Source organism: Mucilaginibacter terrae (genome assembly GCF_042679325.1).
GTDB classification, from domain to species: Bacteria; Bacteroidota; Bacteroidia; order Sphingobacteriales; family Sphingobacteriaceae; genus Mucilaginibacter; species Mucilaginibacter terrae.
This window is the reverse complement of the sequence record NZ_JBHTMJ010000010.1, coordinates 57,672-115,342: the sequence shown is the minus strand read 5'-3', so window position 1 is coordinate 115,342 and position 57,671 is coordinate 57,672. Positions and strand designations below refer to the sequence as shown.

Sequence of the window (57,671 nt, the reverse complement as noted above, 5' to 3'; positions counted from 1 at the left end):
AGAATGTAGGGATCGACCAAAAGAACGAGGCTTTGAAATACTTGATCCACCTGGTAGGTGATGCGCATCAGCCGATGCATATCAGCCGCAAAGAAGATAAGGGCGGCAATACGATCCAGCTCAGATTTGAGGACAAAGGAACGAACCTGCATAGCCTGTGGGATAGCAAGATGATCGATCACGAAGGATTGAGCGAAGCGCAGATCGCTAAGCAATATGATACGGCAACGCCGGTGGAAATCAAGAAATGGCAGGCGGACAGCCCAATGGAATGGATTTGGGAAAGTTACCAGATCAGCAGCCGGCTGTATGGAGAATTGAAACCGGGGCAAACTATCGACGAGGTATATTATCAGAAAAACATCGGCGTTATCCACCAGCGGGTCGACCAGGCCGGCATCCGCCTGGCAGGTGAGCTGAACAGGATCTTAAAAGATCAAAAAGTAAAGGTAACACAGGTGATACTGACACCTCCGGCTCCTCAGGTACAGCAAATCAAAGCGGCTGAAATTGCATTAGCCGATGTTAAGAACGCCGTAGGAAAGGAAGTTACGGTAACCGGTAAGGTTTTCGGTTCGAGGGATATTGGCAGCATGGTATTGGTTAACCTGGGTGCTGCTTATCCCAACCAGCAGCTGACCGTAGCCTTAAAAGGGTCAGCAAAAATAGCCGGAGCAGGTTTGGAAGAAAAGACGATTACCGTAACCGGTAAGGTGATTGATTATAAAGGCAAACCTGAAATCATCATCACAGATGTCGCCCAGATTGTAATTAAATAAGGAATCAAATAAAAGTCCCCGTGCACTTGCTGCCGGGGACTTTTAACCTAAACCTTATCACGATTAGCAGCAGATCGCTGCGAAATCAGGCAAATATAATAATTAATTTCAATAAAACCGACGTCCTTTAGAGCGGGTGTACTCGCGAAACAACTGCTGCTCGAAAAGCTTACGATGCGCTTCCCGTTTTAGCCGGACCTGGTACCGCCAAAAGAACAAAAGCCAGACAGCCACCACTACGCCATAGCATGGCCATGGATTTCCCTTACCCAAGGTACCCCAAAGGGCGAGTGTGGAAACAAAAAATGTAGCGATGAGGTGCAGGAATGTTTTCATAACGTTTTATTACTTAAATATACTAAATTTCTTAGCTTTCATCAAGACTTTTAACAAATTTTTCCAGGATCTAAATGTGGCACTTACAGGTCAGTTTATACTGCACCTCTAAAATTTCAAGTAGCTCATCCGTATCTTAACTGGTCTAAAAAAGTTCCAACAGCATTCGGTTTCCGGGTCCTGATACCAGTGCGGAGACCGGCAGCCTTTTCAAAAGCATATAAGCTGATCTGCTGCACCGGGAGGAGACAGGAATGCGCTTTCATTTGAATTCGCACCTGATCGTCAAGCAGCATGATCCTAGTCCCATGCCCCTTCAAACCAGCAGCGACCTTGATATCGGTCAGCGTACCCAGCAAACCGCTTCCAAAAACCAGCGTAAACTTTCGCTTTTTGAACTGATGCCTGATCCAAAGTAACTGTCCCATAGATGGCAGGTTACCGGTGGCAATAAACGATAAGGCATCCGGCCTGGGGTAATGGTCAGCGTGCAAGGTCAGAAAGGCGATGGCTTCCATGGCAGAATAGGTGATCACCACTTCCGATGCTGAACGGTTACCGGCCAGCCAGAGATTTGATGTAGTGGGCACTTTGTGCAGTTCCTCTGTAAATAACTCCTTTGCACCGCCATAATCAAACTCGGCTTTTTCCCGGCAATAAAACCAGGCTTGCAATGCTTCAGGCACGCCAAGCCTGGTGAGCTGGTCATTCATTAACGGGACATGGTCTTACCGGGAAGTGTATCACGGGAAAGAGGCAAATTACGCGCTTCCATATCCCCCAGGGCGTTGTGATAACCCGCACTTAATTTCTCCGCTGTGTCATCATGCTTCTGGTTAAACAGCGCGTTCAGGCCCTTATAGAGTACATAACTCAAGCCACCATCAATTAAAATGGAAGCCACCAATGCCAGCTTATTAGCCCGGATACCCTGCGGATCAATCGCGCTATAGTCAAACGTCGTATGGTCTGCCAGCTGCACTTCCTTGCCTTTACGGAAGGCCTCCTTTTGCGCAGGGGTCAGGAATTCCCCATTGACCATATCAGGGGCCAAGATCTTTTCCGTATCAGAAATGATATACTCCCGGGTGTCCGAATCATATTCGACCAGCAGTTCCTTTTGACGTCCAATTCCGTCGGGCACTTTAATTAGCACATTAGCAACCTCTTTCTGTTGCAGCTGCCTCGCCTCGTTCATACTTAAAAATTCGGGGGCAACCGCTTTGCGGTATACCGGGTGGATCAAAAGGTTGACCTTTCCTTTGGCATCGGGCTGCAGGGATAATTTTGCATCCAGCGATTTGATCCTGATATTTTCTGCTTCCAGGTTACTGAGCTGTAATAGGCTGGTGCGCCCACCTGAGAGCAGTGCTTTCAGGTCATCGACATTCAACAGGAGCTGGCCGCCTGCGGCCAGTCCTATCGTTTCCAGGTCCTCCATCGGAAGATCCCGTTCCTTAAAATTCATGAAATTCATCGTTTATCTTCCTCTTGAATAAGTTTGTTCCTGTACTTGTTCCGGCTCCTGCTCTTCTGCCCGTTGTAATGCTACCGGGTTGTTCTTCGCCTCCACCAGTTTGCCAAAGAGCGCATCGGTTGGCTTAAGCTTGAATTTCTCGCCGGTATCGGCTTTTTCCATATCCAGCGTTTTGCCTTTTTTATTTAAGACGGTGTAGGTCGTATTATTGTGGACAATGGCATCCCCTTTGGAAAGGGTGGTGTTCACCCCTACATCTTTGCCTACTGCCGCCTCCCGTTTTTGGCCGACGCCTAATACAGCATTGGCGATACGCTGGGCATCTTTAGCCACCCGGGCGATCTCGTACGGGTCTTCCTTAAGCATCCTGACCCAGTTGCTGGTATAAGCTTTATGCGGGCCGAAATCATGGCCGAGTTTCAGTTCGCCGCCAATGAGCATCGCTGCTGTCGCGGCCCGGAACTCTTCTTTGGCATATTCGGCTGACCCGAACTTTCCTTCCATGGGGCGATTCTGACGACTTTCATGGCCTGTCCAATGCGCCAGTTGGTGAATAGCGACCTGGTAATAGGCCGTCTCGCTGGGGAACTGGTCTTTCTCCGGCATAAAGATGACGTCCCTTTTATGATCGTAATAAGCTTCCTGTCCGCCATCAATGATCACTGCGCCGGATTCCCGGATCAGTTGGCCTGCTTTCTCGATCGGTGACAGGGTTTGACCTTCGTTTTGTTTCTCGAGGAACTCGACCAGGGGCGGAATTTTATCGATCTGCGTGCCGTTGAACAAAAAGGCGACGCCTTTCTCCGGCTTTTCAAATTCCACCCGTTTAGTTTGGGTCACCCCGGCCTCATCGGTGATTTTCGAGCCGTCCGGCTTGCGGATGGCCTGAATATCGCTGGTCTTGGGGAAGGTAATCATCGTCCCCTTGGAATCTTTTTTGACCAGGTAACCGGCAAAGCGTGCCGCTTCTGCCGTCAGCCAGCGCGGGTCTTCATGGCCTTTCATGGCCAGGGCCAGGGCATTGAGTGCGCTGTAACCTTTGCCGGTGGTAGGATTTATGGGTTTTACAAATGCAGGCTGGCCGTTTTCCTTGACCGGCTGTTGAAACAGGGAGGTCCCGGCACTCAGGGACGAGATGAGTTTGTCTGCCACCTGGGCATAGAACGGTTTAAAATTTCTGTTTTTTTCCATGATGAATCAGGGTTTGATAAAAGAATTGAATGGGGTCGATGTAACGGCCCCGGTAAAAGATGGATAGATGAAGGTGCTCGCCGGTCACTCGGCCGGTCGCCCCGGTTATACCGATTGGCTCCCCGGCCCGAACCGAATCCCCGGGCATGACCAGGGGGCGGCTAAGGTGTCCATACCCGGACAAAACCGCACCATGCTGCAAGCTGATATGGATGCCCAGCGCGGAATCATAACCGGTGTAAGAAACCAAACCGTCCATGATGGCATAGACCGTATCACTTCGGGCGTGCAGGTCAATGCCGTCGTGCATCCGGCGTATGCCGCTCAGCGGGTGGGTACGATACCCGAATGCCGAATTTAACCGGAGGTGTTTCAAGGGAAGGCAGACCAGGCAAAGACTGATCAGCAGCTTCATCGGGTAAAGGCCTTGTTGAGATCGACGCTCCGGTTTTGTTTCGGAGCTTCTAAGGCACGCTCCCAGATCCCCGGATTGTCGCGTGCAATTTCGAGGGCATCCCAATTGGCTTTGGGCGTCCCGCGATCCTGGAGCAACATGATCTTGTAGAGCGCGCCAAAGTCTTTCGGGGCCATACTGGTACCGTTTGCCATCAGGTCGTTAAACACTTCCTGTTTGTCTTTAAGGCGGAGCAGTTCAGCGGGATGATAAACGGCATTTTGCCCGTTTTCAAAGGCCACGTAGACCTCATGGTTATAATCGCGGTCATAATTAACCACAGCGATCTTTCCCTGGTTTTGCAGAGGATCGTTCTTCAGGTCCGGGTGCACCATGACCAGGGTGGCCTGCAGGTTGTCATTGTTCATGAATGTTAAATTGAATTAATTTAGAAAGCCGGTGCAGACAAGCACCGGCCGGTATTTATCGCCCGATCTTCGGGCCGGTATTCAATTGAAGTCTGGCTTCAATACTGAGCAATACCGCATCGGTTAGAGACGGTTGTTGCAGAACGATGTGAAAAGCTTCTTTTTGATATTCCGAATTTTCCGCATACATTTCCAGCAAACCGATGCTGATCAGCGCATTTTGCTCGTATTCCGTGAGGTGATCCTTGTAAACGTCCATATACCGGAAGATCGAGTCGGCATCTTTCAGGATGAGCAGGGCAGCGGCATCGTAGATACCTACTTCTTCGTTCTCAAACCCGACATAGAATTCGTCACGGTTGATCAGGGCATAAGTCAGCAGGCCGATGCTGCCCTGTTTGCCCATGGGGTCCTCCGCAAGATTAGGGTGGACAAGTACGTAATCGGGCAGGTGAAATAACTCTTTTTGATTATGCATTATTTGTTCATGATGGCTTTAGGGGGTGTAATCGGTACAGGAGGCGTAAAGGCGAGTACCATTTCCTGTACCTGCCGGGTGATGCGGTCGTAATTTTGCCGCAGTTTTTCGTCGGCCTTCCCGCCGAAATCATAATAAGTAGGCAGGGGTTTGTAATTCTTTTCCTCCTCCCCGATGGCTTTCATATCGAGGTTAATGCGGCAATTCACGGCGGACGTTTCAAATTGCCCGGTATACACTTCCTGTGCATCCGCGGCGATTACGCCGACCATTTCCCCGGCGTTGAGTGAAGCGATCTTGCCGGCCGGGATCAGGGCTTCCAGTTTTTCGTTGAGCGAGGTCGAGGTCTTATTCCGGTCAATGGACAGCCCCTCCCCTAACTGCTTGGATTTGCCGAACAACCGCTCCAGCCATTCGAGCGTCTCCTTGTTCCGGACGGAACCGGAAAGGACGTTACCGATCACTGCCGTAATGGTGGCAGCAGTGTCCTTGCCGTACTGCTGGTTGAACTGCGGCAATTCCTGCAAGCCCATCAGCACGGCCACTTTGTTACTCCGGGCGGTCGCTATCAGGTTCTCCACCTTATGCACGAACAGTGTCGGCACTTCATCCACGATCAAAGCAGACGGCAGGTTACCCTTGGTATTGATGAGCTTGGTGAGGCGGTTAATGATGATGGAGTAGCAGGCGGAATTGATGTTCTGCGTGTTCGGATCATTGGCCAGTACGAGGATGCCCGGGTTTTCCCTGGCTGAAATCTTCAAGTCGAAATCATCGCCGGAAAACACCCAGTAAGTCTCCTTCGTGGCTAAACGGCTGATGAAGATCTTCAGCGTACCGATCTGGCCTTCGAGCTGATCAAATGCCTTGGCGTTGAAAGCCGTCATAAAGGGAGAAAGCAGGGCCCGAAGTTCCTGCTCCGAAGTCAGCGTATTGAAGATCTCCTCATAAGAACGGTTCAACAGGGAAAGCACATGCGGGAGGCTCGAATATTTCCCATCCTGGTACTTGCTCATAAAGTAGATACAGGAGGCCAGGAAGTTAATAGCCGACTGGGTAAAGAACTGGTCGCTGCCGCCTGACTTATCCCCTTTCTTGAGTGCCTCCACCAAAGCCTCGGCCGTTTCCGAAGCATCGGCCAGCGAGCGGATATAATCCGCCCGCCAGGGGTTGATGCGCCGGCTTTTCTCTACCTCGTTCAGGTTCAGCACATGGAAGGTGTACCCTTTCATTTTCCCCTGACCACGGGCCAGTAAGTAATGGTAATACGCGATCTGTCCGAGGTCCGGAAATTTAAAGTCATACAGGCAAACCGCAAACTCCTTGGCAATTAATTGCCGGATGAAAGGGTTGACAACGGAAAAGCTTTTTCCTGACCCGGGTGTACCAATAACCATGGTACCGCGAAAGACATTACAGATATTGATCCAGCCATGCCGTACCTTTTTGTCGAAGTAGAACAGCATGGGAATATTGACCGAATAAGGTGTTTCCTTCTTTTGGAGCGGCTGCATAAAGCTTTCCGCCTCGCTGTTCCATTTGTCCTTTCCCAGGCCGGATTGGATGATCTTGGAAATATTGTCCATGGCCACGCTGCACAGCAGCGCACCTAAAAAAGAGCAGATGAGGTAAAGCAGATCATATCCTGTAGTAAAAGGCAGTACCAACGGCGAATCCCTCCCCCGGTATACCAGGCTACCGAAAAACAAAAGCATACCGATCCCTAAAGGATAGGCAATATGTTTTTTAGGGTCGAGGTCGGTTTTCTTTTTTGCCAGTGTCCCTATGCTGACGAGACAGATCAGCAAAAAAGTCGATAGCTTACTATAAATAACCTGGTGATAAACCTGCAGACGGGCGATCTTGACCAGGGCGACATGAAAAATGCCCCAGAAAGGGGCATCACGGTAAATAAAAACCGCGGCTTCTAAAAGAATGCTGATATAAATACCGCATTGCAGGAAGCCGTGGAGTTTCTGTTGTTCTCGGGTTTCTTCCATAAAAAAGGATTAAATAAAAAGCCGCCTGAATCATGGCGGCGACTAAAAGCCGAGGCTCTGCGCTAACGCGAGATCCGCGCAGCTTGCTTCGGCACATCCAGGCTACCGGTATAATGAAAGGTATGGTGATCTGACAGCAATTGCGCCAGCTCCCGCCCATTGGGCACGGCTGCAAAAATGATATGAGCGGGCATCACCTCGGGCGGGTCGAAGGGGTCATAAATATGCGGAAAAGGAACCTGCATGACCCGCTCATCCAGAAAAACCCCGGTCTGCCCATTTTCCATTATCACATCGCTGAAAGGAATCGTCTTCCACGGATTTTGCGGGTCGCGGAATTCCTTACGCTTCGCATCCGCCAGAAAGTCCTGCCCGGCAATCTGCACGACCGGTAGGTCAACAGGAAAGTCGTCCTCCCATCCCGGAACAACCCGGTCCAGGCGGGCTTTGGTGGCATCAGGATCTACGGCGTCCAAAGGATAAAGCCAATAAAGCTTCACCTGTTCAGGCAGATTGTGATGATTCCCCTCAAAACATTTTTAGTATGGGGGTCATACCATACTTCCACATGCTCTTCGAGGTAAAGCATATCCCGGTACCAGTCCATCCGGTTCTGCTCATTGTCCACCTGGATCAGTTCGTGTAAAAAAGCATTGATATAAAATTGCGTACCCTCCAGTTCCAATACCGGGAAAGGGCCGTAATATTCACTACCTATATCCATTATCAATTTAAATTATCGTTTCAATTGGGGCTGCACCTCCTGGATTTCCGCTTCTTCCTCCCCGGTAAACAAAACCTCGCCTTCCGCCTGCTTTTCGCGCTCCCTGATATTCCGGTTTATTTCCTCTTCCAGTTTACCGAGTTCTGCTTTTAAGGCATCGAGTTCAAACTCTTTGGTGAAAGATTTATGGGTAAGTTCCCGGACCTGTGGGATCTGCGTGGAAATAGCAGCCAGTTCTTTTTCGTATTTGGCGGCCATCCCGACCACACGATCTATGGCATTCAGGAAGTACCTTGCAGCCAGTTTAGGGTTATCGATATTCGGCGCACCGGAATTCTGCATGTATTTGATCCGCGTGCCGGGGCTTTCCGCATATAAATGCGTCGCCATGGACGCCTTTCCATCTTCAAAAATGGAAAACTGCTTTCTTACATAAAGATCAAACCCATAAAGTTCACCAATCAGGCGATCAGGGTATTCATAACTCTCCGGTTCATAGTGCTTGTACAGGTCTATCAGGTGACGGCCGACGGCTTCCGCATCAGCACCAGGCAGGTCATGTAAGCGAATGGGATTAAGCTTGGTTCCATCCGGCGCAAAAGCCAGCACTTCCTGATAACGGGCAGTATCCGATTTGACCATTTGTAGGGTTGACACCGTACTTTTCTCCCGCTTTTCCAGATCTTCTAACAAATACCTGCTCCGGGCTACCTCCTTGTAATGGGCTGACCGGTCACTTTCCAGCACCGCGATCTTCTTTTCCACGCGGGTCTTTTCCAATAGTGAGGTATCACCCGACAGGATAGCAATGTATTCGGAGAAGTTCATACCGCTCTGTTCATCCATGGCACCTTCGTCCAGGGTTCGCAACGTCAGTTCATTACTTTTCATCATTGGGGTCCCGCTTATCTTGATAGGTGCCGTGAACAGCTATATGAGGATCAAAAATATGTTTAAGCGTGAGCCACAGATTATCCTGAATATCGACGGCATGCGTACGGCAAATACGCCTTTTTACAAATGGAATGATATTGTTAATGAAAGAACGATTAGGGAAGGGGCTGGTAAATATGCGATGTACTATCTCTGTTATAATCATCCAAATGGCAGCGCCAAATTTCACTTGAATGATCTGGAGGTGAGCTTTATGCAATTACAAAAATTATTACGGGTGTATCGCGGACGGAATTCGGTGTTTAAATTAGATACTAAATGATAATGCAGAAAAGAACAGTAAATATTTGCCTGGCTATTTCGCTGCTAATTTTATTTTAAAGCTGCAATCGGCAAAAGGAAATGGTTGTGGAGCCGATAAGTAAAGAATTCAATGATGAATATCTTACCGGTAAAGGTTTAGATACAAATTTTTTTAATCCTACTGATGTAATGCAATACTATCAGGTATCCAATTATGGTGGTTTGACCGCTGATCAGATCTTTGCCAGGTTGCATGATTTCTCGATTGCGAGCTACCCACCACGAAAGCTAACTCATATTCAACAATTAACAATATTATTCTATAAACAGAAGCTTTTTGTTGACTACCGCGATCATTTGTATGAGTCGGCGAGAGATAACGACACCAGGCGTTTATCCGATTATCATGATGACTTATTAGCGAGTATCAGCTTTGAACGCCTAAAAGATGATCCCCGGAAAATGTCGTTACAAAAGATTCTTTACAATAAAGGTAAATTTCAGAAAGAGATGAATGATACTATTTCAGCACCATAGCCGCCAGACACATAAATAATTATAGGTTAAGCCGAATGCTTTGCTTCACCTTTTCCAGGATCTCTTGTTTTTCAACTTGTTTTAATACGCCTAAAGCCGTTAATGGCTGTACACCTGAATCCAGGGTTAGATAAAGCTGCCAGCCTGCCCAAAACGTTTTTTTGAGGGTAATATCGCGAATGGTTTTATATGCCGCAAAAGTAAGCGGACCGGCATCCATTGCCAATTTACTTGCGCCACTGCCTTTAGGTATCTCCCGGTAATAAAGCCCTTCATCATCCAGTCTGGCGCGTTCCACACCATCTGCATATTTAATAAAGAAATAGCCTCCTAACAAAAAGCCTAATTTAAAGGCAAGCATTAATAGCGAGGTCAGAAATTCTACTATACCTTGAAAACTGACCAGGACCCATTGAAGATTATCCCAAAATGAATCTTTAATATCAACACCCATAAAGGTAAAAGCAAGTCCAACAATTATCAAAATGATACCAATTGTTATGGAGCGCCAGGGCGATAAATAATAGCTCTTTGATGTTTCCCCGTTTTTCATCTGAACAGGAATCGAGTTAAGGTTTATTTTTGTAAAACAACAGAACAAGCACCCGGCCCTTTTCCCGGTAACTTGCGCGGATGGTATTAGGCGCTTCCGTTTCTTCGTTAATACCGGTTAGTATAATCTCCCGCTTGTCTGCACCTGAACTTAACCTAAATACAAAGTTGCCATTAGCTTCAGGGGTACCGCTCTGCGGGGTAAATAGCTGTGTTTTTTGCCGGCTGCTGACCAACCTGATCTTGCTGGCACCGATATAACCATCCGCGTAATCTAAATGAAATACCCGATTTTTGATTCTTGCGGTATATTTAACGGTTTCATACGCTTTGGCCTGCTGAGCCATTGCCGCGCTTGTAGAATAACAAAGGCTGCCAAAAAGGATAATTTGAAATAAGATAAGTTTCATTATATATTAATATGGAATCAATCACTCTTGGTGTTTTTGTACCAATCCAGACCGGAGAAGGTCATCCAGTCTTTACCGGACGGACCGGCCTTTTTGAGCACCGTTAGCGTCGCCCCAAAACTTTTACCGTTTTCCTTTTGTGAATAGAGATAACTGATACCGTTAGGCTGATTATCCCAAATCTGAACAATTTGCTTTTCGTCCGGCTTGGGGGGGACAGCATTGCCGTTCTCGTCAATAGTCAGTGATCCGTCCGGCCATTTTTTTTTAAAGCTTGGCTTTCCCAGGCTATTAAGTTCTTGATGAAGCGCATTCACCTGATCCCGGGTATACAATATCACCTCAAAAAAAGCCAGTTTATTCGTTTTTTCATCGTAGTGGAGTAATACATAATTTTTGTTATTTCCATCAGCTCCAGATAATAGGGCGCTCCCGTATTTCAGCGCTTTTGCATCATAACTTTTTACACGCTCATATCCCATCAACGTTTTGTCGGTGTCTGTAACCGCTTCCAGCTTTATTTGCTGTTCCTTTACGACAGCCGGAATGTTTTCTTTAAATTCCAGTTTAGCGAGGTCAAATGGCCCGGTATAAGAGAGCGGTGCATCCTTAATCTTTGACGAATCGACATCAGCCTGGGATTTAGGTTTGGCATTACAGGATAACAACAGCGGTATCAAGAAGAGAACTGGTACTATATATTTCATATCCTAATTTCGATTTGATTTGTAAATTGATCTATCAACTTTCGGCATCGCATTTTGTTTGGTTTGACATATTGAGGTTCAGTTACCCGACATGCTTTTTGTATAACCTGTTTGTGTTGGCGGCTTTAACATTTTAATAATTTCCGCATTTGTAGGTTCCTGATTACGCAGCATGCCCAGGTCGTGCCAGGTCAGTGTTATACTAGATGACGTCTCGCGATTTTTGCCTGTTTCTAAATAGCTTTCGCGCCACTTCACCGCAGCACGTTCATTATGGTCGTAAAGTATGGACCTGTCGGTAGTCTGCCTGCTCTCGATATCCAGAAACGTATTAATCCGGACTGACCCACCTTTTTGGTAACGGACTTTTTTAGTGAAACGGATCTCCTCAGCCGATCTGGCAACGACCCGATCAAGCCTTTGCGATCTGTTGTAAAAGTAATGGCAGGTCCAGGTGTCGCTCATATCCGCCTGGCTGCGCTGTGTTTTAATAATGGCTTGATTGATCTGCTTCGTTACAACCGGTCTATAGTTGACCAATGGTAAAGTTGCTAAGATCGGGTAGTCTCCCAAACCGTCTGATAGCAAATTTAATAAAGCCATGATCGAATGTTTTCTGGTTGTTTCTTCTTTGAAACGAGCGTAAGAATCGGGAAAAAGCTGATAGCGATCCGACTCATTGATGATGACAGTAGATGTTTCGTCCTGAAGATCTATACGGGTACTGTCTGTAATCAGCCCATCGGACAATATGGGGCGGCTGTACAACCATAAGCTGCTGCCGGCTGCACCCAGCCGGTAAGCGGTCCCCTCCGAAACCACGCCGCCAGCTATGGTGTACACCGTAAGGCGATCGTCACCCTTATTCCTGACATATAGATACCGGCTGGTATCACGGTCTGTGGACCCCTGTTGAATTTTGGTTATGACCACTCCGTAGGAACTGTCATGCGTTTGGCAAAAGCTAGTGGAGGCGAAACAAACAAAGCAGATTAGGCAGCAGAATTTTATCAGCATATGCTATTACAACTTTATAAGCAAATTATAGTTTGATTTAGCACTAAGGTCGCTCTAACTGAAGATCAGCGCCAAGATAAATATCTGCTGGACGGCTGACGACCATTGTAAGGCGGCCATTGACCATGATGATCTTTCCGGAAGCTGTGAGGCTGGTGTCCAAAGGAGAAGCGACCTGCCGATTGATCTCTCTACGCGCCTGTATTTCAGTCAGTATCCTTTTCCTGGCTCTACCAGTTAAGCTGATGACTAACGATTTCGCCGGGTGCTTGGAATCCAACTTGAATGTTATTGTCCGGCTATTGTCTATAGTATGAAAGCGCGGGCAGTTCACCTTAATGATCTTACCTACATATTTTGAGGCTTCCTCCAAAGGACTGTTGTTTGTATTAGCCCTGGGATTAATACATAAAGCAGAAAGATTATTTTTGTCATGCAATGCGGTTTATTTTGATGCTATCAGGATTTATGAATAACAATTTATTCATAAATATTTTCAGTTATTCTCGTCGCCAATTTTCAACAGGAAATCACAACTTTCCAGCAAACGACCTAAATTAACCGCCATTGCGTTTTCTTTGCCACCGTTCTCCACCCATTGTCCATTGAAATTGGTAATCACAATAGTTTGGCTGTTAAGTAAACAAGTGTAATATACCTGGCTATCTGTTTTATCGACATTGCCCCGAATTTTCAGGCTACGAGGTTCTTCGGTAATAAAATCTGCCCAGCTAATCGAATATAAAGGTTCCTCATCCATAAGATTAGTTTTTCAACCGACATAAATCATCGATCATCCTTTTGATGGATTGATCGGTATAACCATACAAACCCTCGCCGATCCTTTTTAGTTCAGGCGGTGGAAGCACCAGTTGCCCATCTTCTTCAATCCTTACGCCATCCTGAAAATCCACGTGATGAGAGGAGAAAGAAAGTATGTATTTGTGGCTTCTTCTGTCAAGTTCGATTCTGAACAGTGTGGGTGATCCTGCTTGTTCAGGCAGTAGTTCAAAAGAGAATCCATGCTTGTGAAGCGTTTCACCACCTACGCGGTTAAATGCATCCCAATAGTCGCGGTGTACTTCGTTCATCAAACAAACAACATAAATCGCTTTCTATTGTTTAACAGATAGATGATACACACTTCCGAACAAGTACTTGAAGCCGCCCGGGAAATCCTTGAACGGTATCAGATCAAGCATATGGACATCGGGACACCCAAACCGATGTCGGACTACCAAAATCAAACCGGTGCTCCCGAAATTGATGTGTGGGTGGTTAATTATACCTATATGGTTTTTCAGGAAGAAGATGCTTTTATTTATTTGAACGACCAGGACGAACTTAAATTAATTTATATCATGAATGGCCATGGATATTTAACTGCTAATGATCTGCTATCATCAAAGAAAGGTAAGACCCACATCAGGCGATAAACTCAACCTTACGGTGGATAACATTTTGTAATCCGGGGTGCTTGAGGTGTAACAACCCAATTAAAGACACGTAATAGCAACTTAATGACCAAAGTTATAAAATCGCAGTTTCATGATATTATGCTGGAATTAATCGGGTGGGATGAGCCGAATAACGGACGACTGTTGCGTATATGTAATCTTTTGATTAACGGAAAACTCGAAAACGCTAAATATTTTGAAAACTGGAATCGGCTTGATCAGCGATTGGATAAGCTCAGCTTTGACTCTCCTGACAAAAAATACGTTTACATTCCTGCCGAGTCAGGTGGTTTTTTAATAGATACAAACACACTCAACAAAATTCAGCTGCCTTATAAACGCTTGTCGACCTTAACACTCCTAGCGAATTATCTCGATAATGACATGTTGGTGCTGGTATATAGTGATGAGATCATCAAATTCAATATGTCCAACTATATAACCGATCAGTTTTATCAGCCGCTAATTCGGTGTTTCGGATCTACGTTCTTCGCTGCCGCTACGGCCTCTTCAATGGCTTCAAAACAGCGCATCTTTTCATTTTCAGATAGCAGCAAAATGATCTTATGTGTTTCCGAACCCGTCCTTATGTTGATCACCCGGTTCACCAGAAATTGTTGCTCAGTGTCCATATCGGTGACGTCACTGTAACTGATATTGCCGTAATTTTCGGAAAAAAGAACCCCGCCGCGTACGCCGCCACGCAGATAACGCAGGCCTGAGCGGTTAATTTCTAACTGTACTTTTTTATAAAGGTCCTTTAGCATCCAATAGGCGAAGAGCGGAAGAGCAAGCGCCCCAATTGACGCGCCCAGTATGAATTTCGCCGTTTGACTCCAATGGTGCCAGAAGTCTGGAGGCCGCTCATGGTATAAATTAACGATCGTCGATATGAGTGCGTAAAACGCTCCGGCGAACAAAAGCCCAAAAAAGCAATAGCGCCAAAAAGCGATGTAAACTACGGTCGTACCGTCAGGCCTTTTTTCGATTAAATCATACATCATTGAATGCAAAGCTTATCATTACTTATTAAACTGTATACCCAAATCTGATAAAATATAGGGAGTCATAAATCCCGCAACAAAACCACCGATAATGCAAAACCCACAAAGGATGAATAGCGGTATAGCCCCAATCATGTAATATATTGGACGGCTTTCTCGCACTTGTATAAAATACTGGCTGTAGTCTACCGGTGTATCGGGGAATAATTTCAAGAACAGTCGTTCAAAAAAAGATACACCCGATCCCTCCACAATTTGAATTCTGTACTTTCCGGGTTCAGCATAGAACCGGTTGGTTTCCACCCGTGCGGTATCCAGACTGTTAAGATAAGGGTGGAAAATAGATGGTCCCATGGAAACCATCTCGCCGGATGGTTCGTGAAAAAGCTTTAAAATGAATTTATCTATTGCAGTACGTTGAAATAACCGGCCTCTGTGCCAAACAGCATAGACGCCCGCATTTTTAATTTCGAAATGGATTTCTTTATCGGTAAATGGCTTTTCTGCGATCACCTCTCCGTTAAATACATTCTTCAGCATACGAATGGTTTTGACAAGTAAAAATACGCCTACCGGTACTAAACAAAAGAAAAGTATTCTGAAGATAGTTAAGCTCATAAGGTGTTCTCTGATAGAAACCGTATTCAATGTCCAAAGTTTCATTTACCGGCAACAATAAGTGATTACACCAAACTCTTTTAATAAATCATTTTTCAGGTCTGCTGTGCCTATTATGATAAAAGATTTGTTAATGCCTGCCCCGTTCTTTTTAAAATCCGAAGCATAATTACTTACCGGCTTACTTTGTGTGCCTTGTCCGTACACCACCCAATCTTTTGTGCCTGCGGTACTCAGATCGAGCCAACTGCAATTGAATACTGATGCTCGTTCAATTTGAGCAGATGTTGTGTAGTAAGCAATTAACAGCAAATATGTAAAGAGTTTTTTTCTCATGTCCAGGTCTTAATCAGGATTTAATCATGCGGATCATTTCAAGGCCGGCATGTAAAAACGCCCCCGATGCATATTCATTGGAGTCTTCGGGAAGTACTACTGTTGGTTCGTGACCAACTTTTTGCACTGAGCCAAGCTTTCCATCAGCGTTTACCTTCGAAACCAACCTGCTCCAAGCTTTTATAACCGCCGGCTTAAACTCTTTTTCGGACAAGATACCATTATTAATACCCCAGGCCATAGCGTAACAATAAAGGCTGCTTCCACTGGTTTCCGGATCGGGATAGGTTTCCTGATCATATAAACTGCTTCTCCATAAGCCATCGTCGCCCTGCAAATGTTTAAGCTTTTTAGCCATGCTAACAAATTGATTAACGAACTTATTTCGATTGCTGTAATTTTTAGGCATATTTTCTAAAACTCTTGCCAACCCCGCCAGTACCCATCCGTTTCCCCGGCCCCAAAAAATCTTTTTCCCGTTTTTTTCTGTTTTCTGTAGTCCGTTAAGTTTCGGCTTGTAGGCGCTGTCCCTATAGAATAAGCAATCATGGTCATCATATAAATAAACAGAAGTTTCCCACCACATTTTATCCATCGCTTTAACGTAAGAGTCGTTGCCGGTTACTTTGCTGAGCATAGCATAAGCAGGCGGCGCCATGAACAATGCATCGCACCAGGACCAGTTGACATTTTTTGACCATCCAAACTTTTCACCGGGCATAGGATCCTTCACAATAGCATCAAATGTTGATTTAGCATGGGCAATCATTTTTTCATCGCGCCTTATAGCATATAGCTGGATATATACTTGCGACACTACCTGATCATCCGCATTCCTCGCCTTTTTACCTAATTCCCAATTATTGCTCTCTCCCCAGGCTATGGCTTTCGAAAGGTATTTGGAGTCCCCGGTAGCTTCGTAAGTAGCTACAACACCGGTAAAAAATACGCCCCGTATCCAGCCGTTATTAAAAATCTGTTCCGGTTTCCCGTTAGACATAACGGTGGTATTGGTGAAGTTATTAAGCTGATAATCACAAACCTTTTTCATGATTTGCCGGATGTCTTTTTTATTTAGTTGGGGTACAGGCCGGTGGGTAGCCAACGAAACAGCAGATACACGGAAGCCACATAGCATAACAAGTACAGTCAGCAATTTCAGGCGCTGAAAGGCGGGTGTTTCAAATAAGACCATAAAAATAAATACAGGGATATTGTCCTGGCGACTGTTGCCAATACCATTGTTAGCTTTTGTTATCATTATGGTAAATGTTTTATTATGTAGAGGGTAGCACAGCGTCCCGTACACGGTTTATATCAAATGGGCATAGCCGGATTATGGAATAAGATTAGCTTAGATTTTGAGGTTTATGGTTTCTTTTTGGGACCTTTCATTATTGCGAGCGGAGCAAAGCAACCGGCCATACCTTGATCTCCAACCCCTGATCGCCTGACTGCTCAAAGGGGCCCGGATAAGGATTTGCAGGATCGCGTTTGTGACCAAAATAATCGTAATTAATGATTAATGGAGAACCATCTGGCTTGGTAAAACCTTGGTTTGGAATGATCGCCTTCCCTAAACTTTCTGTTGTTACCATTTTACGTTTTTGTCCGTTTATCCAATTGCTAGACGATCTAAACTTCATATACCAGCCGTCTTTTTTTTGGATAACACAGGGTTTAGAATCAAAATTTGGGGAAACCAAGGCCGTAGAATCACTCAATAAGTCGTTTGCATTTTTTGCCACCACATTGCCGGCATACTTAATTGGCAATTTAGCTTCCCGCCATTTGCCCAATGTGGCCTGATCAGTAAATATGTTATTGTACCATTGCCAGTCGCCACCGGGGTTAGCGGATTTCCCGTTAGAGGTCGTTTCATGGGGCCGGTATAGAAATGAAAACCGCCCACTCTTATCAATTCCCCCTGTTGTTGCACCATAAATAAAGTTGTGTACCAACGCTATGCCTTGGGCATTTAAATTGAAGGATATTTTAGAAAGTAAGATATTGTTAGCAAAGAAAGTTGGACCATGAGAAATCTCAACAAACACATCTTCGGTGGCATTGTTGTCGTGAAATAGATTTCCAATTACCTGTACTCCTTGTGCTCCCCAATCTAGCCAAAGCCCACGGTTGGCATGGTAAATATGATTGTTCTTTATAACAGCATCTATAGCAAAATGAAGTTTGATCCCTGCCTGTTCGTAACCATCGAAAGTTTCATCAATGCAAACATCATGAATATCATTGCCTTCAATAAGGCTAAACGAACCGCCACTACTACCAACTATCCCCGCCTGGCCACATTCATAAATTTGATTATTACGTATGATATGAAAACCTGCATCTTCTTTTGTCCATGATGCAAGCTCATAATAATTCATAAGCTGCTGTTGTGTTTGACCGCCGTTAGGCTCGGGATATACTTTATAGTGCAGTTTTTGGTAATGGTGTGCATGCCCGAACGTAGGGCGGCCGAGCGATATACCCGTACAACGTGAATTACGTATCACATTATGCTCAATTATCCATCCCTTTGCCCAACGAGGACCAATTAGCCCGGGTTGTTCTGCTGATGGCGGTGCCCAATTGGTAGCCGCATTCTCTAGCGTAAAACCACGTACGGTAATGTAGTTGACCCCTGTTTTGTTAGGATAAAAAACTTGTGACCGCACTGAAACTTCTACAGCTTTCTTATTGGGGTCAATTCCTGCTGGAAATTGTGCCCATATGGTCGTTTTCCCATTAGGTTTAAGCGCTGGAGCTCTAATAACAAGGCACACATCTTGTTTTCCAGAGAGCTTTCTCAACATTTTAAGCTTAAATACAGCATACGTTTCCCAATCGCCCGTATTGGTAACCAAGGCCGAGCCCAATAATTCACCATCCGGATCTTTCAGGTGCATTTCAACAGTGCCCCCTTTTGAGAATGTAGACGCCTGAAAATTTAAGGTATCAGTACCACTCCTAAAGTCTACGCCATCAAAATGCAGAACAGAGCCATCCTTTAAATAAGCAAAGGGCCAACGGGTAATAGATACCCATGCAGCTTGGTCACCACCTTCTACTGATGCCTCCATGGAAGTCATCTGCTTTCCCCCGACAGGGCAAACCCACTCAAAATTCATCACCACAGGACCGCCGTTACCAGCTGCTTTTGCGTACCATAACGGTTTATCACCAATTGGTTTTGTAACCTCCTCCAATGAAAAAGTTTCGCGTATCCGTTTTCCATTCAAGTAAACACTGCCCGTATGGTTACGTTTAGGAAGTGTTCCCTTTTTTGAAAAATACCAACTGCCATAGAGTTGTTCATCAAAGGGATTTGTTTTTCCGAAAAATGAATTTGGCAGGGTTCGCGTCCAAGTCTGATTCTGCACTTTTTTCCAACCATTAACTGGCTCGGACCCTGTAATTACTACATTTTCGCCTTTTGCAGCTTGATAGGTAATGCGCTTGCTGTCTGAAGAACCGCCTCTCGGAGGCGCTATAGACTCTCGGTAAATACCAGCGTGCACTGTAATTACGTCGCCCGGCATCGCTTTATTAGCCGCCGCCATAATGGTTTTTAATGGCCTGTTTGCCGAGCCAATATTAGCATCGTTACCCCTTACAGACACATGAAATTCGTGATAAAGATCTTTTATTACCCTGCTCTTTGTCAACTGGGCCGAAATCTGATTTGAGATCAGAGATAGCATAAAGAAGCTATATATTGATAATTTCCAATTTTTCCTATGCATATATTTTTCTTATTGAGAACTTGGACTTAAAACCGATTAGTATAAATGCCAACATGTACAGGGATACTTTTAGGTTAGAGTCACAAAAACCGTTAAATTCTTATTGATCTTTCTATCTGCTGTCGGTCCAATTTAAGGATAGTTCACCCGAACTTCCTCTATTGGCGGGAATGAACCGCTCTTCCTTTAAAAGAAAAACCTCACCATAAATTGTCATTCCACGATGTGCTCAGGTATATTACGGCAATGGCAACAGTTTTTCAATTTCCTTTGGTTTAGTATATCACTAATTGTGTTCTAGGCTGTTTGATAGAAAAAACATAATTGATAAATGTCATCAAATGCATATTCGACACTTTTTGCAGGAGATCTTCCACATCGTTTCATCTAAAATCAAACCATAAAGTTCCGCTCACAGGAGTTGAATTTGGCATCACATTCTTTTCTCCTTGGGGGCCTAAGCCGGTAGCTGAATGAAATTTTGCTCCTATTGGTGATATTGCATTTAAAAATCCCAGGTTGCCTTCTGGAAAGGCTGGCTGCAGGGCCTTTGGAGCATGTACGGAATTGTCGGGCTTCATCATTTCCAGGAACAAGTTGGTATCCTCGGTGAAAACGGTAAATTGAGATTCCTTGTTTTCGATAACCGTCCAATATAACTGTGCGTGATATCCTTTAAATTCCGGATATTTATAGGTTTCTCCCGTTATCGTGTTATTATACGCCTTATGCCATAGACCAAATTCCTGACCTTTTAACCGGTTCTTCCAAACCCTGTAAGGGCCTCTGCCCAACCATTTCATGCCGGTTACTTTATCCTCAGGATAATCAAAAGTAATTCCTCTGAAATCAGCATCACCACGTTGTAAATAGCTATACTCCAGCTTCGCAGGTAAACCGGTTTTGAATGTCCATTTTGTTTTTAGAAAGTTTTTGTCGCCATTGAAATTAGCCTGTAATATCAAGCTGCCGTCCTGCTGATTGGTTTTGAACGACTCTAACTCCAGTTTAACGCCGGCTAATACAGGTCCGTTTTTTAAAGAGATAAGGGTTCCATTTTTATTAACAGATTTTAAAAGTCCGTTTTTTTTATCGAAAGTATAAACCATGTTGCCAGCATTGATAATCAACGATTCGTCAATATTTTTGAAGGTTACGTCATTTTTACTTTCCGACTTACTACCTATGTTTTTAAGTGCTATTTGCGCTGCACTTTTTATTGACCAAGTCCACTTAAATATTTTTTTGCCATAAGGGTCGGTTGCAGTAAGGTACAAGGCGTCGTTCTGCCGCCATTGAGCGGGCAGGTTTAAGTTAAGAAATCCTTTTGCACCAGGTTCAAGATTAAATGCAGGAACTTGTCTCGTGTAATTCACCTTTGGCTTTGTTATTTTATCTGTGCTGAGTGGAAATGTTACTAACTCGTAACTAAAATGACACTGCTTTAAATTTGTGTATATATACCGGTTCTCCATTGGAACTGTGCCGGCAAAAGATGGTGAAATTACCCGCATATTAATATAAACCGGAGACCAGATCTCTTTAATGGTAAAAAAACTGCCTTCCTTTTCGCGATGTGGACCAACTATACCATCTGGTGCACGCTCGTTGGATGTATCCATTTCATTATTACGGTCTTTGCGAATAACACCTTCGTCAGCAAATGCCCATACAAATCCACCGGCAAAGTACGGGTATTGCATCATTATATTCCAGTAGTCATCGAGGGTTGCTCCAGCCCCGCCATCATAATTGCCATGTACAAATTCGGTAGGCAAGTAAACATCATTTCCATATAATAAATTGTTCACCAAATAATTATACTCAGGATAATGTCTGGTATCAATTCCGTTAAAACGGTCCCAGGGATGCAGCACCAATCTTTTCTGCGGATCATAAAGTGAAAAATCACTGTCGAGATTTGTGTTCCAGCCACCTTCATTACCATTGTCCCAAAAAACGATAGAAGGATGGTTAACATCTCTAACAACCATTTCTTTAACTAACTTTCGTCCGACAATCGTATCCAAGCTACGAGACCAGCCGGTCAATTCGTCAAGTACAAATAATCCTAACGAATCACAAACATCCAAAAAATGCTGATCGGGCGGATAATGTGACATCCTAACCGCGTTCATGTTCATTTCCTTCATTAATTTAACGTCCAGAATGCTTAAGTCTTTGCTCATCGTACGCCCGCTTTCCGGCCATTCACTATGACGGCACACTCCTTTAAAAACAACCCTTTTGTCATTTACATAAATTCCGTCGTGCTTACGTAGTTCTACCGTTCTAAATCCAAATCTTTGCTTACCCGTGTGGACTATTCCGCGACTGTCCGTTAAAGAGATGCTGAGATTATAGAGATTAGGAAACTCGGGATTCCAGGTCTTGATATGATCAAAGTGATGGTTTAGGCTTATTGTTTGTTCCCCTTTTTTTGATTTGGCAACGAAACTTGCGCCAATCTTATTACCCTTTAAATCCTCCAGTTGTCCGGAAACAATACTGCCTTCCTTTAAATTTACACCATAAACATCAAGACTTAAATTACCGTTGGCTTTGGCGTTAACTGCCCACCTATCCATATAAGAATCGGGTACTGCCTCTAAATAAACTGGTCGGAATATTCCGCTAAAAGTCCAAAAGTCAGCTTTCCTTTCAGCCAAATTTACCGACGCATTAGCTGATTGTCCGTCAACTTTTACTTCGAGTAAATTATCACCTTTGAGTTTGACTAAATTTGTAATATCGTATTTAAAGCGATAGTAACCACCCTGATGTATTTCGCCCGCACTATTACCATTGATCTTAACCTCTGTATCGGTCATAGCGCCTTCAAATACTATAAATATTCTTTTGTTAGCGTAGGTTGTAGGTACCGTAAATGTAGTTTTATAAAGACCGCTTTCTCCAAGTTCCGGCTGCGCATCCCGCCCATAATAGTATGATCCAAATCCCTGCAACTGCCAATTGGAGGGTACTGCTATTTTTGACCACTGGCCGCTATGGCTGCCTTTAGTGCAATAAAAATCCCATAATTGGGTATGGTCTTTATCTATCCCGGATAGATATTTTACCATAGTCTGCTGAGCTGATCCATGTAAGCTACAGCTCAACAAAATAATATTAGCTAATAGCAATCTGATACGTTTTTTCAAGATCTGTTTACGTTTAATGTGGCTGACCAGCATGATATTATGATGAAAATGGTTTGGTGTCATTGGATACGCAGGCTTTCTTAAATTCCTTTTTTCGGATGAATGACATTGACAACCTGAATTTCAAACACTAGAGGAGTATACGGTGGAATAGGCCCATTTCCCTGCTTATCATAAGCTAATTTTGAGGGTAAAATCAGGATTGATTTGCTTTTATTACGGAGATGGAGCAAACCTTCATCCCAGCCGCTGATAACCTGCTTTGCACCAACCGCAACTTTTACCGGTTCATAGTTCCTTTTCGCTGGTAGCTTGTTTTCGGCAGCTTCTTTTGAAAGGTTTGTTCCGTAAACTTTGTTGTTTGTAAACTTAGCCACGTAATTAATAACTGCCGTATCTCCTTTTACAATCATAGGTCCATCTCCAGGCATTTCGATAGCATATCTAAGACCGCTCGCTGTCTTTGTTACTTTTAAATGATGTTCGGCCACATAGTTCCCTATCTTAGAAGGTTCTGCCGATTTTAATTGATTATCTACAGTATGCTGGTAATCAATAATTAACTGACTAAATACAGCTTGTTGCTGGGGCGATTTTTTTGGAATTACTTTGTTAACGCGCAAGAAGTAGGTAATGAATTTAGATTTAAAGGGCGGCTTTTGTTGACCTGGCATTTTCTTCATCATGGAATCAACGCTCATTTTAATAATAGCACTGTCACCCTCACTCAATTGATTAAATGCGCTGGTGAGATCTCCGCGGAATATTGATTTGGTTAAAATAAAAGTTGTAGGTCTACCCAAATCGTAAGTGCTGCTGATCAAAGAATCATTGTCCGTTTTTATTTGCCCATGAACACTTACAAAATCTCCTTCTTTGATTAATGTCCCAGACTTTTGATCTATTACTTCATATGACGAACCTGCGCCGAGCGGTTTAAACCCATTAGAGCAGCCGTACAGGAAAATTGCACCAACAATAGCGAACAAATGCAGCTTTTTCATATATAATAATTATAGGTTTGATGAACCGGATATAAAAGTTAAATGACCAAAACGCTTATTATGGTTAACTATGTACTCCGCATCTCAGCACAATTGTAAGTAAAAAAACCGGTTTTGCAAATTTGCAGTTATTTGATTGAATTGCTTAGCTGTTCGAAATAATCAAATACCCTGCAAACAGAATGGTCAGCTTTGCAAAGCTGTGTGCTTAATGGATCCGCGGAGAATAATTTCAGCCGGTACAATAACCTGTCTCAAATCCGAATGTTTAACCTTTCCGTTTAACTTGTCCAGCAGTATACTGATCAACTGTTTAGCCATTTCTCCTATCGGTTGGGCAACCGCACTAATTGTAGGATTGTAGATACTAAAATTTCATGGTCATCAAAAGCGATAACCGCAATATTTTCAGGGATGCTTAATTTGAGATCATTAATAGCCTTTATACCGGTAATAGCAAGATAATTGGTGGCAAACAACAGTGCATCAATTTCGTTATGTTCTGTTAGATATCTGCTAATTTCACTAACGTTTGCATCATTGTCATTATCAAAGGAGACTTGTAAAATATTGCTTTTCAAGTCATTGTGATTTATTGCAGCTGTATAACCTGAGTAGCGCTCCAGCATTTGGTTTTGGTGTGAGGCCAGGGTTACAAATCCTATATTTTTGTATCCGCTTACGGCTAAATTAGTAGTTGCTTCGTAAGTGCTGTTGAAATTATCCAACATAACATAATCTGTCGAAAGAGTGTCGAAGTGGCGGTCAAAAAGAACCACAGGCAAATTGTCCTGTAACAGTTCACGGATTTCGTTTTCAATCCCGGGTGGTGGAGTAATGATATAACCATCTACATGCCTGTTTCGAAACATATTGATCAATTCCTTGGTTTTTTCAGTATCATTATCGGTACTACAGTAAATAATTTTGTAACCACTTTTATAAGCCAGTTCCTCTAAGTGATAAGCCACATGGGAAAAGAAATAATCAGATATTTTCTCCACCATAAGGCAAATCATTTTGGTTTTACCTGTGCTTAAACTCCGGGCTAACTGGTTTGGTTTAAATCCCTTTTCTTCGATATACTTGAGTACCTTCTGCGTTAATTCGTCGGTTATTCGCTTTTCTTTTGCTTTTCCATTAATGATAAAGGACACTGTAGATTTGGCTACATTAAGCTGTTGCGCAATATCGTTGATCGACAGTTTTTTCTTCATTTTCCCGGTCTTATTACTCTAGTATTGTAGTAATTATATACTGCAAATTAGTAAAAAAAAAGACAAAACCGGTTTTATTATCGTCAATTGTGTTTTCATTTATTAAATTCACAAAAACATGTTTGCAAAACCGGTTTTATTAATTTATAATTGTTGTTCGTGATCCAACCAATATCCCGTAAGCTTAAACGGATAATAACATTAAAATTAAATTAGTGCAGTCACAATGAAAAGAAGAACCATACTAAAAAGCCTTGGGCTCTCAACAACCGCCCTGATGTTAAATAAGCATCTTCAAGGATTTCCCTTAGATGGCTTAACGAGCCAAGTACCTGCTAAAGGCCCATTTCAACCTACTTGGGAATCACTTCAGAACAATTACCGAACGCCGAACTGGTTCAGTAAAGCAAAATTTGGCATGTGGGCCCACTGGGGGCCACAATGTCAACCTGAAGCTGGAGATTTTTATGCGAGGAACATGTATGTTCAGGGATCTAAAGCTTACAATATTCACGTAAGCAAATACGGCCACCCCTCCAAAGTAGGTTTCAAAGATGTAATAAAGGAATGGAAGGCTGAAAATTGGGATCCTGACGCCTTGGTGAAGTTGTATAAAAGCGCCGGTGCTCAATATTTCGTGGCGATGGCCAATCACTGCGATAATATGGATCTTTATAAGAGTAAACATCAAAAAAATTGGAATTCAACGAAATTAGGTCCTAAAAAAGACATTATTGCAGAGTGGTCACAAGCTGCAAAACGCCATCAGTTACCGTTCGGCGTAAGTGTACATGCCGCCCACGCCTGGATATTTATGGAGACTGCACAGCATGCTGACAAAACAGGGCCTTTAGCCGGCGTTCCGTATGACGGGAAACTGCAAAAAGCTAATGGTGCCGGCCAATGGTGGAATGGCCTTGATCCGCAGGAATTGTATGAACAGAACCATCCGCTTAGTGAAAACAGTGATGTAGACGGCATACTTAATAAACAATGGCGTTGGATAAACGGGGCATCAAAACCGTCTCAGGCGTATATTAAAAAATATTTTGACCGCACCCTTGATTTAATTGATTCCTATGGGCCAGATCTGGTTTATTTCGACGATCCTATTTTACCACTTTGGCCGATGACCGATGATGGATTGAAGATAGCGGCTCATCTATATAACAAAAGCCTGAAGGATCATGGTGAGCTTCGTGCAGTAATGACAATGAAAGGCCTCGACTCCAATCAACGTAAAGGTATGGTTTGGGATATTGAGCGCGGTTTGAGTAACGAGATAGAGCCGCTTCCTTGGCAAACGGACACGTGTATAGGGAACTGGCATTATCACAGGGGTATTTATGAGAGTAAAGCTTATAAATCTGCAAAGACTATCATTCAGATGATGGTTGATATCGTCAGTAAAAATGGGAATTTGTTATTGAATATTCCGGTTAGGGCAGATGGCACTATCGATGAAATTGAACAAGGTATTGTAGAAGAAATAGGCCGTTGGATGAAAGCGAACAGCGAAAGTATTTATGATACCGTTCCTTGGAGGGTTTTTGGCGAGGGACCTGCGCTGGAAGCTATAGCGGAGCTAAAAAGAGAAGGATTTAATGAGGGTAAAGGGAAACCTTTTACAGCAGAAGATATCCGTTTTGCCAGCAAGGGTAGTGTTGTATATGCCACAATTATGGGATGGCCCGAAAGTGGAAAAACAAAGGTCAAAAGTCTTGGAAAGAACTCGGATAAAAATGGAAAAAAAGTAGAATCAGTTCAGTTATTAAGTACAAAGCAGAAATTAGTATTCGAGCAAAAGGAAGATGCTTTATATGTGACTATGCCTGATAATAAACCATTAGAGTATTACGCTAATGCGCTAAAAATTCAATGCTAGTCGTGTTAATTTAAATTAAATATAACCCTAATCGTAAATAATTTACTCTTAGCTAATTTCCATCAATAACAGAAGAATTATACGATACGAAAGATAATGAAAATCCAATGGCGACAAGTTGATTTGTTAGGTTTTTTTTACGCTGATACTTTTCCCTTCTACTTCCTATTCGCAATCGGCCAACCGGCAAAAGGTTAATCTCGAAAATCTTTTTAAAACACCTGGGAATGACACAAAACCCTGGGTGTTTTGGTATTGGATGAACGCAGCAATAACTAAAGATGAGATAAAAGCAGACTTAGCCGCTATGCGGAGTGCTCGTATGGGTGGAGCTTACTTAATGCCAATTTATGGTGCTCAAAGTCCTCCGCTGATCAATCCGCCAGCTCAACAATTAAGTCCGCAATTTTGAATCTAGTGAAATATGCTTTAAAACAATCGGACAGCCTGGGTCAAAAATCGCTCTTCACGCCAGCGATGGTTTTGCGTTGGCGGCGGGCGTTGGATAACTCGGAACCTGTCCATGCAGAAAATCACCTCGGTTGAAAAAACCATAGCCGAGGGTAAACTTTACGAAGGTTATTTACCACGCCTTGCAACCGTTAAGAATTATCATCACGATATTGCTGTATATCCATACCCAGCTCCGGCTGGAACTTTAGCTTCAAACTATTTAATTCAACCAAGGGTCACAACAAGCACCGGCGAACACGCTTCATTTCTGGTAAAAAACGGCAATCAAACAGAATTTAAAAGTAAAAGCCGTTGCTGGATTCAAAACGAATTTGAAAAATCCTTTACCTGCCAGACTATTCAGGTTAAATCTAAGAAATATAGTTACCAGACTAACCGCGTGTTAATACAGGTTAGCGATGAATCAACGGGATAGCGGCCGGGTGGTTAACTTATCTTTACGGGCTTCGAAATATATTTCTGAACTATGTGATCCAGTTACCGGAGAAATGAGAATTGCAGGAGAATGGAAAATAACGAATAATAGGATCGTCTTACCTGTGTACTTTTCTAACAATGGCTCCATATTCATCGTGATGAAGAAGAGAACCGGGAAAATTACAAGACATGGCGGTTACAACTGGCCTAAGCTGAGAACAGTTCAAAATGTTGGTGGCTTATGGGATATCTTCTTCAACAATAATGCAGGCATTCGTTCAAATTAAGTTTCAGCTACAAAATTAACCGATTGGTCTGATAGCTTAGATGAGAAAGTAAAATACTACTCCGATACTGCGACTTATAGTAATACTTTTCATTTGAGTAAAGTACCTAAAGGCCCTCTCCGTATCGAATTTGGTGAAATCGCAAATATTGCTCAGGTTAAAATAAATGGTGCGCACTGCGGAGTGGCATGGACTATGCCGTACCGCTTGAATATTAGCAATGCCATAAGAGAGGGAAATAATAAACTGGAGATCAAATCACGAATACCTGGCGTAATCGACTCGTTGGAGGTAGTAAATTAATCGAAAGAGAGCCTTCCATTTTTACAACGGCTTGCCGTTATGGAAGGCTGCCTTTACTTAAATCGGGCTTATTTGGACCGGTCACACTAAAGATCGATACTAATTTAAGTCCATACAATAATTGAATTAATTGATAATACTTTTCTATCTGCTGCAATCACAGCAATTCTTTATGTATCGGATCAGAATATATATAGCCATTACTGCGGTATATTCAAGCTTGTAACAGTAAATAAAACGCATTGATTTTATCTTATCTAATTCCGCCCGCTTGAAGAATCTCGAACAATTAATTTGGGCGACAAAATGCATTTTTGTAAAGCATTATCCTCTGTCTTCAACTTTTTAAGTAATGTATCTATAACCAGAGTTGACATCTCCTCAATTGGCTGCGCTACAGCAGTAATAGATGGCTTATAAATTTTAAAAAATTCTTGATCATCAAAAGTCACAAAACCGATTTCTTCTGAAAGCTTCTTACCAGTGCTTAAAACTGCCTCAATTGCACTGATAGTAAAAAAGCTTGTAGTAACGAACATAGCATCAATTTCTTTATGCTTTGTTAAAAATTTCGCGATTAAACCCACCGCTTTCTCTGGTTCGGTTCCATACGGTAAAGCGCAAATTATTGGCTTAGACTCCGATTCCTTCAACGCTTTTTCATAGCCAATCTTACGATTATCCATCTCTAGCTGTTTTGACTTGATTGTAACTAAAGCAATGTGTTTATAACCGTTATCCAGCAAATGTTTTGTAGCGATATAGCCACCTTCAACATTATCGATGTAAATGATGTCCGTAATCACCTCCTGTAGCGATCCATTGAACAAAACTACAGGTATCTTACGTTTGAGCAGGCTATTAATTTCATTATTTGTCCCACTAGTGGGCGCAATTATATAGCCATCGACATGCCGATCGGCTAATAGTTCAAGCAGTCTTTTCCCTTTTTTAACATCATTATTGTCACTGGCATAAACGATTTTATAACCATGCTGAAAAGCCTTATCTTCAATAAATCTGGCTACGCTGGAAAAAAAGGGAATACAGATATCTTCAACTATTAGTCCAATAAGATTTGTTTTGCCTGTACTTAGATTCTGAGCTAATTGATTGGGCTTATAACCGCTTTCCTTTACATATTTTAATACCCGCTCCTCTAATTCTTTGCTGATTCGCTTTTCTCTAGCTTTCCCATTAAGGATGAATGAAACGGTGGATTTTACTACGCCAAGTTCGTCCGCGATAGTTTTTATTGATACTTTTTTCATTGTCAATGCTGTTTATACAGGAGTATGATAATGAGCTATTCTTAATATCAATTTAAACAGATATCATTGATAAATGTGATACAAGATATGAAGTCGCCATTAAAAGCTGCTAAGATAGCATTTTCGAAAAGTACTGCTGGAGTAATTTTATCAATATAAACATCAACTGGAAATGATGTTGCCTGATGTTAGGACATTAAGATGCGCTAAAGTGATGTGTTCAAGGCCGATTACAACTACTTATAACGCCATAGTAACAGATTCATTGTTTCGAGTTTGATTAGCCCCATCCTTTGTTGAGCTTCGGTTAAACCCGTTAAAGCTGGTGGCGGCTGTAAGGGTATAAGAACGACCTCCCGGGTATATTTAATGAACAATCCACCGGTATCAGCTACCCATCGTCCCTCTTGTAGTTTTGGCGGTTAAGCGGCCTTCAAAAAACATCCCTAAACCGTTTATATCATTATCGTACAAAATTTGTTTGTCAAATTTACGCCGGCCGGTTGAATCAAATAATTCCGGATGTTTATATTGCTCACGCCATCCCTTAATTTCGTTGAGCGTTCTTCTTTCGGCGTAACCCGGTGCCTGCCCTTTTAGCCAAATGGTATGCCGGCCCCCAAATCCCTTTCTGGCAAAACCGACTTGTTTTGCTCTAATATCACATTTCAGGAATCATAACGGGAAAGCTAATTTTTCAAAATCACGCGCCGTTCTTGCTAGCGATAGCATGCATAATAATCAGTACGTGTCTATTAGAATAAACGAGGTTGCTAAAGGTGAAACATTAAATTCATTAGTATCCATTTTTCACCATCCGGTGCCCATGGCAATGGTTGCTGATACTTCAGCATCATCTCCTCCCACTCCCTAATTTTAGGATTTGCTAAATCACTAAGCGCCTTGTCTTCAAGCGAAAATGTGTCAGTGGTTTCCATAATCATGAATAGACGGTTACCGGTTCGATAGATCTCCATAGTATTTATTCCTGCACGAATAATGCTATCGTTTATTTCCGGCCAACTGTTTTCCTTTCGGTGCCAGTGCTCATATTCGGCTATCAATTGACTATCATCAATGAGATCCAGAGCAAAACAATACTTTTTCATATTTTATCTTAAAAAAAATTAAATAGTGTTTTGAGATGAGTTAATTATTAAAGCCTGATTCAAAAATATTCCGAGTTCAATGCTATTGACATTTTATCTTTTCACGACTGTAATTGCCTTCGTCCTTTTAATTGCCAACGAATACTTTGTTCCTAACCACGCCCAAGATACGCAGGCTTGCCTAAACCAAACTGTTATGTAATAGGCCTGCATCTCATTTACCGACTATAAAAGCCGCCCGCTCCATACCCTTTTATACAGTTTCTTCTAAGATGACTTCTTAACCGATAAGGCTGCTTGTCTTATAAATTACCCAAGGTGCTCGCTTCAAAGGGAATTTTTGGTAAATTAAATTTCATCGGGTTGAAATTGATGTCATTGAATTTAAATCCCGCACGTTATCTAATGAACTTAAGTTTCTTTTCTACATGATGAATCCATTCACGGGCCATTAGTTCATGTCCTGCCGGCATAGGGTGTACGCCGTCCCATATCCAGTATTCAGCAGGTGCTTTTTTTAATGCTCTATTGAAAACATCCTGAAAAGGAACAAAAATGGTGTTGTAATCAATACTCAGCTGGCGAGCAGCTTGCCTATATTTGTCAAATTCAGCGGCATATACATCGAAATTTTCCCGCTTTTTACTATTAACCACCAAATAAAAAGGCTCACATATCACAATCTGGATATGAGGTAACTTTGCTATGGTGTCATCCAAAAGTGCGCGGTACCTTTGCTTGTAGTTTTCAACAGAAAAATTATTATCCCCTTTGGCAAATGCAGATACGTCGTTTACGCCAACCATAATGCTCAACAAATCAGGTTTAATGTCTAGCGTATCCTGCTGCCAGCGGGAAGCCAGATCCGTAATCTTGTTACCGCCGATACCCCGGTTAAAAAAATGAAAATCACTTTTAACATGATCATACCATAATCTACTGGCAATTAAGTATACATAATCCTGACCGAGCACATGGTTCCAATCCAAGTTTCTACCCCGGCCACCGTCTGTAATTGAATCACCCTGGAATAAAAATTTATACCCAGGATCAACGTTTTCTAAAACTGTTTTAACCGAGGCTTTGGCGATAGCAGGTAAAATTGGGAGTACGCTTAAAGTCAACGCTTGTTTCACGAAGCGGCGACGGTTGTGCGAATTATTCATATTGAGTTTTATCAGACTGAATTTGAGCGACTACAAAATTACAAACAGGGAAGTTAAGGGCACCTGAACGTTATTAAACAAGCCATTAGTTACCTAAAGGCTTAAAATTATAAACTTTAAGCCCTGGAGGCCAAATAATTGTGGATGGATCATCTGGATTCAAAGGATCGAACTGTTTAAAATCCTGCTTCACATATTTGGCGAGTTCCGGAGCAGCTTTCATGAGCGAACCCGCTATACATCGTGCAAGTTCATAGGCACCATAAACATTTGTATGAGTTCCATCTATAAAGGCTTTAGCAGACCCTTCCGCACCCCAGGTTTGATTGAGGACCATGCTCATCGCATTAAGATCAATTATTGGAATATTTTCGTCTTTGGCCAGTTTCCTCATTGCGTCCGGAAATTTACCTAAGCTATTTGTGGCCACTCCTGCCTGATTGAAACTACGGCGAGAAGTGGAAGTGACCATAACCGGGTTAATGTGACGTTTGCGTGCTTCAATGATCCACTCCATCAGTTTTTGTTTATAAGTAGTTTCCGCATCCAGATGATTGATACCATCTTTCTGATCATTATGCGCAAATTCCATAAATAAATAATCGCCGGCTTTAGCCATCTGCCAAATTTTTGCAAGCCGCATTTCTTTTTCAAAAGCAAGCATCGTTTCACCCGACTCCGCATAATTTGCTACAGCAACTTTTTTGGCTTTAAAAAAAGCCGGAATCATCATGCCCCAGGCTGCGCCGGGCTCTGATTCCCAATCACATACAGTAGAATTTCCCGCCAGAAAAATGTTGACTGCCTGATCGTTTCTACGAATTTCTAAAGCGCAAATCTTAGTTTCGGAGCCAGCAAATTCCAATGTCAGCAGTTTATCAAAACGCATGAGCTTTACTTCCCGATCGGTGATCTGCATTTTTCTCTCCGCATCTATTTCACTGCTCCCCATATGAACCGTAAAAACTGCAGTTTTAATTTCTCCAGCCTTTGTTGTTGTATTGGGGAACATATACCGCCTGCTCTCAGCACGAAGCGTCTGGGACGATGTTCCCTCGCTGTCTCCAAAAGTAACTTTCACATCATAGTTACCGTCGGGCAAGGTTAGCGCGAAGTAAAATGGGTTATCACTTGTAATAAAGTCACTGGTAAGCTCAGATCCTCTTTGTCTTGATATTTCCTGTAACCCGGCGGTAGACAAAAAACCGAACCCTTTTTGAGCGGTGAATTGCTGATTTGCCCTTATTTGGGTAAACCCAGTCGCTGCTTTTCCTGGCCCGAAATCATAATTTATGGGAACTGTAATCTGTTTTGATTGACCGAATGTAAAAAGGGTGAAAATGGTTAGCGTAAAAATAATGTTCAGCGCTTTAAATAGTGTTGTCATAGTAGTAGAGGTTATATTATTCATTTTATTAATCTTTATGTTTTGGCGAATAGAGATATGATCAAATCCGGAGACATCAGTTACCACTGGTTGCCATTATATAATTTTTAAATTAAATCTTAAATCCCGTTACCCGCCATGAAGGAAGATTGTCGAGTTTTCAATCACCAGCGCTTCGTCCTCCTGCTTCCAGCTTAGTTTTTCATTGCTCCCGAGTAAAGTAACAGCTGTTATACTTTTATTAGTAAATACAGATTATTTTCCTAAAAAAAATATTTGACAGCAACCACCGGACGATCCACACAGAAAGCATAGATGTTATCGCTCTTACTGGTAAAACGAATGTCGGTTGGCCGATATATGTACGTATCAGATAGTCCGCCGTAACGTCCTTTTTGCTGGTTGGTTTTAATGGTCGACGGTCCCTCGCCATAAATTTTCCATGGGCGTGTTGCGTAAATTCCTTCACCATTTGCAGCGATCCAGGTGGCCATACCTTCGATTATAGCAAGTACATCAGGTTCAAGATCGCCTTCAGGGGTTTGAACGATATTAATCAGCAGGTTCCCATTCTTACTAACTACGTCTATCAATATTTGAGCTATATCATCTGCACTTTTATATTGCTGACCCGTTTTGTAAAACCAATCCCCGATCGAAGTGTCTGTCTGCCATGGATAAGGGCTGATAGAGTCGAGCACAACCCGCTCTACATCCAGTAGCCATTTACCGCCTGACATCTGTTTTGCGGTATAAACAGCTTCTGTTCCGCCGCCGTTTCCGGCTAACTTATCATTATAATAGTGCGCGAGCATCGCACGGCCTATATCTCCAAAAGGAAGTACGCTATCTGAATACAGTAGGTCAGGATGGTAATTGTCAATTAGTTCAGTAACGCTCGCCAGCCATTCCTGTTGATAAGCTGGATTATGGGTCAACCGAGTGGTGACATCGGTTGAAGGCTGATGATAAAGGCTGACGTATTTGGGGTTAGCACCATCATAAGGAACACCAGCCAGCGGTCCGGTTTTGTCTGAGCTATGAGCAATTTGAATCCAGTTGAAACTAACTGCCAGGTGTTCTGATACACCAAACCGGAGACCTTCTTTTTTAGCTGCCTGCTGCCATAACCCCACAATATCCTTGTGCGGCCCCATATTAACAGAGTTCCAGGTATGTATCCTGGAATTCCACAAAAACAAATTATCATGATGGGAACCCATACTTACAAAATACTTCGCTCCTGCTTTCTTGTAAAGCTTCATCAACTGATCGGGATTCCATTTCTCCGCTTTCCATAAAGGTATGATATTCTTATACCCGAGTTGAGACGGTGGCCCGTAGTGTGAAATATGATACTTATTTTGATCACTGCCTTGCATATACATTTTTTTGGCATACCAATCGCCCCATCTTGGAACAGCCTGCGGCCCCCAATGAGCCCAAATGCCATATTTAGCATCACGAAACCAATCCGGATATCTGTATTGCTGGAATAATTCATCATTAGCCTGGTACGGGGCACCAATCAAAGGAACTGGTTGAGCATTTGTTTTTACAGTGAAAAACAGAGCTATGAATAGGCATATGTATATTTTGTCTGTATGTCTATTTTTCATATTAGCTGTAAGGGTCGACCGCTTTACATTGGTTAATTTAGAAGCTAAATTGTATTTACTGAATTGGTTTTGAAACAACATTGATAATAAAATTCACTATGGGCGCCGGGTTAGTGAGGCTATGAGGATGATGTTTAAATCCGGGTTTGTGAATAACTGTTATAGTACCTCCTAATGATTTCACCTGCTGTTCGAATGGAATGGTGTTCTCATCTGGTGGCACCACTTCGTCGGCGTCTGCCAAAACATGCAACATTGGATAACGACCTTTTACAATTTTCCCTACCTTGTCTAAAGGACTTTCGCTAAAACGATCTTCATCTAATGTGGAAATTAGGTTGTAATCGACCTTAACCAGTTCCCAATCTTTCTTACTCCCGGGACCTTTACCTTTGCCGCCCGGCCAGCTTTTCAGATTTAATACTGGGTTGTCTGCATATACACAGGCCACTTTTTCAGGATTTTCAGCCGCCCAGTTGTAAACGTATACGCCACCACGACTCATACCTTCTAATACAACCTTCTTGCATAAGCCGGCTTGTTGCATAAGATCATAAAAATCATTCCAGATGTTAATTGCTTTAGAGTTGCCGTAAAGTTCCGCAACGTCGCAATAGACTAAATGATAACCCCGTTCAAGTAAGGCCACATCCGTTTGGGGTTCGGTATTCCAAAATCGCGCTCGCCAGATCCAGGGGTGACCAACTGCCGACCATTTAGGTTGTACTACCTTACAATCCCTCCCCTGAAATTTGAAGTCAGTGCAAGCGTAACCATAAAATGAGGAGATATGGGGTGATGGAGCAATTCCAGCAAAAAAGCTTAACGCTCCGGTGTGCTGAGCACTGAGCAGTTCATTCAGGCGGGTTGCTATGATTGTTATACCTTGAGCATTTGGGTGAATTAAATCCCTGAAGAGCGTTGGCTGGTCAATCAGAGGTAAGCGAAGGCTGATGACTTCCAGTTGATCTTCATAGGCCAGTTTTTGTATGAGCGGTGATATTTTACCCGTTAACACGCGGTCCCATACATCCGCGGTATCCGGTTTAAATGAAGGCGGTGGTAACAACAAGATGATGCGCGCTTTCGGAGAAACTGCTTTAAATGAGTGGATCAGTTCCCTGTAATCTTTCAAAAATTCATCCAGATGAATTCGGTTTATTGGTTTGCTATCCTCTATCCCAAATTCCATTAAAACCACATTCGGCTTACTGGCCATTGCCTGCTGGTACACTTTTTCATCCCTATAAGACCTCCCGCCCTTCGAGACTACAGTTGCGCCACTCACCGTATAATTCAGAACGGCGTAGCTGCTGCCCAATTTTTTTTGGAGTTGTGCAGGATAAGACAATGAATCAGCTATATGAACACCGTCCTGCACTTTAATCAGACCAGTCCCAATACAAGCCACCCTGATCTGTGAGAAACCAGCACTACATATCAAAAGAAGTAAAGCTAAAGTGAATAACGGTTTGAGGTGCTTCACAATCTGCGTTTGATTAATTGCTAGTTATATCGTTAAATTATTGAAGACTTCACTTTGACAGTGCTAAAAAACACGGTATTATCAAGGCTTATACTCAACCGCCGCCAAAGGGCAAGAATCTCTTAAATCCACTTAATCAAATGATTACGATATGTTACTTTAGCATTATTTTCCGCCTGGTAGTTATAAATAAAACCTCATCACGTACAATAATGAGCGCACGTGATGAAGTTTATTAAAATCATAAATGGCCTTTAATAATGGTTATGGGTTCTTACTGTAAGCTCTGAAATAATCGACCTGCATTACTTTAGGGTAAGGAATGCTAGGATCGAGCGTTCCGAAAAAGCCGCTGGAAGCGTTATACAATGAGAAAACTACACCCATACGATAATCCGTTCTGTTGGGTGTTGTCCAGTATAAAACGTTGTTAAAATAATAGTTCATTACGGTCGGTGTCCACTCCAATGCGTAAACGTTATAACTATCGGTTAAATTTGGTAAAGTATAATTATAAACAGCCGCCTCTGTTACGCCGCCACCACCAAGGGTATGGTCGGTATAATGCGTAGGATATCCATAATCGCCATAGCTTCCGGGCTGCTCAATAATATCCGCTTCTGCCGACTCTATCGTACCGCCATCCTGCGCACCGATCATCCAATAAGAGGAGCAGCTACCACTACCATGCTGCGTTTTGATCCGCGCTTCGAAATAACCGTATTTTTGCGCGAAGAGGATTTTCCTTGGTATTGCACGCCCACCAAGGAAATGCATCTGATAATCTTCGACCGACTGTATACCCGAATTAGAGTGAGTGGAGTTCTGCAAAATTTTCAAGTTCAGTGACCCGCCGCTAACGGTGTACACTGCTGCTGCTTCCGCATCTGTCGATGTTCGTCCACGGAAGTAATACGGCGACCATTTTGTGGTATCCAAACTTGTACCACTAAATTCATCTGCCATTGTTAATGTATAACCTGGCTTTGTTGATGGATTGATAGCGATCTCGCCCGGTGCCGCAATCACTTTACAGGACGATACCAAACCAGCAATATCGTTGTAAGGTACATAGCTCATGGTAGCATCATTACCGGAAAAAGTACAAGCTTTTCCTTGAAAGTTATCGTCTGCAAACAGGATAACAATTAGGCCTCGGGGTACCTTAATCGAATTCACCCAATCATTGAGTATACCTTTAGCGTTAAGTTGTGCAAGCGTATAACTGCCTACCGTTAAAGGCTGACTTGCGGTGCCTCCGTAATTGGTGTTTTGGTAGCAAGTGGCATAAAGTTCGACCTTGCAAGACGACATCTGGTCGTTGGCATAAGGTGTCAAAGTTGTGAAATTTGTTTCATCCGAAGTAAATGTCCAGGATGTACCGGTAAGATTATCATCTTGATACATTGTTACTTTAACTCCGAAGGGCACTTTGATCGATGAGGCAGTGTTATCGGCAATGCCTTTAGCAGCCAACTGAGCTTTAGTGTAAGTACCCGCATTTAGCAGAACAGCAGTTCCTCCATAGCTGGCAGCTGAATAAAAAGTTGCACCAGGCAGGGGCCCGAAAGTGGATTGTGTTTGTTTAGCTGGCGGTGATTTTGATAAGTTTTCGGCATCAGCATTGCTTGATTGTTGTTCAGCCTTTTTGCAGGAACTGACAATCATCAGAAAGAGCACCAATACCATGTAGAGTTGATTTCTCATTTTTTTAGATTTAATATTAATTTTAGAATTTGGTTAAAAATCAATTTATTAAGTTCTACGGGTTTTTTGAGTAAGCCCGGAAATAGTCTATCATGAATTCTTTGGTTTCTCCTATATCAGCCGGATCTGCCGTACCAAACCACGCGCCTGTAGCACGATAAAAGGATAACAATACACCCATTTTATATTGTGGAGATTGAGGTATAGTATAATAAAGCGTATTATTAAAGTAAAACTTTAACTCGGTAGGTGTCCATTCTAAACCGTAAATATTAAATGTTTCGGTAACGTTAGGCGTAACTCCGTGTGCTCCAGTACCCAAAGTAGTTAAAGTTGCATCACCCCAGTTATGTAAGCTGGAAGATATGGCGAACTGACCGTAATGTCCTGGTTGCTCCAAAACATCTACCTCTGCAGTTTCTGAAGCCGTATTTTGTTCACCCACAAGCCAGAATGTAGAACAGTAACCTGTTCCTTTTCGTGCCTTGGCCCTGATTTCAAAATACCCGTATTTTTGAGAGAAATTAATTAATGTTGGAATCGTTCTGCTCCCATTTTTATGCCAGTTAGTTCGGTCGATAGTTTGTACAGAAGAGGTTCCGTCACCTACCCTTTGCAAAACCAGGCAACCGTCCCGCATTACATATTGTGCTGCCACATCCGCATCTTGAGATGCACGATGACGCAGATAGTAAGGAACCCAAAGACCAAGATCCAAATTTGATCCATTAAATTCATCATCTTTTGTTACGGTATAACCAGCTTTCGCGAGCGGGTTTGCAGGAAAATCCCGTACCCTTACACTTACAGACGTTGCTACATCATTCAACCCGGTAATAGATGCGAAATTTTTATCCTGGGTAAGTTGCCATGAACTCCCTGTGAAATTATCGCCGTCGTAAACTGTAAGTAATAAGCCGTCGGGCACTTTTGCCGACGACAGCGTGTTATCACTAATGCCTAAGGCTAAAAGTTGAGCTTTTGTATAATAGCCAATTGCCAACGCTGCTGTAGCTCCTGCATAAGTATCAGCATAAACATTTACAGCAGCTTCAACTTTACAAGACGATACTTGATCGTTGGCACTTGGGGAAAGAGTGGTAAAGTTGGGTGTATCGCCATTTAATACCCAGGATGTCCCTGTAAAATTGTCATTTTGATACATTGTAAGCTTGTAACCCGTTGGAACCTTCACGGACGAAACATAATTGTCCGGTATTCCTAAACTATTAAGCTGGCTGGTTGTGTAATTGCCCGGGCTAAGGGCAATACAGGACACCCCCCCGTAGCTTATATTTTCAAAAAACGTAACTCCTGGACTTGGCCCCGAAAGCGTTTTATGAATGCTCGCCTCATCGGTTTGCGTTTCTGCAGCGTTTTCGATGATCTCCGCTTTTTTGCACTGCGTGAAAACTAATATAAATAGTATAGGAATAATGAAACCTGTTCCCTTCTTCATGATTTTCTAATTAATAATTAAATAACTGGACATTAAAACCCTCTTGGTAAAAAAGGGGTAATTATTCCAATAATCTCAGCTGTAGTTAACGGCTCGTCAAATGATTCTATAGCGGCGGTAACCGGCAACACTAAACCTGTTTCTATAGAGCCAATTTGATTAATGTTAATAGGACGGTCTTCACTTGGTTGTGCCGTAGCGTTTTCTCTTACTGTACCAAAGTAAGTTAAATCCACATTTGCACCTAAGCCGGTATCGTTAGGGCCGGCACCAGCAGTGGTGGCAGTAGTACCACTTATCCAAGGCTTGAAAGTTGCAGGTGCGGCACCCTTGTTGTTTTCAACTTTTCTGGCCCTTCGCAGCATTCTTAAGTGGGCAGCATGCCTGGCTTCAACGGTGTGAATGCTTAGCGCTGCTGTTAGTACAACCTTTTCTCCCAATAATTGCGCAGCCTGACCTTTGTAAGCTCTTACCCCTGTATCTTCAAATACCTGTGCTAAACCTAAAAAAGTATCATAATCGGTAAATACTGCATTGAACTTTCCACCACCGGTGAAGTCGAAATTACTTACTGTAGGTATTGGATCGTATTTTAATGGCGTTCTTGGAGTACCACCAAGCGCATTGATCGTTTTAATTAAGAAATTGATATGTTGCAATTCGTGATTGGTAATATTTGCCAAATCAGTTGCTACGGCAGCAGTTTGCCCTTGTGTAGTGAAGGTTGCAGCTACAGTTGTACTTGTTCCCCGTTTGTATAGTTCATACTCTAAATATTCAAGCGTGAGGGCGAAGTTTAAAATATTAACTATCTCAGTTGGTGTGGCTCCATAAGCTTTTTTAAATAAAGTACCTAAGGCAAATGGAAGCGCCGCAACGGCAACCTTTGAACCGAAACCGGTGATGCTGGAAATAGCTTTTCTTCTCGGATTTATCCTATCTCCAATTTCTGGATCAAATTCTTCTATTTCTTTCAATATGTTCAAAAAGTTCATAATCTTTTCTTTAAAAGTTAGGTAGGTTGTTAGTAATTATAGCCGATTTAATATACTTGGAAGCAATGCTTAAAACCTGAGTCGGGCTTTTTGCTACTTCTAATCCATCTGAATCAAGTGTACCACCAGTGGCCAACGGATCTGCAAATGAACCCGGCTTAAGCAGATTGCTGATCACTGCAGCATGTCTTCCTTCAACCGAAGAAATTTTTCCGGCAACAAGCAAATAAACCGGTGATTTTATTAAGAAAGCTACACCATTGTAGGCTGACACTCCCAAATCCTCAAAAGCCTTGGCGTTGGTTAAAATAGACGTCCGGTTAGTAAAGTCGATACTGGAAAAATCTAAATCAAGTGCACCAATACCTTGTTTTAATAAAACAACTTTAAGATACTCCCTATGCGCAATTTCATGATCGCGGATATCAATTAAAAACGACTGTTCTGTAGCGTTAAATAATGTTGTGAAGGTTGGAGATTTAGTTACTCGAGTATAAAAAGCCGCCTCAAGTTGTTCTAATGCATAAGCATAATTCAAAATCGCAATGTCTCCGCTCTTAAAATCGAATCCAAAGTCATAAGGATCTTGCTTATCAAACTCCTTTTCTTTATTGCATCCAGTGGATACTGACGCTAAAACAGCAAAACCAGCACCGGCATATTTCAGGAACGATCGTCGCTGTTCCTTAGCAGATTTACTGTCTTTTTGACTAAGGATTATATTTTCATCCTGATGAGTATTTTTTTCCATAATAATTATTATAAATGATGTTATGAAACAGTATTGTAGTTAATATTTATTACCTTTTTTTGTATATGCTCTAAAATAATCAACTGCAAACTCCTTCGGATAACTAATAGATTTGTCAACTGGTCCAAACCAGCTTTTATCACCCTGATAAAAGGATATCAAAATACCCATCTTATATTGAGGCGACCTAGGTACAGTAAGTACGAGTTCGTTGTTCAGATAATACTTGAGCGTAGAGGGTGTCCACTCCAAAGCATAGATATTAAACGATGTTGTAAGATCTTGCTTTGCGGTTATCTTCTGTCCAAAATCCCTTTTTTCTACAGAATTAGGCTTAAGCGTAGAGTCGCCCCATAAATGAAGACTCGACAATCCGGTATAGTTACCATAGTGGCCAGGTTGTTCAACTACATCAATTTCGGCGCTTTGAGCCGGTGTTTCCTGAATACCTAGTAACCAAAAAGCTATACAATGCCCTTTACCCGTTTGAGATTTCGCCCTTATTTCGAAATATCCATATTGCTGTACAAAGTTTATTTTTGTTGGTATTTGTCTCACTCCTAGCTTATGCAAATCAGTTCGTTCAAAAGTTTGAATAGATGAACATCCGTCAGAATTTCGCTGAAGCACAAGGCAACCATTTTCGAACTTATATTCAGCCCTCAAATCCTTGTTGGATCTGTGACGCAAGTAATAAGGTATCCACAGCTTCTCATTAAGTTTTGTTCCATCAAATTCATCGTTAACGCTTAGCAGCCATCCTTCCTTTTTTATAGGATTCGCAGGATAATCCTTTTCTGCTTTTAACGAATCAATATTATTGGCTTGTGATGTAAATGAACAGCAAAACAATAATACGGTGAACAAAACAGCACCCTCTTGATATAAACACTTAATTAGTAAGGGTATGCCGATAATTTTTTTCATTAGTTTTAGTTGAAGGTTTCAAATTAGTAATTAGGGTTCTGTTTAACCACGCCGATAGTATAAGTAACTTCATTTGCTGGTATAGGCAGTAAATAATCTCTATCATCGCGGAAACCTGTTCCCTGTTTTGGGAAGGTGTACCCTACAAGTCTGGTTGAATAGGCTCTCATCACCTCGCCATAACGTTTCTGTCTAATAAGGTCTTCTCTTCTCCATCCTTCCATACCTAACTCGCAACGCCTTTCATGCCATATGGCTAACCTCAATAGATTTTGATCGGTAGTAGTGACGTTAGGAAGAGAGGTGGCAATATTAGTTGGCGGCACATATGCATGTTTAGATCGTTGAGGGTCTAAAGGAGGTGTTTGTCTTGCTCTTGTCCTTATTTGATTTAAATAAGTTAAAGCCTGGCCGCTTTTGCCGTTTTCATTTAAAACTTCTGCATATAGTAACAGAATATCGGCAAAACGAATTAGACGTACGTTGTAACTAATTTGCAAAAACGTAAAGCCAGATCTTAAGTAATAAGGCACTGTAGTTTTACGTCCAAATAAGCGAGTACGATAATTTACTGAGTTATCTTGATCTGCTGCATCATTCAAGAATCTGTCTCCTGTTTGAGTAAACGTATAAGTAATTCTTGGATCATCCAGGTCAAACTCATTGTACAAATCAAGTGTTGGTTGATGACCGTTACCTCCCGTATAATTGGCATTACCTGCAATATTGGGTGAAAATGCCTGTGGAATTTGCGTACCAATCTGGAGAGTTACCTCTGTAGTTTGTGTGTAAGGTATTTCAAATACCGATTCTGTTGATCCTTCGGTTCGCCAATTGTTACCATAATCGGCCAGCAATGTATAATCTCCTGATTCAACAACCGTTTTAAGCGCTAATTCTGCATTCGTAAAATCCCGGCGAAACATATACACTTTCCCTAGAAGCGCATAAGCCAATCCGCGGGTAACTCTGAACTTATCTGCAGCACTTAATTGCGGTCTGGCTGGCAATGCGGTTCCGGCAGTGATGTCGGAAATTACCTGCGCCCATACTTCGTCAGCCGTTGAGCGGGGAGTAGTTAGCGCCTCGTTAGGTGTAACAGGTTTTGTGAATAGTGGTACACCACCATAGGCCGTAACTAAACTGTAATAACAGAATCCACGCAATAATTTTGCTTCGTTAATGTATTTCGTAATAGTAGCTTGGTTGCCTACAGCATCACTGGATAATGTGATAACTTCATTTGCACGGGCAATGCACAAATACAAGGTTTGCCAACGCTGAGTTACAACTGACTCATTGGGAAACACTGGAACAAATTGTCCGAGGGGATCTTCACCAACACCATCATCTGTAGAGTTATCACCGAGTAACATGTGGTTCATGGAAAATTCGCGACCATATGTTTTTAATTGGATGTACACACCAGTTAGTGCTTGCTGAACCTGGCTTTCTGTTTTGTAAAATTCAGTAACATTTTGTACCCCATAAATGGGTTGTGTAATCTCTCGCTTACATGCGCCAGCGGCAAATGATAGAATGACCAGTGACAAATAAAATTTTATATTTTTCATACTTTTTATTTTATTATAACCTCTTTTGAACTTTGAAATAGATAGAGAAAATCCGTTTTCTTAAAATTGAATATTTAATCCTGCCGTTATTGTACGCGCTGTAGGGTATCTTACCGGATCATAACCTAAATTCAGCACATTGCTTGACCCTATTTCCGGATCTAACCCCGTATATTTAGTAAGGGTGAACAAGTTTTGTCCGCTTACAAAAAACCTACAACTTCTAATAAGATGGGCTTTGGCAAGAAGTGATGATGGTATGGAATAGCCAATCTGAACGTTTTGACATCTTAGATATGAGCCATCCTCTACATACCAGGAAGAATTGCGATAGTTAGCATTTGTACCTGGATTACCATTCATTATAATTGGCCAGTCGTCGTCATCTCCTTCCTTTTTCCATGCATTTGTAAGTGCAATTGCTAAGCCATTACTGTTCTTAGGCTGGCCAAAACTCTTTAAAGAATTAAACAGATCGTTCCCTAATGTGCCTTGAAATAATGCTGTAATATCAAAATCCTTATAGGTGAAGCCTAGATTAAACCCAAAAATCATATCCGGATGGGGATTGCCAACGTATACACGATCATCATCATTTATCACACCATTTCCATCGGTATCCTGAAATTTGAATTCACCAGGTAGAGCGAGAGGCTGTAATATTTTACCTGTGGACGATACGTAATTTGTAATTTCATCTTTATTTTGAAATATACCCAGCCGTTTGTAAGCGTAAAACCTGGATATAGGGCCACCAACTTCAGTTTTATTAACTGCTAGATTATTTAGTAAAACTGTGCCGAAAAGTGGCAGGTTTCCGTTACCAAGGGATGTTACTTTATTTTCGTAAAATGATGCGTTACCTCCAATTCTGTAACTGGCATATTTTCCGATGTTGTCCCTGTAATTCAAGGTTATTTCCAAACCTCTATTAGTCATATTACCGGCGTTAGAGAACGGAAGGGAATTGCCACTAACATTATAACCGGCAGAAGCGGGTAAAGGAATCTGCAGTAAAATGCCTTCAGTTTTTTTGCTGAACACATCTGCAGTCAGATTTAGTTTACTTTTGAAGAATGCAGCGTCTATACCAATATTCGTTTCTTTTTTAACTTCCCACTTTAAGTTTTCGTTACCAAAACTGGTTGGAACATAGCCATTAACAAGTCCTGTACCGAAATTATATACGTTTGCTGTTGACGTCCCTATAAATGAGAAGGCTGCGTTATTACTATTAATTTGTTGATTACCTGTTAAGCCATAACCTCCTCTTAAACTCAAACTCGAGACATACTTATTAATGTTAAGCTTTTTAAAAAACGCTTCATTGCTAGTTTGCCAGCGCAATCCAAAAGATGGAAAATAACCCCATTGTTGACCTTCTCTAAATCTTGAAGAGCCATCTGCTCTAAAATTTACATTTAACAAGTATCGGTTGTCATAATTGTATCCAACACGGCTTAGATATGATAATATGGCTATTGAACTACGTCCTCCCCCATTGGCAATTCCAGTGGTTCCGGCATCAATTACACGAAACTCTTCATCATTACTTGGCGTACCATTTCTCCTGGCGCTTAATGTATTGCCCGTTTGTTTCTCATAAGTGGTTCCCAACAGAGCAGTAACAGCGTGTTTACCAAACTTATTGTTATACTCTAATTGCTGACGTAAGGTGTAATTTAAAGTTTGATTTCTTTGAGCCTCCAGATTACTAACTAAGTTAGATCTTGTATCCGCTCTCGCAGTATTATACACATCTGTGGTTTCAACAAAATAAGGAGTAAAAGTGTTGTATCTGAATAATCGAAGGTCTAAATCTGATTGTGTATAAAAACTTAGTCCTTTAAAAATGTTTATCCTGGCATTAATGTTACCCTGTGTATTATAATTGTCAACATAAACATCTCTACGCTTTATTAAACCAACTGAATTTGTTTGAAATGATGATTCTGCAGGAGCGTACTTGTTAAACTCATAATTGTCACTACTAGGATCTATATTAGGATTGATTACCGGTGTAAGTGGGTCTGTCATAAATATATACGCAAACCCAGGCAAGCCTCCTAAATAATTTTGCTTGTAGTATATCTGGCTTATGTTAATTCCTAATTTAATCCTTTTACTTAAATCATAATCGGCTACATAACGCGCTATTGCCTTTTGAAAACGGGTAGTAATAATACTGCCTTGTTCATTTTGATAATTTAAGCTAAGAGCTGTTCTCGCTTTTTCTGTACCATTTCTAACGTTCAGATTGTAGGTTTGAAATACAGGAGTTTGATTGAGGGCATCATACCAATTGGTATTATATCCCTTTAAATATTGCTGCGTAAGCCTTGTATCTGCAACCGGCTGGCCTGGCTGCTGATTTCTTACTGCGGTAGTTTGTTGTTCATAGTACTCATCTGCATTTAGTGGCCTTGGATAAGCATAATTTGATTTAAGCCCAGCATAACTGTCAAAGGAAACAATATTGTCGCCTTTTTTTGCCTGTTTTGTTGTAATTACGATGACACCGTTTGAACCCCTCGAACCATATATAGCTGTGGCCGAAGCATCTTTTAAGATATCCATACTTGCGATATCATTAGGATTAACGTTGTTTATATCGTCTAAAAACTGACCATCGACAACATATAACGGGTTATTGTTATTTGTCGAATTGAAACCTCTGATTCTTACTGATGCTGGATCTCCAGGTTGGCCCGAATTGCTGGCTACATACACGCCCGCAGCTTGACCTTGCAATAACTGCGAAACATTAGTTACTGCAAAATTTTTGATTGAACCTTCGGTAACTGAAGCAATTGAACCAGTAAGATCACCCCGTTTTTGAGTAGCGTATCCAATTACGACCACGTCGTTTAACGAATTTATCGCATCTTGTAATTTAACATCTACCCTATTACCGCTTACCAATACTTCCCTTGTATCAAATCCAGTAAAAGAAAAAATGAGTGTGTTTTTTCCCGCAGGCATTACTAAAGTATAAGCACCTTTAGCATCAGTGATAGTTCCCCCATTAGCATTCTTAATTTTAACAGTAACTCCGGGTAGTACCTGACCAACGTTATCTGTAACAATTCCAGATACTTTAGTCTGACTTTGAGCTACGGAAGACAGCGCAATTAACAAAAGACCAACCGACAGGGACAATACCCGCCCCGTTTTAATTACACGTTTCAAAAATATGAACTGTCGAATTGATGAATAGATCAGGGATGTTCGTAAATTTTTTATCATAAGTTTATTAATTTGGTTCATTACATTTTAGATAAAGTTGGAAACGGCTTTTCTCAAGACAAAAGCTAAATCTTTCCTATAGGCATTACACTATTTTTGCAGGTAGCATCAATTTGAAGTTGTGGTGAGCATTTGATCGGGTAAAGCTTCAGCAGACGGATCGTAAACGGCTACAGCTACTTTTGAATCGGCACAGCCATAATATAGAAACCATTTCTTTTTGAAATATACCAAACCTTCTATAAACACTGTACCATCCACATATTGACCACTTTTTTCAAAAGCTTCGGTTGGTCTCAAAAAGGGAACATCTAATCTGGCTAATACCTTTGTTGGATCTGTTTTATCAAAAAGAACCTGACCGGCTGAGTAAGAATTAGCATTTAAGCGGGAATCACCTCCTAAACCTGCCAAATTTTTACCGTTGTAAAGCAAAACAATGCCCTTATCTGTGATAACAGCCGGAGGACCGCACTCTGTCAACTGACTATCGAAATAGCCCTTACGTGGAGATATTAATTCTTTAAGCTCGTTATTGCCATCTACAACCGGCTCCCAATCTGTTAAATTACTAGATGTGGCTGCATAAACATGTCGTTCTCCCCAATACATCCAGTACTTACCGTTTATCTTAGCAATTACTTGCTTATCACCCACCAATTTTGTAACTATAGATGCTGATTTATGATGGATATTAAGGAATTTACCTGAATAAGCGCTTTCAAACGCAGGACCATGCTTAGTCCAGTTTATTAAATCTTTTGAGGTAGCTACACCTAACCGTGGTAACTTACGGTTCCATTGAGTATAAAAGATCACATACAAACCATTCTCCGTAACTGCTACCCGGGGATCTTCGCAACCACCTGTCCACTCAAACTCCTTTTGACTATCATTTGTGGGAAATAAGACAGGTTTACCTTTCCTTTTGAAGTGTATACCATCTATACTTTCTGCATAACCAATACGTGATGTTCGTGACCCGATCCTTACACCGCTCTTATCTTCAGCCCTGTATAAAACAACCACCTTACCTTCTTTTATTACTGCGGCAGGGTTAAAAGTATCATTTGCCTCCCAGGCAATAGCCTTATTAGTCATTGGATCAGTAAACACTGATGCGGGATTAGGCGTTATTATAGGATTTACACTTTTAGGTCTAACAAATCCGCCTAAAGCCCATTTAGGCAAATCAGTAAATTGGGTAGTCTGACCAATAGCAGAATCAGCTGAAATCAAGACGGTAGCTAGTACCACTAACTTTGTAAGAAATTCTCTCATAACAATAATTAAAAGCAGGACTTATTAGGTATTTTAAATAGCGCTTATCACTGAAGCACATTATAATTGGTATAGGCAATATTAAATCAATAAAACCGGTTTTGCAATAATTTATAATATTTATTAATCTTCCTTCTTTTTTTAAAACATCTAAACCTGAAATAACCGGATTCTCCTATGTAAACGGTTGTATTTCCTACACATGATTTAAAAATAATTATTCAAAGCCATGAACGCTTAAATTTGATAACGGACCATACTTCGAATCATGAAATTAACCAATGTAGTAAGGACAAAACATTCGTTGAAAAAGTAAGTCGGCAAACAAGATTGATTCTTGCGGAATGTTAAATCTGCAAATCTCACAAAGCCGCTAATGACCAATCTATGAATATATTTCAAGTCCTTTTTTTGACGATATGAAATATTGGAAACAAGAAATGAAACCGCAAAGAAAAGTACGTCAGTAAGTCTTCTTCTCATATTTTGAAGCTAATGGTGTTATTAGAATAGATCCGCTTAATGATTGCGGGTAGTTTATATTGGTATAAAACAAAAGTAGTTAATAAAACCGGTTTTGCAAATTTATAAATATTATTTTATGAACAATTTGCAAAATTTATTATCAGCTGCTTCTCCTGATAACATTAAATTAATAAAACCGGTTTTTCAAATATTTTGAATTATTTTTAATGCTTTGCGTATTTTCCCTGTCGCCCCCTCAATTCACCAAAAAAATCCCTTAAGAAGATTTACAATCGCTTTATATATTAAAGCCAATATATAACTATCGTTAGTATCAGCAACCAAAACTAATCTTTATAGCCACCCCAAGCCTACATTAGTTTCACTGACTTACAATTTGATTAGCTTGAAATCATTGCTTGTCCTACTTTAGGTAATGCAGAGTGGGAATTCCTTCGTAAATAATCAGCGTATATCAGATGTATTAACGCTACCATATTTGATAGTTGCAGTTAAGTGTCTGCTCATCATAAACAAATGGATACTTTAAGAAGCCTAACTTTCCCCAGTCCCTTTTTGTTTCTTTTGCAATCCAAAACAAGTCGGCCATTGAAGACCGCAATTACAACTTAAAAACCAAATGGTCGCGCAAAATATCGCCTTTTTCATGACGGTAATTTATTTAAATTAATTCGATTGTTTTTTCAATGCCTTATCGAGTGCTGGGGCGTGTTCTATGCTGAGATTGCTAACATTGGTGAACCTAAATAAATCATTCGTTGCAACTGGAAATCTAAAGCGGTCTATCTCTAATCCGTTTACATCTTCGGCTATGATTACCGGTCGTTCATCGGGTTTCAATGTGGTAAAGCTCATATTATATAATCTTAAATCCCTTATATGCCGTCCGTAAATCCCATAAGCCGGGTTTACACCCAATAAAAAGGGTTCTGGGTAGCCTTTTCCCAATTCCGGAAAATTACGTTGACCCTGGATTTTTGTACCACCTCCCTTGTACTGAATATTGATATTTTGTAAGGTTATGTTTTCAAGCGGATAGCCTGGCATTCCAGTGAGCTGAATGCCGCTAAGGGAATCGGCGCCGATAACATAGATATTGCTGATCAGGATATTGCGAACCACGCCCATCTTCATCGTGGCTTTAGGCCCCCGGTTGCGTTGACCAAGTGTGACGTAAATAGGGTAATGGTTGACATTCATCATCGTTATATTGGATATAGTAATATTATCGATCGTTCCTCCATCAACTTCTTCCAGCGCGATACCATTGCTGTGCCAGAATGTACAGTTAGAAACTACGCAATTCCTGAAACCTCCGTTAGATTCCGTACCGAATTTGATCCTGCCGCCGGACCACCCTACTGCATGGGGAATTCTGCGCCCATCAATCAGGGTTCCTTCTTCGAATGCTGATACCTGGCAATTAGTTATAATCAGGTTTTCTGTAAAAACAGGCTTATTTAATGCGTAAGAACTTTTAGGACAGATCGCATCGTCTCCCGGAGAATTGACCCGGCAGTTACTTACTACGGTATTTACGCAACAATCAATATCAATTCCATCTCTATTCGTGTCTATGTTCAGGTTATCCAGCGTGGTACGGTCACACCCGGTAATAATAATAGCAAAATGACCGCCGTGAAAGATAGTAATGTCTCTTATCAGCACGTTTTTACATAGTTTTAGTGCGATAGCCTTATCTCCCGTGCCTATAGATCCTCCTAAAACCTTCCCTTCAATCTCCTTGTCTTTCCGCGTAAGCCCGCCGCCGTCAATCATCCCATTTCCCGTAATAGAAACATTTGACAGACCGATACCCCATATCAGGCTGTTTTTGAAATAAGTGTGTCCTCCATCCTGGTAGGCCGTGTCTGTAAAGGCCTCCGGTTCATCATAAGCTTTGAGTTCGGCAGGAGCACCCAGTATTTTAGCGCCAGCGTCAAGGTAGAGGTTTATATTGTCTTTAAGCCTGATGCTGCCGCATAGATAAGTGCCGGCAGGTACATATACAGTACCGCCTCCGTGCGCGTTGCAATCTATAATAGCCTTATTGATTGCATTATGATCTAAATTTTTTCCGTTACCCTTGGCGCCATATGACCTGACATTGTAGGACATAGCCGCAAGCACGCTTTTGGTTTGAGCTGGACATACCTGGACATTGCTTAGCACAATAGTAGCCCATAGCCACATCATGTTTTTAATATTTTTACGGATTATCATTTACTTATTGTCTTTTTAAAGTTGTTAAATAAGGTGTCGAGATACCCCATTTTGGATTTGGCTTCTCTCCTAACAGAAACTTTAGCACTCCTCCATTAATAATTTCCTTATGGGTAATCCAGTTGCGTTTGAGCGGTTTACGATTCAGCCATGCTTTTTGTATATATATGGCACGATCAGTACGCTTTTCCGAGATAACACGGAACTTTTTATTATTTGAGACTTTAATAGTTACACTATTAAAAATTGGAGAAGATAACGTATATACCGGGTCACCCACATTAGCAGGGTAAATACCCATCGAAGCCAGAACATACCAGGAAGACATCGTTCCCGCATCATCATCCATTTCGGGGACGTAGCCATCCGGTTTTAATTCGTAAGTTAGTCCTATGTAAGGTGTTTTAAATTTTCCATGGGTCGCATAATCATCCCGTACCGGCTTGGTCAGCAATTGATCTACAATTTTTTGAGTGAGATAGGGTTTGCTCGTAAAATTAAAAAGATAAGGCACGCTAATATCCGGCTCATTGGCATGATTATATAAATGGTTTTCAAAGAAATACTCCAGTTCTTTTAAAAATTCTTTATTCCCCTTTAACTCCATCATACCGCGTATATCATACGGTACAAACCATCGGTATTGCCATAAAGTTCCTTCATATAAACCATCTCCACCCACGATATCTGAGTTTTCGTTCATATTTAAAAACTTGGCCTTCCATATGTTTTTATATTTTGCAGCCTGTAAAGCGTAGCGGATCATATCATCCTTACCCAGTATTTTTGCAATCTGGCTCAGAGCCCAATAATCATAAGCGCTTTCCAGTTGCTGATCCGGAGATTTATCGGGGTAAGCGGCAGCTTCTTTAACCAGCAATGGATAAACGGATTTAAGATCAAACTTATTGATGCCTTTGCGGTAACAATCCAGAAGCGTGATGACCGCATGTTCGGTTCTTACGGTTGGGTAAGGTTCTGTAGCTGTAGCCCAGGGGGCTTTCCCTTCATGATAAAGATCAACCAGTGAACGGCAAAAATCATTCATAACCGCTGGCTCAGTAATTGTAAGCAATGGCATTTCGGTTCTGAAATTGTCCCATAACGACCAGCCATGATAATGTGTATAATCCTTAGCATGGTAAAGCTTAGCATCGGACCCACGATACTTGCCCGAAGTACCACTAAGATCAGACGGTGATAACATAGCATGATAATAGTGCGTGTAAAAAAGCTTCACATATTCCTGCTTCCCCTGAACATCAATCTTACTCAGTTTTTCTTCCCAAGCCATCGAAGCTTTATGCTTAATTTCATTAAAGCTTTTATTACCAACTTCAACATGGGCATCGTCTGCAGCTTGCTGCGAACTAACTGAAGATACGCTCGTTTTTACACTGATTGCCTCCCCTTTTTTAACGGTAAACATATACCATATCCGGTGCCCGTCCTGGCGAACAGAATCAGCGGAACGGTCCATGTTCACATGGTAATAAAATTTATACTTGCCCAATTTACATACAGAAAATGCCTCTACGCTCCCATTGAGCGACTGCCCGTTCAATTCATGCTGTTCAGCAATCAATTGTTCCAGGGAAGAAGAGAGATCAATCATAATCCAGGCGCTACCCGCTTCCTTATAAGTAAACTCCTGCCAACCTGTCCCGTTACTAACCGTTAGTCTGCATGCAATAGTGGGTTTTGTTAAAATCACCTGATAATAACCGGGTTCGGCGCGTTCACTAGTTTTATCATAGCTATAACTTGTCGTATCGCGCTTGCCCATACCGGGTTTAACCAAAATGTTTCCTCCTGCACCTTTACAACCAACCCCTTCCATTCGATTAATTGTAAACCCTTTAATGCGTGGGCTGGTATAGTCATAGCCTGCCTGATTTGTGGGGTCAGTTGCAGGGCCCAACTTGACCAATCCAAAAGGCAATGTTGCGGAAGGTGTAAGCTGACCGTGATCGCCGGAGGTCCCAACAAAAACATCCACAAGAGATGTATAATTTTTTGAGGCAGAATGAGTTTGTGCTTGCAGGCTTAAACAACCAAGTATACCTATTGCATTTAACAGAAAGTGATAAGTTTTCATTGGTTAAATTATTTGCTGTGAATCACTAAAGAACCACTGGCTAATCCATTTGCAGAGGCTTCGATCTTTATTTCGCCAGGGATATAAACAGGTTGGATAACCGCCATACACTGCCCGTGCCAGACTTTTCTTTCGAAAGCCTGAAAACTTGAGAGATCTTCAGGATTACCATTGCCGACAGCAATCAGTTTTCCCTTTCCGCTAACCTTAAAATTTAATTTAAAATCATCTGCATAAGGAACGATATCACCATTTTCATCGACCACTTTAGCCGTAATAAACGAAAGATCATTAAGGCTGGCTTTTATAACCGACCTGTCAGCAATCAGGCGGATTGCATACGGTTTGCCCGCTGTTTTTAACGTGGTGCTCGCTATTTCTTTACCTTTCTCAAGGGCCTGTGCAGTTAAAACTCCTTGCTGATAAGGTATTTTAAATACTGCGGTAATGCTTGTGTCCGGAATTATTTGTTCACCTACTTTTTTTCCATTGAGCATTAACCTGATCTGACGGGTTCTTGAAAATACCCGGACCTGCAATGAATCACCTTTAGCTTTAGGCCAGCTCCAACTGTGCTGCTCATCGGGCCAGCTCCACTGCCCAAGATCTTCCTTCATGCCATGGGGTATGGGAGCATGAACCATCATCTCAATTTTACTTTTATTCCAAACCACGTCTCTGTAAAAGCCGGAGGGTTTTTTAACCCCGGTTAAATCGAAGTCACCGCTACCACCAAAATACCATGGCCACACATCTTTCGTTTTAGTTTGAGGCTGATTCTCAGATATGATTTTACTGTGTCCGAGGGTCGCCTCTCCAATGTAATCAAAAGCAGTCCACACAAAATCGCCAATCACACCAGGGTACTTTTCAACCTCACGCCAGTTTTGTAACATCTGATTTGGAAACGATTCTGTACCTACAATGATCCGGTTGGGATACTTCGCCAGGTCAGGCCCGTACCGTTCGTATTCGTAATTGTATCCTGACACATCCAAGACCGCAAAAACAGGTGGTGTATCCCTGTCCCACGTATACTTATGGTTAGGCCCTTCCCAAAATTTACAAATAGCAGATGTAACGGGACGACCCGGATCTAACTCATGAACGCGATTTAACAGCATTTTGGTTGTTTCGATCCCCAATGGCTCTACCCTTTCAGGTATTTCGTTCCCAATACTCCACATGATCACCGACGGATGATTCCTGTCCCGCATAATCATTGCGGTAAGATCTTTATTCCACCAACTGTCAAATGCAATATGGTAATCATCGCTATTTTTCTGCTTATGCCAAATATCAAACGCTTCTTCTACAACAAGCATACCTAGTCGGTCGCAAGCTGCAAGCAGCTGTTCCGAGGGCGGATTGTGACTTGTTCTTATGGCATTGTAGCCAGCGGATTTGAGTAGTTCGATTTTGCGCTCTTCTGCCCTATCAATGGCCATTGCACCTAATAAACCATTATCGTGATGAATGCAACCACCCTTTAGCTTAAGAATTTTTCCGTTCAACGCAAAGCCCTTGGAACTGTATTCGATACCACGGACACCAAATGGCATGCTGAGCATATCCATTTCAGATGCTCCTTTCCTAATTTTAACAGTAACCTGGTGCAGTGTTGGAGTTTCTGTTGACCACAGGTCTGGCCTTGTCAAACTCACCGCATATTTTGCCAATGTGCTGTCTTTGGCTTTAATGCTCAATGATTTGTTCAGGAAGCCTACAACTTTACCATGGCTGTTAATTATATTAGTGTACACGGAAATCAAAGCAGGATGTTCAGATCGATTAACCACCGTCAGTTCCAATCCAACTGTCGCTTTAGCGGCTGATACACCTGAAGAGTAAATATGAAGACCGTTAATCGGAATAAATATAGAATTCGACAAGCTTAAAGTCACATGACGGTAGATCCCCGAACCGCTATACCAACGGCTGTTTTTACCTGCGTTCTGTAACTTTACAGCAATAACATTGACCTTTCCGGGTTTGTTCAGGTAGGCCGTGAGCTCGTAATGAAATGGTATATAGCCATAGGGCTGAATACCTAAATAATGACCATTTAGCCAAACCTCTGCGTTCATGTAAGCGCCATCAAAATTGATAGACACCGTTTTTCCGGCACTTTCCGGGTCGAGTATAAAAGCTTTACGGTACCATCCGGTTCCACCTACCGTATAACCCGTAGCAGCGCCTCCGATGCTATTATGAGAAAAAGGACCTGAAACCTCCCCAGCCGAGGGGGTTGGAAGATCCGATATAGACCAGTCATGAGGAAGATTCACCTGATTCCACGTAGCGTCGTTATACGACGGCTTTTCTGCTCCCTGCAAACTATCTCTTAAGAATTTCCAATCCCGGTCAAAAATCCTGGTACCAGCTTTGCCAGAAAATTTTTCCTGTCCGTGGACCTGATTAACAAAAGCGGAAATACCGATAGCAAATAAGAAAAAAATGGATAAACGTTTGATACTCATTTGAGGCTTTAACTTGATAACTGGTGTGGTAATATTTAGTGCTTGACTTTATAAAATTTGTAGCCGAACATAAAAATAACGGCATAACATATAATTGGTAAGTAGTAGGCTTTTGCAACATCATGATCAGCGATCAGCCCCATTAATAAAGGAAATACCGCACCACCGACCACACCCATGGAAATAAACGAGGATGCTTGCTGGGTGTGCTTACCTAGATTTTTTAGACCAAGGCTAAAGATTGTGGGGAAAAGAATGCTAAAAAGAAAATTGATCATCATCAGAGCGATATAGGATGTCCAACCAAGCCCCTGTGCAACAATTGCGCACATCACCATACTGCCGAATGCAAATATAGCCAGCAACTTATTCGGTGCTACGAAGCGCATAAGGTAAGTTCCGAAAAACCGGCCTAAAGCCATCATTGCCATAAAAATGCTCATGTATCCGCCTGCCGTTTGGTTACTGAAGTGCATCACATCATGCCCATAGTTAATAAAATAAGCCCAGGTGCCTGCCTGTGCAGCCACGTTAAAGAACTGAGCAATTACCGCCCAAACGAAATGACTGTGCTGATAAAGCTTTTTTCCAGGAGCGAGATCGACATTTACTGCTGAAGCATCAACATCCGCAGCAACATGCGGATCATTCAAAACAGGAATCTTCAGGAATACGAAAACTACCGCTATGAGAGCAATGACAATACCGACGCTGACATATAATATTTTAACAGAGCCAAGATCGGAGCTGTCTCCACCCGTTGCCCTCAATAGAAAATACGTTCCGAGGGCGGGGCCAACAATAGTGCCTACGGCATTAAAAGATTGTGAAAAATTAATGCGACGGTCGCTGGTTCGCTGGTCTCCAAGTGCGGCGGCAAAGGGGTGGGCAACGGTTTCCAGCGTAGCCATTCCACATCCGATAATAAATAAGGCAATGCGAAAAAAGCCGAAAGATCCGGCGTTTGCTGCAGGGATAAATAGAAATGTTCCTAATGCGAATAAGCCCAATCCCAAAATTACGCCAGGTTTGTAGCCAAATTTTTTCAAAAAATAACCAGCAGGAATACTCATTACAAAATAGGCTCCGAAAACGGAAAGCTGGATGAGTCCGGATTGGCTTTTAGATAAATTCAAAACATTTTGAAAATGCTTGTTCAGTACATCGCTCATAGAATGCAGAAGACCCCACATTAAAAATAGCGACGTTACAAAAACATAAGTTACAATAAACTTCTTTTCGGTAAAGGCAGCTTTGCCTGATTCTGGTATCATGGGCTTTAATTAAGTTAGAGAAACAGTTTCAAATTGTCCTGCAGCACCAATTAGTGCAGCGGTTTCACCAAGCCCGGCCAGTCTGATCTCTGGCACATTGATTCTTTTAGATAATTCCGGCAAAAATAAACGGGACGCTTTAGTGATATTTCCACATAGGATCAGGGTTTCGGGTTCAATATCCGCGAGAAGTGTACTTAAAAAGTCGGCCATGTTAATGGCAAATTCTTTGAATAGCTGGCGGGAGGTCTGACTTTGATCGGCCTGTTGTGCCAACTCTCTAACACCACTGATTGAAATACCGGTTAACTCATGGTAGCGGCGCTGAAACCAACGAGTAGAAAGAAAATCATCAGCAATACTATCTTTAAAAGGCAAACTACCCCAATTCAAATCTTTTGTTTGTCCGTTAAGGCAATGCGCCGAACCAAAACCTGTTCCCAGCGTAACACCCACAAAGTTCTTGTATCCGCTCCCGGCACCTGACATAGCCTCTCCGGCTATGGTAGCTTCTGCGTCATTTAAAAACTTGATTCTATTCGGATCCAAAGTCAGGGATTCCGCCAGTTTGTGCCTGACGTCCATGCCAAAAAGTGCTTCGTATTTATTAAGTCCTTTAATGCATGAAATGCCTTTTTCGTAATCAAACGGACCAGGCATTGCCAGTCCTAATCCGGAAATCTCAACTCCGCTTAGCTGTGCCGACTTCGAAAGAGCCTGCCCCCAAGTGGAAAATATCTGTGATGCATGACCCTTGCTCATAACCTCTGTTCGTATTAGACTCTGGTCGATGATCGTATTAGTCTTTAGGTCGCACACGGCAGCTGTAATGTGCGATCCCCCAATATCAGCGGTTAACACATAAGGTGTGTTCAGTTCCGGATCGTTCTTGTATATCATGTAGTATCGTTTATTGTGGTTCCGAAATCTTAATTGGGAAACTCAGGTTTAGCAAGGCAATGATAAATTAATAAAACCGGTTTTGCAAATTTCTGT

At 42.0% G+C, this 57,671-nt stretch carries 51 protein-coding genes and 1 pseudogene (1 of these 52 only partly in view); 8 read left to right on the top strand and 44 right to left on the bottom strand.

What is annotated here, in order from left to right:
* A protein-coding gene (locus ACFQ3S_RS09050; RefSeq protein ID WP_377163503.1) for a S1/P1 nuclease crosses the window boundary here: on the top strand, positions 1–779 show its 3' portion. The gene continues 337 nt to the left of window position 1, outside the view; 779 of the gene's 1,116 nt are visible here — the last part of the coding sequence; the start codon falls outside the window, past its left edge; its stop codon occupies positions 777–779.
* 461 nt (positions 780–1,240) lie between these two features.
* Here ACFQ3S_RS09050 and ACFQ3S_RS09045 read toward each other — a convergent pair whose 3' ends face one another.
* From ACFQ3S_RS09045 to ACFQ3S_RS09000, 10 genes are all read right to left on the bottom strand, one after another.
* On the bottom strand, positions 1,241–1,828 hold the full coding sequence (locus ACFQ3S_RS09045) for a hypothetical protein (RefSeq protein ID WP_377163501.1): 588 nt from the start codon (positions 1,826–1,828) through the stop codon (positions 1,241–1,243).
* The gene (locus tag ACFQ3S_RS09040; RefSeq protein ID WP_377163499.1) at positions 1,828–2,583 is read right to left on the bottom strand and encodes a DUF4099 domain-containing protein; all 756 of its coding nucleotides are present in this window, start codon (positions 2,581–2,583) and stop codon (positions 1,828–1,830) included. The genes ACFQ3S_RS09045 and ACFQ3S_RS09040 overlap by 1 nt, the downstream gene beginning before the upstream one ends.
* A gap of 12 nt (positions 2,584–2,595) precedes the next feature.
* Positions 2,596–3,783 (bottom strand): zincin-like metallopeptidase domain-containing protein, encoded by a 1,188-nt coding sequence (locus tag ACFQ3S_RS09035; protein WP_377163497.1) that lies wholly within the window; start codon positions 3,781–3,783, stop codon positions 2,596–2,598.
* The gene (locus tag ACFQ3S_RS09030; protein ID WP_377163495.1) at positions 3,761–4,198 is read right to left on the bottom strand and encodes a M23 family metallopeptidase; all 438 of its coding nucleotides are present in this window, start codon (positions 4,196–4,198) and stop codon (positions 3,761–3,763) included. The genes ACFQ3S_RS09035 and ACFQ3S_RS09030 overlap by 23 nt, the downstream gene beginning before the upstream one ends.
* Positions 4,195–4,605, bottom strand: coding sequence for a hypothetical protein (locus ACFQ3S_RS09025; protein ID WP_377163493.1), 411 nt, complete (start codon positions 4,603–4,605; stop codon positions 4,195–4,197). The genes ACFQ3S_RS09030 and ACFQ3S_RS09025 overlap by 4 nt, the downstream gene beginning before the upstream one ends.
* A 55-nt stretch (positions 4,606–4,660) precedes the next feature.
* Positions 4,661–5,083 (bottom strand): hypothetical protein, encoded by a 423-nt coding sequence (locus ACFQ3S_RS09020; RefSeq protein WP_377163491.1) that lies wholly within the window; start codon positions 5,081–5,083, stop codon positions 4,661–4,663.
* On the bottom strand, positions 5,083–7,083 hold the full coding sequence (locus ACFQ3S_RS09015; protein ID WP_377163489.1) for a type IV secretion system DNA-binding domain-containing protein: 2,001 nt from the start codon (positions 7,081–7,083) through the stop codon (positions 5,083–5,085). The genes ACFQ3S_RS09020 and ACFQ3S_RS09015 overlap by 1 nt, the downstream gene beginning before the upstream one ends.
* Positions 7,084–7,145: 62 nt before the next feature.
* The gene (locus ACFQ3S_RS09010) at positions 7,146–7,559 is read right to left on the bottom strand and encodes a hypothetical protein (protein ID WP_377163487.1); all 414 of its coding nucleotides are present in this window, start codon (positions 7,557–7,559) and stop codon (positions 7,146–7,148) included.
* A 20-nt stretch (positions 7,560–7,579) separates the two neighbouring features.
* Entirely contained in the window at positions 7,580–7,807 is a 228-nt protein-coding gene (locus tag ACFQ3S_RS09005) for a hypothetical protein (RefSeq protein ID WP_377163485.1), read from the bottom strand.
* 12 nt (positions 7,808–7,819) lie between these two features.
* The gene (locus ACFQ3S_RS09000) at positions 7,820–8,701 is read right to left on the bottom strand and encodes a hypothetical protein (protein ID WP_377163483.1); all 882 of its coding nucleotides are present in this window, start codon (positions 8,699–8,701) and stop codon (positions 7,820–7,822) included.
* Positions 8,702–8,741: 40 nt separating this feature from the next.
* Here ACFQ3S_RS09000 and ACFQ3S_RS08995 point away from each other — a divergent pair, with 40 nt between their 5' ends.
* Together ACFQ3S_RS08995 and ACFQ3S_RS08990 are read left to right on the top strand one after the other, a co-directional pair.
* On the top strand, positions 8,742–9,023 hold the full coding sequence (locus tag ACFQ3S_RS08995; RefSeq protein WP_377163481.1) for a hypothetical protein: 282 nt from the start codon (positions 8,742–8,744) through the stop codon (positions 9,021–9,023).
* Between the two features lie 80 nt (positions 9,024–9,103).
* Positions 9,104–9,541, top strand: coding sequence for a hypothetical protein (locus ACFQ3S_RS08990; protein ID WP_377163479.1), 438 nt, complete (start codon positions 9,104–9,106; stop codon positions 9,539–9,541).
* 19 nt (positions 9,542–9,560) lie between these two features.
* Here ACFQ3S_RS08990 and ACFQ3S_RS08985 read toward each other — a convergent pair whose 3' ends face one another.
* The 6 genes from ACFQ3S_RS08985 to ACFQ3S_RS08960 all read right to left on the bottom strand — a co-directional run bounded on the left by ACFQ3S_RS08985 (position 9,561) and on the right by ACFQ3S_RS08960 (position 13,318).
* Entirely contained in the window at positions 9,561–10,094 is a 534-nt protein-coding gene (locus ACFQ3S_RS08985) for a hypothetical protein (RefSeq protein ID WP_377163477.1), read from the bottom strand.
* A gap of 16 nt (positions 10,095–10,110) precedes the next feature.
* Positions 10,111–10,503, bottom strand: a complete 393-nt coding sequence (locus tag ACFQ3S_RS08980) for a hypothetical protein (RefSeq protein WP_377163475.1) — start codon at positions 10,501–10,503, stop codon at positions 10,111–10,113.
* 17 nt (positions 10,504–10,520) lie between these two features.
* On the bottom strand, positions 10,521–11,210 hold the full coding sequence (locus ACFQ3S_RS08975; RefSeq protein WP_377163473.1) for a hypothetical protein: 690 nt from the start codon (positions 11,208–11,210) through the stop codon (positions 10,521–10,523).
* A 78-nt stretch (positions 11,211–11,288) separates the two neighbouring features.
* Positions 11,289–11,750: a hypothetical protein gene (locus ACFQ3S_RS08970; protein ID WP_377163471.1), complete on the bottom strand. Its 462-nt coding sequence runs from the start codon at positions 11,748–11,750 to the stop codon at positions 11,289–11,291.
* Positions 11,751–12,723: 973 nt separating this feature from the next.
* Positions 12,724–12,987: a hypothetical protein gene (locus ACFQ3S_RS08965; RefSeq protein WP_377163469.1), complete on the bottom strand. Its 264-nt coding sequence runs from the start codon at positions 12,985–12,987 to the stop codon at positions 12,724–12,726.
* A 4-nt stretch (positions 12,988–12,991) separates the two neighbouring features.
* Positions 12,992–13,318 carry a hypothetical protein gene (locus ACFQ3S_RS08960; RefSeq protein WP_377163467.1) on the bottom strand — a complete coding sequence of 109 codons (327 nt, stop codon included), beginning with the start codon at positions 13,316–13,318 and terminating at the stop codon, positions 12,992–12,994.
* A gap of 42 nt (positions 13,319–13,360) precedes the next feature.
* Here ACFQ3S_RS08960 and ACFQ3S_RS08955 point away from each other — a divergent pair, with 42 nt between their 5' ends.
* Entirely contained in the window at positions 13,361–13,663 is a 303-nt protein-coding gene (locus ACFQ3S_RS08955) for a hypothetical protein (protein WP_377163465.1), read from the top strand.
* Between the two features lie 476 nt (positions 13,664–14,139).
* Here ACFQ3S_RS08955 and ACFQ3S_RS08950 read toward each other — a convergent pair whose 3' ends face one another.
* From ACFQ3S_RS08950 to ACFQ3S_RS08910, 9 genes are all read right to left on the bottom strand, one after another.
* On the bottom strand, positions 14,140–14,688 hold the full coding sequence (locus ACFQ3S_RS08950) for a hypothetical protein (RefSeq protein WP_377163463.1): 549 nt from the start codon (positions 14,686–14,688) through the stop codon (positions 14,140–14,142).
* An 18-nt stretch (positions 14,689–14,706) separates the two neighbouring features.
* A complete protein-coding gene (locus ACFQ3S_RS08945) occupies positions 14,707–15,306 on the bottom strand; it encodes a hypothetical protein (RefSeq protein WP_377163461.1) in 600 nt (199 codons plus the stop codon).
* Positions 15,307–15,351: 45 nt separating this feature from the next.
* Positions 15,352–15,642, bottom strand: coding sequence for a hypothetical protein (locus ACFQ3S_RS08940; RefSeq protein ID WP_377163460.1), 291 nt, complete (start codon positions 15,640–15,642; stop codon positions 15,352–15,354).
* Positions 15,643–15,655: 13 nt separating this feature from the next.
* Entirely contained in the window at positions 15,656–16,903 is a 1,248-nt protein-coding gene (locus tag ACFQ3S_RS08935) for a glycoside hydrolase family 88/105 protein (protein ID WP_377163458.1), read from the bottom strand.
* Between the two features lie 133 nt (positions 16,904–17,036).
* Entirely contained in the window at positions 17,037–19,346 is a 2,310-nt protein-coding gene (locus ACFQ3S_RS08930) for a carbohydrate-binding protein (protein ID WP_377163456.1), read from the bottom strand.
* A 425-nt stretch (positions 19,347–19,771) separates the two neighbouring features.
* A complete protein-coding gene (locus ACFQ3S_RS08925) occupies positions 19,772–22,471 on the bottom strand; it encodes a glycoside hydrolase family 2 protein (protein WP_377163454.1) in 2,700 nt (899 codons plus the stop codon).
* Positions 22,472–22,629: 158 nt separating this feature from the next.
* Positions 22,630–23,553 (bottom strand): FKBP-type peptidyl-prolyl cis-trans isomerase, encoded by a 924-nt coding sequence (locus tag ACFQ3S_RS08920; RefSeq protein ID WP_377163452.1) that lies wholly within the window; start codon positions 23,551–23,553, stop codon positions 22,630–22,632.
* A 186-nt stretch (positions 23,554–23,739) separates the two neighbouring features.
* Complete coding sequence (locus ACFQ3S_RS08915) at positions 23,740–23,874, bottom strand: hypothetical protein (RefSeq protein WP_377163450.1); 135 nt, start codon at positions 23,872–23,874, stop codon at positions 23,740–23,742.
* Positions 23,875–23,879: 5 nt separating this feature from the next.
* Positions 23,880–24,770 carry a LacI family DNA-binding transcriptional regulator gene (locus ACFQ3S_RS08910; RefSeq protein ID WP_377163448.1) on the bottom strand — a complete coding sequence of 297 codons (891 nt, stop codon included), beginning with the start codon at positions 24,768–24,770 and terminating at the stop codon, positions 23,880–23,882.
* A gap of 226 nt (positions 24,771–24,996) precedes the next feature.
* Here ACFQ3S_RS08910 and ACFQ3S_RS08905 point away from each other — a divergent pair, with 226 nt between their 5' ends.
* The 4 genes and pseudogenes from ACFQ3S_RS08905 to ACFQ3S_RS08890 all read left to right on the top strand — a co-directional run.
* Positions 24,997–26,655 (top strand): alpha-L-fucosidase, encoded by a 1,659-nt coding sequence (locus tag ACFQ3S_RS08905; RefSeq protein ID WP_377163446.1) that lies wholly within the window; start codon positions 24,997–24,999, stop codon positions 26,653–26,655.
* A 142-nt stretch (positions 26,656–26,797) separates the two neighbouring features.
* A complete protein-coding gene (locus ACFQ3S_RS08900; protein WP_377163711.1) occupies positions 26,798–27,067 on the top strand; it encodes a glycosyl hydrolase in 270 nt (89 codons plus the stop codon).
* Positions 27,068–27,178: 111 nt separating this feature from the next.
* Complete coding sequence (locus ACFQ3S_RS08895) at positions 27,179–27,544, top strand: hypothetical protein (protein ID WP_377163444.1); 366 nt, start codon at positions 27,179–27,181, stop codon at positions 27,542–27,544.
* Positions 27,545–27,851: 307 nt separating this feature from the next.
* Positions 27,852–28,136, top strand: a pseudogene (locus ACFQ3S_RS08890) (glycosylhydrolase-like jelly roll fold domain-containing protein); the annotation flags it as partial.
* Between the two features lie 257 nt (positions 28,137–28,393).
* Here ACFQ3S_RS08890 and ACFQ3S_RS08885 read toward each other — a convergent pair.
* The 19 genes from ACFQ3S_RS08885 to ACFQ3S_RS08795 all read right to left on the bottom strand — a co-directional run bounded on the left by ACFQ3S_RS08885 (position 28,394) and on the right by ACFQ3S_RS08795 (position 57,575).
* Positions 28,394–29,407: a LacI family DNA-binding transcriptional regulator gene (locus ACFQ3S_RS08885; protein WP_377163442.1), complete on the bottom strand. Its 1,014-nt coding sequence runs from the start codon at positions 29,405–29,407 to the stop codon at positions 28,394–28,396.
* Between the two features lie 773 nt (positions 29,408–30,180).
* Complete coding sequence (locus ACFQ3S_RS08880) at positions 30,181–30,516, bottom strand: L-rhamnose mutarotase (protein ID WP_377163440.1); 336 nt, start codon at positions 30,514–30,516, stop codon at positions 30,181–30,183.
* A gap of 398 nt (positions 30,517–30,914) precedes the next feature.
* Positions 30,915–31,682 (bottom strand): SGNH/GDSL hydrolase family protein, encoded by a 768-nt coding sequence (locus ACFQ3S_RS08875; RefSeq protein WP_377163438.1) that lies wholly within the window; start codon positions 31,680–31,682, stop codon positions 30,915–30,917.
* An 85-nt stretch (positions 31,683–31,767) separates the two neighbouring features.
* A complete protein-coding gene (locus ACFQ3S_RS08870; RefSeq protein WP_377163436.1) occupies positions 31,768–33,069 on the bottom strand; it encodes a rhamnogalacturonan acetylesterase in 1,302 nt (433 codons plus the stop codon).
* 263 nt (positions 33,070–33,332) lie between these two features.
* Positions 33,333–34,688, bottom strand: coding sequence for an alpha-L-fucosidase (locus ACFQ3S_RS08865; protein WP_377163434.1), 1,356 nt, complete (start codon positions 34,686–34,688; stop codon positions 33,333–33,335).
* A gap of 55 nt (positions 34,689–34,743) precedes the next feature.
* Positions 34,744–36,174: a GDSL-type esterase/lipase family protein gene (locus ACFQ3S_RS08860; protein WP_377163432.1), complete on the bottom strand. Its 1,431-nt coding sequence runs from the start codon at positions 36,172–36,174 to the stop codon at positions 34,744–34,746.
* 264 nt (positions 36,175–36,438) lie between these two features.
* Positions 36,439–37,881, bottom strand: a complete 1,443-nt coding sequence (locus ACFQ3S_RS08855; RefSeq protein WP_377163430.1) for a family 16 glycosylhydrolase — start codon at positions 37,879–37,881, stop codon at positions 36,439–36,441.
* A gap of 55 nt (positions 37,882–37,936) precedes the next feature.
* Entirely contained in the window at positions 37,937–39,340 is a 1,404-nt protein-coding gene (locus ACFQ3S_RS08850) for a family 16 glycosylhydrolase (protein WP_377163428.1), read from the bottom strand.
* Between the two features lie 32 nt (positions 39,341–39,372).
* Positions 39,373–40,335 carry a ferritin-like domain-containing protein gene (locus ACFQ3S_RS08845; protein ID WP_377163426.1) on the bottom strand — a complete coding sequence of 321 codons (963 nt, stop codon included), beginning with the start codon at positions 40,333–40,335 and terminating at the stop codon, positions 39,373–39,375.
* A gap of 10 nt (positions 40,336–40,345) precedes the next feature.
* Positions 40,346–41,086: a ferritin-like domain-containing protein gene (locus tag ACFQ3S_RS08840; protein ID WP_377163424.1), complete on the bottom strand. Its 741-nt coding sequence runs from the start codon at positions 41,084–41,086 to the stop codon at positions 40,346–40,348.
* A 39-nt stretch (positions 41,087–41,125) separates the two neighbouring features.
* On the bottom strand, positions 41,126–42,013 hold the full coding sequence (locus ACFQ3S_RS08835) for a glycoside hydrolase family 16 protein (protein WP_377163422.1): 888 nt from the start codon (positions 42,011–42,013) through the stop codon (positions 41,126–41,128).
* A gap of 23 nt (positions 42,014–42,036) precedes the next feature.
* Entirely contained in the window at positions 42,037–43,587 is a 1,551-nt protein-coding gene (locus tag ACFQ3S_RS08830) for a RagB/SusD family nutrient uptake outer membrane protein (RefSeq protein ID WP_377163420.1), read from the bottom strand.
* 60 nt (positions 43,588–43,647) lie between these two features.
* The gene (locus tag ACFQ3S_RS08825; RefSeq protein WP_377163418.1) at positions 43,648–46,854 is read right to left on the bottom strand and encodes a SusC/RagA family TonB-linked outer membrane protein; all 3,207 of its coding nucleotides are present in this window, start codon (positions 46,852–46,854) and stop codon (positions 43,648–43,650) included.
* Positions 46,855–46,941: 87 nt separating this feature from the next.
* Positions 46,942–48,114: a glycoside hydrolase family 130 protein gene (locus tag ACFQ3S_RS08820; RefSeq protein WP_377163416.1), complete on the bottom strand. Its 1,173-nt coding sequence runs from the start codon at positions 48,112–48,114 to the stop codon at positions 46,942–46,944.
* Positions 48,115–49,266: 1,152 nt separating this feature from the next.
* Entirely contained in the window at positions 49,267–50,823 is a 1,557-nt protein-coding gene (locus tag ACFQ3S_RS08815; RefSeq protein WP_377163414.1) for a rhamnogalacturonidase, read from the bottom strand.
* 4 nt (positions 50,824–50,827) lie between these two features.
* Complete coding sequence (locus ACFQ3S_RS08810; RefSeq protein ID WP_377163412.1) at positions 50,828–52,921, bottom strand: glycoside hydrolase domain-containing protein; 2,094 nt, start codon at positions 52,919–52,921, stop codon at positions 50,828–50,830.
* Between the two features lie 8 nt (positions 52,922–52,929).
* The gene (locus tag ACFQ3S_RS08805) at positions 52,930–55,401 is read right to left on the bottom strand and encodes a glycoside hydrolase family 2 TIM barrel-domain containing protein (protein WP_377163410.1); all 2,472 of its coding nucleotides are present in this window, start codon (positions 55,399–55,401) and stop codon (positions 52,930–52,932) included.
* A 35-nt stretch (positions 55,402–55,436) separates the two neighbouring features.
* Positions 55,437–56,675 carry an L-fucose:H+ symporter permease gene (gene fucP, locus ACFQ3S_RS08800; protein WP_377163408.1) on the bottom strand — a complete coding sequence of 413 codons (1,239 nt, stop codon included), beginning with the start codon at positions 56,673–56,675 and terminating at the stop codon, positions 55,437–55,439.
* 9 nt (positions 56,676–56,684) lie between these two features.
* Entirely contained in the window at positions 56,685–57,575 is an 891-nt protein-coding gene (locus tag ACFQ3S_RS08795; protein WP_377163406.1) for an ROK family protein, read from the bottom strand.
* Positions 57,576–57,671: the final 96 nt, after the last annotated feature.

Coding starts and splice junctions, on each gene's coding strand:
- ACFQ3S_RS08985 (WP_377163477.1), bottom strand. CDS start 10,094: ATGAAAAACGGGGAAACATCAAAGAGCTATTATTTATCGCCCTGGCGC.
- ACFQ3S_RS08845 (WP_377163426.1), bottom strand. CDS start 40,335: ATGAACTTTTTGAACATATTGAAAGAAATAGAAGAATTTGATCCAGAA.
- ACFQ3S_RS08965 (WP_377163469.1), bottom strand. CDS start 12,987: ATGGATGAGGAACCTTTATATTCGATTAGCTGGGCAGATTTTATTACC.
- ACFQ3S_RS08880 (WP_377163440.1), bottom strand. CDS start 30,516: ATGAAAAAGTATTGTTTTGCTCTGGATCTCATTGATGATAGTCAATTG.
- ACFQ3S_RS09015 (WP_377163489.1), bottom strand. CDS start 7,083: ATGGAAGAAACCCGAGAACAACAGAAACTCCACGGCTTCCTGCAATGC.
- ACFQ3S_RS08815 (WP_377163414.1), bottom strand. CDS start 50,823: ATGATAATCCGTAAAAATATTAAAAACATGATGTGGCTATGGGCTACT.
- ACFQ3S_RS08955 (WP_377163465.1), top strand. CDS start 13,361: ATGATACACACTTCCGAACAAGTACTTGAAGCCGCCCGGGAAATCCTT.
- ACFQ3S_RS08910 (WP_377163448.1), bottom strand. CDS start 24,770: ATGAAGAAAAAACTGTCGATCAACGATATTGCGCAACAGCTTAATGTA.
- ACFQ3S_RS08850 (WP_377163428.1), bottom strand. CDS start 39,340: ATGAAGAAGGGAACAGGTTTCATTATTCCTATACTATTTATATTAGTT.
- ACFQ3S_RS08830 (WP_377163420.1), bottom strand. CDS start 43,587: ATGAAAAATATAAAATTTTATTTGTCACTGGTCATTCTATCATTTGCC.
- ACFQ3S_RS08935 (WP_377163458.1), bottom strand. CDS start 16,903: ATGATAACAAAAGCTAACAATGGTATTGGCAACAGTCGCCAGGACAAT.
- ACFQ3S_RS08990 (WP_377163479.1), top strand. CDS start 9,104: ATGGTTGTGGAGCCGATAAGTAAAGAATTCAATGATGAATATCTTACC.
- ACFQ3S_RS08940 (WP_377163460.1), bottom strand. CDS start 15,642: ATGAGAAAAAAACTCTTTACATATTTGCTGTTAATTGCTTACTACACA.
- ACFQ3S_RS09030 (WP_377163495.1), bottom strand. CDS start 4,198: ATGAAGCTGCTGATCAGTCTTTGCCTGGTCTGCCTTCCCTTGAAACAC.
- ACFQ3S_RS08920 (WP_377163452.1), bottom strand. CDS start 23,553: ATGAAAAAGCTGCATTTGTTCGCTATTGTTGGTGCAATTTTCCTGTAC.
- fucP (WP_377163408.1), bottom strand. CDS start 56,675: ATGATACCAGAATCAGGCAAAGCTGCCTTTACCGAAAAGAAGTTTATT.
- ACFQ3S_RS08835 (WP_377163422.1), bottom strand. CDS start 42,013: ATGAAAAAAATTATCGGCATACCCTTACTAATTAAGTGTTTATATCAA.
- ACFQ3S_RS08805 (WP_377163410.1), bottom strand. CDS start 55,401: ATGAGTATCAAACGTTTATCCATTTTTTTCTTATTTGCTATCGGTATT.
- ACFQ3S_RS08930 (WP_377163456.1), bottom strand. CDS start 19,346: ATGCTATCTCTGATCTCAAATCAGATTTCGGCCCAGTTGACAAAGAGC.
- ACFQ3S_RS08950 (WP_377163463.1), bottom strand. CDS start 14,688: ATGATGTATGATTTAATCGAAAAAAGGCCTGACGGTACGACCGTAGTT.
- ACFQ3S_RS08875 (WP_377163438.1), bottom strand. CDS start 31,682: ATGAATAATTCGCACAACCGTCGCCGCTTCGTGAAACAAGCGTTGACT.
- ACFQ3S_RS08960 (WP_377163467.1), bottom strand. CDS start 13,318: ATGAACGAAGTACACCGCGACTATTGGGATGCATTTAACCGCGTAGGT.
- ACFQ3S_RS08810 (WP_377163412.1), bottom strand. CDS start 52,921: ATGAAAACTTATCACTTTCTGTTAAATGCAATAGGTATACTTGGTTGT.
- ACFQ3S_RS08820 (WP_377163416.1), bottom strand. CDS start 48,114: ATGAGAGAATTTCTTACAAAGTTAGTGGTACTAGCTACCGTCTTGATT.
- ACFQ3S_RS08855 (WP_377163430.1), bottom strand. CDS start 37,881: ATGAGAAATCAACTCTACATGGTATTGGTGCTCTTTCTGATGATTGTC.
- ACFQ3S_RS09040 (WP_377163499.1), bottom strand. CDS start 2,583: ATGAATTTTAAGGAACGGGATCTTCCGATGGAGGACCTGGAAACGATA.
- ACFQ3S_RS08840 (WP_377163424.1), bottom strand. CDS start 41,086: ATGGAAAAAAATACTCATCAGGATGAAAATATAATCCTTAGTCAAAAA.
- ACFQ3S_RS09045 (WP_377163501.1), bottom strand. CDS start 1,828: ATGAATGACCAGCTCACCAGGCTTGGCGTGCCTGAAGCATTGCAAGCC.
- ACFQ3S_RS08895 (WP_377163444.1), top strand. CDS start 27,179: ATGCAGAAAATCACCTCGGTTGAAAAAACCATAGCCGAGGGTAAACTT.
- ACFQ3S_RS08980 (WP_377163475.1), bottom strand. CDS start 10,503: ATGAAACTTATCTTATTTCAAATTATCCTTTTTGGCAGCCTTTGTTAT.
- ACFQ3S_RS08885 (WP_377163442.1), bottom strand. CDS start 29,407: ATGAAAAAAGTATCAATAAAAACTATCGCGGACGAACTTGGCGTAGTA.
- ACFQ3S_RS09035 (WP_377163497.1), bottom strand. CDS start 3,783: ATGGAAAAAAACAGAAATTTTAAACCGTTCTATGCCCAGGTGGCAGAC.
- ACFQ3S_RS08945 (WP_377163461.1), bottom strand. CDS start 15,306: ATGAGCTTAACTATCTTCAGAATACTTTTCTTTTGTTTAGTACCGGTA.
- ACFQ3S_RS08915 (WP_377163450.1), bottom strand. CDS start 23,874: ATGGCTAAACAGTTGATCAGTATACTGCTGGACAAGTTAAACGGAAAG.
- ACFQ3S_RS09025 (WP_377163493.1), bottom strand. CDS start 4,605: ATGAACAATGACAACCTGCAGGCCACCCTGGTCATGGTGCACCCGGAC.
- ACFQ3S_RS08870 (WP_377163436.1), bottom strand. CDS start 33,069: ATGACAACACTATTTAAAGCGCTGAACATTATTTTTACGCTAACCATT.
- ACFQ3S_RS08975 (WP_377163473.1), bottom strand. CDS start 11,210: ATGAAATATATAGTACCAGTTCTCTTCTTGATACCGCTGTTGTTATCC.
- ACFQ3S_RS09005 (WP_377163485.1), bottom strand. CDS start 7,807: ATGGATATAGGTAGTGAATATTACGGCCCTTTCCCGGTATTGGAACTG.
- ACFQ3S_RS08795 (WP_377163406.1), bottom strand. CDS start 57,575: ATGATATACAAGAACGATCCGGAACTGAACACACCTTATGTGTTAACC.
- ACFQ3S_RS09020 (WP_377163491.1), bottom strand. CDS start 5,083: ATGCATAATCAAAAAGAGTTATTTCACCTGCCCGATTACGTACTTGTC.
- ACFQ3S_RS08905 (WP_377163446.1), top strand. CDS start 24,997: ATGAAAAGAAGAACCATACTAAAAAGCCTTGGGCTCTCAACAACCGCC.
- ACFQ3S_RS09000 (WP_377163483.1), bottom strand. CDS start 8,701: ATGATGAAAAGTAATGAACTGACGTTGCGAACCCTGGACGAAGGTGCC.
- ACFQ3S_RS08925 (WP_377163454.1), bottom strand. CDS start 22,471: ATGGTAAAATATCTATCCGGGATAGATAAAGACCATACCCAATTATGG.
- ACFQ3S_RS08825 (WP_377163418.1), bottom strand. CDS start 46,854: ATGAACCAAATTAATAAACTTATGATAAAAAATTTACGAACATCCCTG.
- ACFQ3S_RS08865 (WP_377163434.1), bottom strand. CDS start 34,688: ATGAAAAATAGACATACAGACAAAATATACATATGCCTATTCATAGCT.
- ACFQ3S_RS08995 (WP_377163481.1), top strand. CDS start 8,742: ATGAGGATCAAAAATATGTTTAAGCGTGAGCCACAGATTATCCTGAAT.